Raw genomic sequence first — 55382 nt, 5'->3', positions numbered from 1 at the left:
ATCAGCCATGCGCGCGACAGCGAGGCTCTCGCCGAGGCCACCGGCGATGCCTGCGGCGTCTATCTGGTGCCGGCGTTCACCGGCCTGGGCGCGCCTTACTGGGACCCGAAGGCGCGTGGCGCCATCTTCGGCCTGACCCGCGATACCGGGATCAAGGAGATCGTCACCGCCGGCCTGCAGTCGGTGTGCTATCAGACCTGCGACCTGCTCGAAGCCATGCGCCAGGATGGTGCGGCGGCGCCCAGTGCGCTGCGCGTCGACGGGGGCATGGTGGAGAACAACTGGGTCATGCAGTTCCTCGCCGACATCCTCGGGGTCAGCGTCGAGCGTCCCGAAGTGACCGAGACCACGGCGCTGGGGGTGGCCTACCTGGCCGGCCTGAAACTGGGTATCTACAACGACCTGCAGGCCATCGCCAGTCACTGGCACCGTCAGCAGCGCTTCGAGCCGCGCATGAGCGAGGAGCAGCGCGCACGCCTCTATGCCGGCTGGCTGGATGCGGTGAAGCGGGTACGCAGCGAGGGCTGAGCGTCGAGCCAGATTCGCAGGGGCGGCTTCAGCCGCCACTCACTCAGGCTTCGCGGCTGAAGCCGCTCCTGCCGGCAGGCAATGAGCATCTGGAAAACGCCAACTGTACCTGTTGCGCGGCGTGGCATGCAGGCATGCTGGCCGCTCCCGTACGGTCAGGAAGATCCTAATGCCCCTCGCGTTTCATCAGGTCGACGCCTTTACCGACCAACCCTTCGCCGGCAATCCGGCCATGGTCTATCGCCTCGATGCCTGGCTCGACGACGGCCTGATGCAGCGCATCGCCGCCGAGCACAACCTGGCGGAAACCGCCTTCATGGTGAGGCAGGGGAGTGCCTGGCACATCCGCTGGTTCACGCCCGCCAGCGAGGTGCCGCTCTGTGGCCACGCCACGCTGGCCGCCGCCAAGGTGCTGTTCGATATCTACCAGGATCCCGCCGAGGTGTTGCACTTCACCTGTCTGTCCGGCGACCTGCAGGTGGCGAGGCGGGGCGAGCGCCTGGAGCTGGACTTCCCGGTGCGTCGTGCCGAGCCCGTCATGCCGGTGCTGCGCGACGAGGCGGAGCGGGCCCTGGGGCTCGAGGTGGAGCAGGTGCTGGCCTTGTTCAACGCTGACGGCAGCGTGCAGGAGCTGATGGTGGTGCTGGCCGCGGAGGCCGATGTGCGTGCGCTGCGGCCGGATCTGCGGGCCCTGGCCACACTGCCGGGGCTTGGCGTGCTGGTCACCGCCGGTGGGCAGCAGCATGATTTCGTCTCGCGCTACTTCGCGCCGAGCATCGGTATCGACGAGGACCCGGTGACCGGTTCGACGCACTGCATCCTCATGCCCTACTGGGTCGAACGCCTGGGGCGCACGACGCTGAACGCCTTCCAGTGTTCGGCGCGGGGCGGAGAATTGCTCTGTCGCCTGGACGGCGAGCGGGTGAAGATCGCCGGCCACGCCCGCCACATCGCCAGCGGTCAGCTGCTGCTCTGACTCAGTCGCTGCTGACCCGGCGCACGCCCGGCGAGTCGCTCAGCTGCAACTGCGCCGCGACACTGCCCAGGGCGGGGAAGGCTACCAGGTGGTCGGCGGCGATGCGGATACCCACCTCGTCGCCCTGCTGGTGATCGGCGTGGCTGGGGAATATCGACTCCAGCTGGCTGCCAGTCGGCAGTTGCAGGCGATACAGCGTGGCGGCGCCGAGGAAGGTCTTGCCGACGATGCGCGCCTTCAGCTCGCTGCCCTCGTCCGGCACGATGTCGTCGGGGCGCAGCAGCACATCCACCGCGCTGCCCTTGGCCCAGGTATAGGCGCGGTTGCCACGGATCAGGCCCAGTTCGGTCTGCACCGCCTCGGGGCTGAGCAACTGGCCACGGATGAAGTAACCCTGACCGATGAAGCTGGCCACGAAGGGGGTCAGCGGCTCGTGGTAGAGGTTGAAGGGCGTATCCCACTGTTCCAGGCGGCCATCCTTGAACACGCCGACGTGGTCGCTGACGGCGAAGGCTTCCTCCTGGTCGTGGGTCACCAGAATCGCGCTGGTACCACGGGCCTTGAGAATCTCGCGGACCTCATGGCTGAGGCGCCGGCGCAGTTCACCGTCGAGGTTGGAGAAGGGTTCGTCGAGCAGCAGCAGCTGCGGCTCCGGCGCCAGGGCGCGGGCCAGGGCGACGCGTTGCTGCTGGCCGCCGGACAGCTCGTGCGGGTAGCGCCTGGCTAGGTGGCCGAGCTTGACCAGCTCCAGCAGCTCGTGCGTCACGCGCTCGGCGTCGGGTTGCTTGCGGATGCCGAAGGCGATGTTCTCCGCGACGCTCAGGTGCGGGAACAAGGCGTAGTCCTGGAACACCATGCCGATGCGGCGTTTTTCCGGTGCCAGGGTAAAGCCGGCGCGCGAGATCACGGTGCCGGCCAGCTCGATCTCACCTTCGAGCACCGGTTCGAATCCGGCGATGGCGCGCAGGGTGGTGGTCTTGCCGCAGCCGGAGGGGCCGAGCAGGCAGCCGATGTCACCGGCATTGAGGTGCAGGTCGAGGTCCTGCACCACCTTGTGGGCGTGGTAGCCGCAGTTCAGCCCGCGCAGCTGCAGCAGTGGCTGGCTCATGCGTGGTGATAGGCCGGTTCGACCAGCATTTCCAGCAGCGCCTTCTGCGCATGCAGGCGGTTCTCGGCCTGGTCCCAGGCGACCGAACGCTTGTCGTCGAGCATGTCGATGCTGATTTCCTCGCCGCGGTGCGCCGGCAGGCAGTGCATGAACAGCACGTTGTCGGCCGCGCCGTCGAGCAGGGCAGGGGTGACCTGGAAGGGGCGGAACAGCGCCATGCGCTGCTCGGCCTCGTCTTCCTGGCCCATCGAGGCCCACACGTCGGTGCTGACCAGGTGAGCGCCGGCCACGGCTTCACGCGGGTCACGCACGACCTGCACGCGGTCGCCGGCCAGGGCGAGGAAGCGGGCGTCCGGTTCGTAGCCTTGCGGGCAGGCGACCCGCAACTGGAAGTCGAACTGGATCGCCGCCTCGATATAGGAGTTGCACATGTTGTTGCCGTCGCCGATCCAGGCCACCGTCTTGCCGGCGATGCTGCCGCGATGTTCGAGGTAGGTCTGCATGTCGGCGAGCAACTGGCAGGGGTGCAAGTCATCGGACAGGCCGTTGATCACCGGCACCTTCGACTTGGCGGCGAATTCGATCAGGTTGCTGTGGGCGAAGGTGCGGATCATCACCGCGTCGAGCATGCTCGACATGACGATGGCGGCATCGCCGATCGGCTCGCCACGGCCCAGCTGGGTGTCGCGCGGGGAAAGGAAGATGGCCTGGCCGCCGAGCTGGATCATGCCGGCTTCGAACGAGAGGCGGGTACGGGTCGAGGCCTTCTCGAAGATCATGCCCAGTACGCGATTCTTCAGCGGCTCGAAGAGTACGCCGCGATTGCGCAGGTCCTTCAGCTCGATGCCTCGGCGGACCAGCCCCACCAGTTCGTCCGGTGTGTAATCCATCATCGAGATAAAGTGTCTGACGCTCATCGTTAACTACCTTTTCACTACAGTTCGCAAGCCCGCTGCCGGTACTGATTCCGGCAAAAACAGCAGTGCTTGCGGCAGGAGGCCGCAGGGTGCGACGAAACAGGGGGAAGGCGCGATCTTATAAGGAAATGTCGCTGCTTGCCAACGAAGGGCATAAGCGGCGCAGTTTTCAGGGATTGCGCGGCGGCGTCTGTACCAGTTCTGTACCGTTCACCGGTTGATCCAGCTTCTGCAGTTCGGCCCAGTCGGATGTCGAATTGAGCCACCTTGCGTAAAGTGGAAAGGAACATTTGTACACTGTGCCCCAGCTGGTTGGCAATGAACGCGGGGTTCATGCCGGCCATCAGGCACATGTTCGCGTTGGTGTACTGGGCCGCTGGCGGATGCCAAGTGCGGCCATGGCCTGGCGAAAGTGGTCCTTGGTCGTGGAGTAGGATCGAATCCAGTCCACGTCCTTGCTCACCATCAACGCTGGTGCGAACACGTAGCGGCTCCTGCCCTCCGTGAGCCTCAGCGCCTGTTCCGGGGCATGCATGGCCGGGTCATTCTGCACGATGTACCGGTCGCGCTACGCCTCGACCCTCTCGTGTATCTCCCTCTCAACCATCACCCTGCTGATCTGTCCCGACGTGAAAAGCGTTATGACATGGGTTGGATGGGGCGCTGTCTTCGCTGGTGTTGCCTTGTGCTTGTGGGCAGTGGCAGACTGGAAACACTGCCGTTGGATACGGCCTGACAGGAAAGGACTCTGTGAAAATCGCTCTCGTGCTCTGCGCTGCTTCTTTGGCCATCGCTTACCTTGCAACAAGCCTGATTGGCGCCACTGCGCCGGGCTGGCATCCACTGCTGATGATGTAGCGTAAGCAGTCATCTCTTTCCTGACTTAAAGACTCCTCGTTCTGCTCACCACGTGCGAGCCTTTGCGCATGAAGAAAACTCATGCCTTGCCTTGCGAGGGGGCTCCCGTTCGATGCGACCCCGCCGCTCCTGCCTGGCATCCTGAAGAAATCAAGAGCGGCGCAAGTTGCCCCCTCTCCCCCTGCGGCGACTGACAAGTTCATGTTTTGTAAGCCTTTTCCCAAAGCCGCGTGCGAGATGTCACAAAACTGACATCGGCGCTTGCGCCGCTCTAGATCGGGGCCATAGGATGCCGCCGCCTTTCCAAGGCAATGCATTGCCCCCGTAATTGGGGTACCCATGGAAAATTGTGCAAAGGAGTTTTGCATGAAACACGTAGCCTACGCCGCAGCCTTCTCCGCTCTCGCCCTGCTGACTGGCTGTGCCAGCCAGAACGTTAGCCAACCGACTCTGCCACTGGGTGGTGGTGTCGAGACTAACCTGAAGGCAGACGTCAAGGTCGGCGAGTCCATCTCGGGTCAATCTTCGGTGAACATCCTGTTCGGTGTTCTGAAGCTGGGTGGTGACACTCAGTTCGCCGACGGCGTGACCTACGGTGGTGGCGAAGGTGGTTTCGCACTGGGTCTGGACCCGGTCGCTTCCGCCAAGTCCGCAGCTGCTTACAAAGCAGTCAAGGCCTCGGGTGCTGACGTGATCGTCGCCCCGCGTTACGAAGTGAACGTTCAGGATTACTTCGTATTCAAGACCGTTAACGTCAGCGTTACCGGCAAGAAAGGCACCGTTACCTCCATCCGTTAATCGGATCGGTACGCGCCTGAATCGGCAGGCTTGATGCCTGCCGATTCATGAGACGAACGCTGCTGGCGTCGTCCTCCCTCCCGGCCCATAGTTCCCTCCTGCGACCTGACCGGTCGTCTCGGATCAGAACAAGAGGCCAGGCCATGACCAAGTCCCTCCATTACCGTGCATGCCACCTGTGCGAAGCCATCTGTGGTCTCGCCATCGAAACCGAAACCCAGCCTGACGGCAGCACGCAGATTCGCTCGATCAAGGGCGACGCCCAGGACAGCTTCAGCCGTGGCCATATCTGCCCCAAGGCCGTGGCGCTGCAGGACATCCAGAACGACCCCGACCGCATTCGTCAGCCCATGCGCCGTATCGGCGAGCAGTGGCAGGCCATTGCCTGGGACGAAGCGTTCGAGCTGGTGGCCGAACGCCTGAGCGCGATCCAGGGCGCCCACGGGCAGAATGCCGTGGCCGTGTACCAGGGCAATCCCAGCGTGCACAACTACGGGTTGATGACGCACAGTAATTACTTCCTCGGTCTGCTGAAGACCCGCAACCGCTTCTCCGCCACCTCGGTCGATCAGTTGCCGCATCACCTGACCAGCCACCTGATGTACGGCCATGGTCTGCTGATCCCGATTCCCGATATCGATCACACCGACTTCATGCTGATCCTCGGCGGCAACCCGCTGGCGTCCAACGGCAGCATCATGACCGTGCCGGATGTGGAGAAGCGCCTCAAGGCCATCCAGGCCCGTGGCGGCAAGCTGGTGGTGGTCGACCCGCGGCGCAGTGAAACCGCGGCGATTGCCGACCAGCACCTGTTCGTGCGTCCGGGCAGTGACGCGGCGCTGCTGCTGGCACTGCTCAACACCCTGTTCGAGGAGGGCCTGACCCGCACCAGCCACCTGGCGGTCGAGGGGCTGGAGCAGGTGCGTGCTGCCATTGCCGGTTTCGATGCCGAGCGCGTGAGCGCCCGCTGCGGTGTGCCGGCGCCGACCATTCGCCAGCTGGCGCGGGACTTCGCCGCAGCCGACACGGCGGTGTGCTACGGCCGCATGGGCGTGTCCACCCAGGCATTCGGCACCCTGTGTCAGTGGCTGGTGCAACTGATCAATCTGCTCACCGGCAACCTCGATCGCAGCGGTGGCGTACTCTGCACCACGCCTGCGGTGGACCTGGTGGCGAGCACCTCGGGCGGCCATTTCGACCGCTGGCAGAGTCGGGTGTCCGGGCTGCCGGAGTACGGCGGCGAGTTGCCGGTCTCGGCCCTGGCGGAGGAGATGCTTACTCCGGGCGAAGGCCAGGTGCGTGCGCTGGTGACCGTGGCCGGCAACCCGGTGTTGTCCACGCCCAATGGCCGGCAGCTGGAGCAGGCGCTGGAAGGCCTGGACTTCATGCTCGCGGTGGATTTCTACATCAACGAGACCACCCGTTACGCCGACCTCATCCTGCCGCCCACGGCGCCGCTGGAGCACGACCACTACGACACCACCTTCAACGTCTTCGCCGTGCGCAACGTCACGCGCTTCAACGAGGCGATCCTGGCCAAGCCGGAAGGCGCGCTGCACGACTGGGAAATCTTCGTTGGCCTGGCCAAGGCGTTCGCGGCGCGCAACAGCCTGGAGCTGAAGCCGAGCATGGCGCCGGAGCAGATGATCGACATGGGCCTGCGCTTCGGCCCCTACGGTGATCGCAGCGAGCGCAAGCTCAGCCTGGCGGCGCTGCGCTACCAGCCGCACGGTATCGACCTGGGGCCGCTGCAGCCGAACCTGGCGGCGCGCCTGAAGACTCCGAACAAGACAGTGCAGGCCGCACCCGCGCAACTGCTGGCGGATCTGACGCGCTTCGCCGAGCAGGCGCAACCGGCTGACCAGCTGCTGTTGATCGGCCGGCGCCATGTGCGCAGCAACAATTCCTGGATGCACAACTACCACCGCCTGGTGAAGGGCAAGCCGCGTCACCAGCTGTTGATGAACCCGCAGGACCTGGCCAGTCGTGGCCTGGCCGACGGTCAGCGGGTGCAGGTGCGCTCGCGCGTCGGTAGCATCGAAGTGGAGGTGGCGGCCAGCGACGAGGTCATGGCCGGCGTGGTCAGCCTGCCGCATGGCTGGGGGCATGCCCGTCCCGGCGTGCAGATGGACATTGCCCGTGCCCAGCCCGGGGCCAGTGCCAACGACCTGACCGACGAGCGCCAGCTCGATGCGCTGTCAGGCAATGCCGTGCTCAATGGCGTGCCGGTAGAGGTGGTGGCCGCGTAGCGCGGATGCGACGCGGGGCCGTACCGAATGCGCCGCCGAATGGCCTGCTGGCCAGGCGGCGATGGCAAGGCCGAGCATTGTGCTCGGCTTTTCGCTACAATCGCGCCACCGTGGCGACCGTCGGGTCGCGAAGTCTATGCTGAGGTGCCCCATGGATATCATCGAAACCATCAAAGAGCAGATCGCCAACAACACCGTTCTGCTGTACATGAAAGGCTCGCCCAACGCCCCGCAGTGTGGCTTCTCCGCCCGTGCTGCCCAGGTCGTGATGGGCTGCGGCGAGAAGTTCGCCTACGTCGACATCCTGCAGAATCCGGAAATCCGCGCGAACCTGCCGAAGTACGCCAACTGGCCGACGTTCCCGCAGCTGTGGGTCGGTGGCGAGCTGGTCGGCGGCAGCGACATCCTCACCGAGATGTTCGAGAAGGGCGAGCTGCAGACCCTGATCAAGGATGCCGTGGGCAAAGCCGACGCCTGATCGCTGCTCCGGCAGACAAAAAAGAACCCGCCTCGGCGGGTTCTTTGCTTTTCGGCGTGCGGCAGGCGCCTCTACTTCTTCACCCACTGCCCGCCAAGCTGGATGAACTGGCCTGCGGGCGTGCGGTCGATGGCCTTCTTGCCGGCGATCGCTTCCACGTCGCTCAGGCTGATGCCGTTGTCATGTGCCACCTTCTGGTATTCGGCGCGGCGCGCCTGGTTGATCAGGCGGGCGATCTCGTCGGCCTGGCCGCCGGGTTGGACCACACCCAGGTAGCCGTTGGGTTGCTCGCCCAGCTGGCCGCTGGCCTTGGCGTCACCCAGGGCGCTCATCGCCTGGTTCAGGGTCAGGGCATAGGCCGGCAGGCTCAGGGTCAACGCCAGCAGCAGGGTCGAAAGGTATCGGATCATCATGTTTCTCCTTGAGGAAACGCTGCGCTATCGGGTTTCCGTCAGCGGCTATCCCGGTGTCTCGGGTACGCGTGGACTGCCTCAGAACAGGCCGCTGTCTTCGTTGAAGACGTTGTCCAGTGCCTTGTCCACCTTGATATAGATTTCGTGTTCGACCTTGACGTTCAGGTTGATGTTGATCGGCTCGTTGGGCATGGCCAGCTGCACCGTCGGCGTGCAGGCCTGGCACAACAGCCCCAGGCTCAGGACTGCGAGGAGGCGGTATAGGGGCATGGCGCTACTCCTTGGGCTCTTGAGGGACACGCTGGCGCATCCATCGCTGAATTCGTTGCTGGATGATGTCGTTGACCTTGTCGGTCAGCTGCAAGCTGGCCAGCAGGCTGGGAACGTCTTCCTGCAGGTTGATGTTGAAATTGATCGGCCGGCCCTGCTCGATGGCCGGGTTCTGCCCGTGCAGACGCAGACCCAGCTGCAGTGTGCCGGAGGTCGTGTAGTCGACGCTACCGTCGAGCAGATCGTAGTGGAAGTCTTCCAGCGCGTCGGTGACCAGCTTCATGCCCGGGTTGGCCTGGCCCATGGCGCGGATGCGCGGCGAGTGAAAGCGTAGCTGCCCGCCCGGCGCGCGCGCCTCGATCCTGCCTTGCTCCACGCTGATGCCCTGGCCAATACGCAGCGGCAGGCTGCCGTCGATCAGGCCGTTGCCCTCCAGACCCTCCGCCGGGTACACGCGAAACAGCGCCTGCAGGTCCAGGCCTTCGAGGCGCAGCGGCAGCAGCTGGCTTGGCTTGTCCAGCGCCCAGCTTGCCGGCGCCAGACTCAGGCTGCCGCCAAGAATGCCCAGTTCGGCGCGGCGATGTTCCAGGGTGCCGGCCAGCGGCTGGCGGAGGCTGGCCTGGTAGCTGGCTTGCAGGTGCAGCGGGCCGAGAGGGATGCCAGGGTCGATCTGCCCGGCGCTGAGGTTGGCCAGCTCCAGCGTCAGGCGGTCGCCGTTCACGCGCAGCTGCGCCTGAGCATCGACGCCGCCGAGCGTGCTGCGGTCATAGATGCCGGCCAGGTTGCGGCCGTTCAGATTGGCCAGCAGCGCCAGCGGCTTGCCCTTGGCCAGGCGCAGTGTGGCGTCGCCCTGGATACGACCGTTGTCGAGCGTCAGCAGGCCCGGCCAGTTGGCCAGGGTCTGGGCCAGCGGATTGCCGGCGCGCAGGAAGAGTTCATCGAGTCTGGCCGCGAGGCTCAGTTCATCGGCCTGGTTGCGCAGGTTCAGCGCCATGCTCAGGCCCGAGTCCGCCAGCAGCGCACCGTCGAGCGCCTGGCTCGCCTCGCTGGCGTCGAGGCGGCCTTGCCACTGCCAACCCTGCGCCTGCAGTGGCGGGTATTGCAGGCGTCGTGCGCGCAGTGCCAGCGGCCCGGACAGGCGTGTGGAGCCTGGCGTGCCACTCAGGTCGATGCCGTCGAGCGTGGCCTGGACGTGCTGCAGGTCGAGTTCGTCCACGCGCAGGCGCTGGATAGCAAGGCCTGCGTTCCTGCCGAGGCTGAACTGCCATTGCTGCGCCGTGGCATGGCCGCTCAGGTTGAGGTTCAGGTGCAGGTCATCGAGGCGGCTGCCGGCCAGCGTCAGGCGCTTGCTGCGTGCATCGAGTTGCAGCTGGCCGACGTCGAGCGCCCAGTCCTCTGCGGCCTGGCGCAGGCCGAGCGTGGCGTCGGCCTGCAGTTCGAGTGGCCCCTGGGCGGCGAGCGTCAGACGAAGGGCCAGCTCATCGTCCGTGGCGCTGTCCATGGGCGCTATCCCCAGCTGCAGCTGCTCGGGGCGCAGGCCGGCCGGGACGTTCTGCAGCCAGGCCGCGTCGCGGCTGTCCAGCTGCAGCTCGCCTTGCGCCTGATACGCCTGCCAGCGGCCGCCGGTATTGCGCAGGTCGAGCGCCAGCGCACCGCTGATCGGGCCTACGCCGGGGAGCGGCCAGGGCTGCGGCAGGCGCGCATCGATCCGCAGCCAGCCGGGGGCTGTCAGCAGTGCGTCGAGCTGCCGGGCCTCGCCAGGCAACTGCAGTTGCCATTGCGCGCTGACGCCGGCCTGCTGTGGCGTGCTCGGCAGCTGCGGGCTGGCGGCTGGCAGCCACTCGCTCAGCCAGGTGCTGACCCAGGCCAGGTCGGGCAGGGGGGCGACCTCCAGGTCGCCGCTCCAGCGCATGGCGGCATCGGCCTGGGGTCTGAGGTCGCTGCGCAGATCCAGTTGCGGCTGATCGTCCAGGCGCATGCTCATCTGCAGCTGGCGGCTGCTGTCCGGCTCGCTGCCCAGCCCCTGCAACTGTGCCTGCAGCGTGGCACTGTGGCCTGCCCGCAGCAGCTGCAGTTGCACCAGTAGCGCATCGTCCAGCCGTTGCAGGGTGAGATGCCCGTTCAGGGTGCAGCGACCGCTTGCGCAGGGCAGCTGCGCCGCCATCTCGCGCACGCTGATCTGGCGCGGTAGCCAGGGCAGGGCGTCGAGCAGATCGCGCAGGGGACGGGCGGGGTCGTCAGTGTCCGGGCTGTCCTGCTGCGCCTGTGGCGCCTGCCAGTCGGCCCGCAGCCCCTGCACCAGCAGGCGGTAGCGCGGCGCCTCGCTGGCCAGCCAGTCGAGCTGCACCTGGTCGGCCTGCAGCTGGAGTTCGCTGTCCAGGCGCCGGGTCAGGCTGACGTCGCTGAAGCGTACCCCGCGCCAGGACAGGCTCAGGCGCTGCCAGTCCAGCTCGATATGCTGCTCCGCGAGCAGTTGCTGCACGCGGTAGCCGGCGTAGCAGGCCAGTAGCGACAGCAGCGCCAGTATCGCTGCGCAGGTGCTCGCCCAGAAACGCCGGCGGCTCATGAGTTCTCCTTGCTCGATGCACTGGCGCCGACGTTAACCGATGCTCCCCTGGGTGCCAAGCCGCTTTCCGTGCTATGGTGTGTTCATGGCTTTTCATATGTGTTTTGTTGAAAACAAGCTGAAGGGATGATGTGATGAGTGCATTGATTCGCAGCCAGCCTGATGCCGATGCGGTGCTGGCCAAGGCGTTGCTCAATACCCGTGAGCAGCTGGGCCTGACCCAGCAGGAGCTGGCCGATATCGTCGGTGTGCACCGCAGCGCCATCAGTCGCTGGGGGGAGCACGGCGGCTTGCGTCCGCAGAGCAAGACCGGTGAGCTGGCGTTGTTGCTGATCCGCGCCTACCGGGCGTTGTTCGCCCTGTTTGGCGGCAACCTGCAGGACATGCGGCACTTCCTGCGTACCGAGAACCGTCATCTGGCTGGCGTGCCACTGCAGCAGATGGGGCAGGTACAGGGCCTGGTGCGTGTCGTCGAGTACCTGGACGCCATTCGCGGCAAGGTCTGAGCCGCCACTCGCAGCCTGCTGCGCGCCGACCGTGCCGCGTCGAGCACAGGCTCTACTCTCGGGAGTGATCGCCATGGACATCTGGCAACAATGCGCGGGCGAACGGCAGGTTCGCCCGCTACGCGGCAAGCTGCTGCGCATGGTGGAAAGCCAGGCGCAGGTGGCCACCTCGCAACTGGTGGACAACCTGGCGGAGCAGGCGCTGCTCGAAGACCTGCTGGAGAACAGCAAGCCGCCGCTGCCCGAGGCTGCCGAGCCGCTGCACTATCTGCTCAAGACGCCGTTCCGTTATCCACCGCTGCGCTGGGGCTCGCGCTTCGGCACGGTGCACGAGCCGAGTCTGTTCTACGCCGCGCAGCATCTGCAGACGGCGATGGCCGAGGCGGCGTACTACCGTTTCGTGCTGTGGAACGGCATGCTCAGCCCGCCGCCCAGTGGGCGCATCCTCTCCGAGCACTCGACCTTCGAGGCGCGTTATCGCGTCGAGCGCGGTATCCAGTTGCAGTTGCCGCCCTTCGATGCGCATGCCGCGCTGCTCGCGCATCCCAGCGATTACAGCGTCGCCCAGCGGCTGGGCGCGGCGATGCGCGCGGCGGATATCCAGGCGTTCGAGTACCGCTCGGCGCGTTGCCCCGCAGGTGGCAGCAATGTCGCGCTCTATGTGCCGCAGGCGTTCGCCGAGAAACGGCCACGCAACCTCACGGCCTGGTTGTGCGAAACCACGGGTGATTACGTGGCGTTCAAGCCCGCTCAGGTTCCCGGACAGCCGCGACTGTTTCGCTGGGAGCAGTTTCTGGTGCAAGGGCAGTTGCCACACCCCGCATGAATGCTGCCGCAGCGCTGGCGATGCCCCGAAACAGAGCGCTGCGCGGATATGTCGCACGGAGTTGTGCACAATGCTGAGGCAGCCTGTCATCTCACTGTCAGAACCGCCGCTAAACGTTTGATTTTTCGTGGTTGATTTTTAAGTCAATGAAAAATATGCATTTTTTTCATTGGTGAAAAAATCGTCAGTTTGACCGGAGCGCCCATGGCATCGGGCCTGACGGCGCTTTCGCCCAAGTTGTGCACGGAGTTATCCACAGGTTCTGTGGATTGTGTGGCGGGGCTGGCGGAGTCGCCCGAAACAATCGCCTGGCGGGACTTTACCTTGGCAAAAAAAGGAGTAGAGTGGCGCGCCCCGGCAGTTACCCCTGTTTTTCTTATGCCTCGCGCTTTACCGTCGTCATCCTCCGCAGCCCGTCCAAGCTCTTCTCGTCTGCCCATGCGCGTCGCGCTGTGGCTGCTCGACAATCCGCGTCTGGGCAAGACGCCCAGCGTCAAGCGCATCGCCGGCAACCTGCTCAAGCAGCCTGCACGCAAAGGCTGCGTGCAGGCGCAGAGTCGCCTGGGTCAGCTGCTCTGCCGCGACTGCGGCAACACCCGTGACCGCCGCATCGGCTACGAGCTGCTGCGCCAGGCCGCCCGCGCGGGTGATCGCGGTGCCCAGCAGGAACTGCAGCGTCTGTCGCGCTGACCGCGTACTGGCCCCGTGTGAATCGTCCGCTGGGTATACTGCTCGGCGGTCAAACATGGAGCGTCTATGCCAATCGATCCCCTCTCTCTTGCCATCGGTGCCGTCGCGGCGCTGGTGCCGCTCCTGGCCGGCATCTGGTCACTGCAACGCCGGCTGGCCCGCGAACAGAGCGAACAGGCGCTGTTGCAGGAGCGCCTGGAACACGCACAACTCGGCCAGGCCGGTGTGCTCGCGCAGCTCGATGCCTGCCGCGCCGAGCTGGCCGAGGTCAGTGAGATCAAGGTCGATCAGCAGACCGAACTGGCTGGCCTGCGTCGCGAGAACGAGTTGCTGCAGCAGGAGCGGCAGATCTCGCGCGAGGCGGCACAATCCTGGAACCAGCAACGTGAGCGCAACGAAGCCGAACTGCGCCGGCTGACCGCCGAGTGCGCGGCGCTGGCCGCCGAGCTGCAGGAGAATCGCGACAACCAGCAACAGCGTCTCGATGACCTGCAGGGTGCACGCAACGAGCTGCGCGCGCAGTTCGCCGAGCTGGCCACGGCGATCTTCGACGAGCGCGAGCAGCGCTTTGCCGAGACCAGCCAGCAACGCCTCGGGCAGTTGCTCGATCCGCTCAAGGAGCGCATCCAGGCGTTCGAGAAGCGTGTCGACGAGAGCTATCAGCAGGAGGCGCGCGAGCGCTTCTCCCTGGGCAAGGAACTGGAGCGCCTGCAGCAGCTCAACCAGCGCCTGGGCGACGAGGCGACCAACCTGACGCGAGCGCTGAAAGGGCAGAAGACCCAGGGCAACTGGGGCGAGCTGGTGCTCGAACGTGTGCTGGAGCATGCCGGCCTGGAGAAGGGCCGCGAGTACCAGACCCAGGTCAGCCTCAAGGGCGCCGGTGGCGAGCGTTTCCAGCCCGATGTGCTGATTCGTCTGCCGGGCGACAGGCAGGTGGTGGTCGATGCCAAGGTCAGCCTCAGCGCCTACCAGCACTATGTCGCAGCCGCTGACGAGGCGGTACGCCAGCAGGCGCTCAAGCAGCATCTCGTCTCCTTGCGCAGTCACCTGAAGGGCCTTTCCGGCAAGGACTACCAGCGTCTCGAAGGCCTGCACAGCCTGGACTTCGTCCTGCTCTTCGTACCGATCGAGGCGGCCTTCGCGGCTGCCTTGCAGGCCGAGCCGGACCTGTTCCAGGAGGCGTTCGAGCAACAGGTGGTGATCGTCAGTCCGACCACCCTGCTGGCCACCCTGCGGGTCATCGACAGCCTCTGGCGCCAGGAGCGCCAGGGCCAGAACGCCCGCGAGATCGCCGAGCGCGCCGGCCAGCTGTACGACAAGTTCGTGGCCTTCGTCGCCGACCTGGACGAGATGGGCAGTCGCCTCCAGCAGTTGGACAAGGCCTACGCCAGCGCCCGCAACAAGCTGGTCGAAGGGCGTGGCAACCTGGTTGGCCGGGTGGAGAACCTCAAGCTGCTGGGCGCACGCGCCAGCAAGAGCCTGCCGGGCGAACTGCTCGAGCGTTCCGCCGATCTGCCGGCGCTGGATGAGCTGGGCGAGTGAGCGGCGTTCGGCGCTGATCCAGGCCGCCGCGCCGTTGCACCCGCGTTGCCCAGGCGTTCACGCGGCGCCTTTCTCCGCGGCTGCGCGCAGGGCCGCCGGCGAGCTGGCCAGATAGTCCAGCGCGGCCTGCAGGTCGCCCTCGATGCGCGGGTGAAAGCGCGGATCGAAGTAGCGCAGCACGGAACGTCCGACGCTGGCGGTGCTCGGCAGCAGGCCGCGCTTGCCCAGGTCATGCCACATGCGCAGGAACCCCGGGCGATAACGCGTGGCCGGGTCCTGGCGCATCATCACCTTCATCGCATCGCTGAACAGGTAGAGCAGCGCCGGAGAGGCGATCAGCATGAACAGCCAGCGCATCGCCAGGCTGCCGCCCAGGTGGACGTGCAGGTCGTGGGCGACGCAGCGGTGCTCCACTTCCTCGGCGCCGTGCCAGCGCAGCAGGTCGAGCATCACCGGGTCGGCGTGATCGAGCCCACGGCTGTTGACCACCCAATCTCCCAGCACGCAGGTGAAGTGTTCCACCGCCGCGATCAGGCCGACGCGCTGGCGTAACCACCAGGTTTGCAGACGCCGGCTCAGGCGATTTTCTCCCAGGGGGTAGTCGCACAGCAGCTTGTCGAACAGCCAGTCGACCTTGCGTGTGAAGGGGCGCGGATCGATGCCGTGGCGGCGCAGGTAAGGGGTCAGCGCGCTGCCGTGGGCTCGGGCGTGCTGCGCCTCCTGCAGCACGAACCCGCGCACGTCCTCGCGCAGCCTGGGGTCGCTGACCTGCGGCAGGGCCTTGTTGTACACCTTGCAGAACCAGAACTCGCCGGCCGGCAGCAACAGGTGCAGGCCGTTCATGATGTGCGAGGCCTCCGGCTCGTTCGGCACCCAGTGCAGAGGCGTGTCGCTGAAATCGAAGCGCACCTTGCGCTGTTGCAGGGCGGGTTGCTTGCCTGGATTCATGGTTGCGCTCGTTCCAGTTCGTTGACGTAATCGCGCAGCCAGCCGGCCAGCCTGGCCGGTTTGGCCAGCAGCTGCCAGTGGCCGGCGCGCACTTCGCGGCGGGTCAGCAACGGCGCCCAGTGCTGCAGGTCGTCGAACAGCTGCGGGCGCACGAAGCGGTCGTTCAGCGCCACGATCAGCTGCAGGGGCACACGGCTACTGCGCGTACGCGGATGCAGCAGGCTGCGGATGAAGTTGGCGCGATACAGCTGCACGCCGCGCATGCCGTCGGCGCGTTGCGTGCTGCTGGGGGGCAGCTCGCTGACGCCCTCCAGGCAGCTCAGCAACCAGGGCCAGGCGCGATCCAGACCCAGGCGCCAGCACAGCTCCGGCAGCAGCGGGGTGTGGAAGAAGGCGATGTACCAGGAGCTGAGCAGCTGACCCAGCGCCTGCAGCAGTGCCCTGGGGCGGCGCAGGCTCAGGCGTTCGCGCAGCCAGTGGCCGACATGGTCGAGGCACGGTCCGGAGAGGCTGGTGTAGGACGCCAGCAGCGGCTGGATGCGTGGTTCGGTCACCGCTTCCCAGCTCTGGATCGAGCCCCAGTCGTGGGCGACCAGGTGTACCCGGCGACCTGCGCTGGTGGTGTGGATGACCGCTTCGAGGTCGCGCGCCAGCTGTGGCAGGCGGTAGTCCTGCACGCGTCGCGGCACCTGCGACGCGCCGCAGCCACGCACGTCGTAGGCGACGATGCGGTAGTCGTTGGCCAGCTCGCGGATCAGCGGCAGCCAGACCTCGTGATTGTCCGGATAGCCATGCACCAGCAGCAGGGTCGGGGCATCGGCCTTGTCCCAGATGTAACTGCGCAGGCGCAGGCCGTCGCTGTGAACGTCCAGTTGCTGCGGCGGCAGGTCGTGGCGTTGCAGGGGCGCGTTCATCGGCTAGGACCGACGAGCAGGATGAGCGGGAACATGGCAGGCTCCGGGCAATGACGATTACATTGTTTGATGTAATTGTCATTGTTGAGCGCCAGGTGGCCTTTGCCTAGTCGTTGCGCCAGCGTTCGAGCGCAAGCGTTACGGCGTTACCGGCGTGTGTCGAAGCGCTCTGCAACGGGGGACAGCGCCAGCAACGGCGGTTTTCGGCCGGGGCAATGGTGAGCAAGTCCAGCCCTTGGTTGGGGCGCCGGCAACGGTTGGCGACGGCCTCGGCGCCAGACTATGATCGGCGCATGACTGAGGTTTCCCTGTTCTTTCAGCGCCTGCTCGGCAGCGCCGCGCCTGCGTCGGCGGCGGTCGTCGCCGAATACACGGTCGACGAGCTGGCCCAGGCCGCGCAGACCACCGTGCGCAACGTGCGCGCCTATCAGGATCGCGGGCTGCTGTCGCCGCCGGAGCGGCGTGGGCGTGTCGGCATCTACAGTGGCGAGCACCTGGCGCGGCTGCGCCTGATCGGCCAGTTGCTGGAGCGCGGCTACAGCATCGCCAGCATTCGCGAGCTGTTCGACGCCTGGTCCCAGGGGCGCGACCTGGCTCACGTGCTGGGGCTCGAGCAGGCCATCCGTGGCCCGGGGGAACCGGAGCAGCCGGGGCGCCTGGAGTTCGCCGAGTTGCAGGCGATCTTCGCTGACGATCTGGATGACGCGCTGATCGAGCGGGCACAGGCCATGGGCCTGCTGCAGTTCGCCGGCGATCACCTCAGCGTGCCCAGCCCGCGATTGTTCTCGGCCGGGGTGCAGCTGTATCGCGCCGGCATTCCCCTGCCGGCGCTGCTGGATGAGCTGGAGTCGATCCGGCGGCATGTCGAGCAGGTCTCCACCGGCATCGTGCAGATGATCGCCGGTCATCTGGTCAACCCGCTGTTGCAGACCTCGCTGCCGCATGCCGATCAGCTCGAGGGCCTCAGCGCCCAGCTGCTGCAGCTGCGTCCGCTCGTCGAGCAGGTGGTCGAGGCCGAGCTGGCACGTGGTCTGCCGGTGGCCGCCAACCGCGAGCTCAGCGAGCGCGTGCATCAGCTGCTGCAGGGCTTCCTGCAGCGCAGCTAGTTGTGTAAACCCAGTACGTTGTTCAGTGGAAGCGGTGCTCTGCTGATCGGGGGCAGGTATCCGAGGCTGGCGTGCAGTCGGTGCCAGTTGTAGTGATGCAGCCAGGGCAGCAGGTGCGCTGCTCGCTGCTGTGAAGTGTCGTAGCTACGGGCATAGGCCCATTCACGCAGGCTCGTTTGGATGAAGCGCTCGGCCTTACCGTTGGTGCGTGGCGTATAGGGCTTGGTACGGATGTGTTTCAGCCTGAGTCGAGCACACAACCGTTGAAACGCCCGGGACCGATAACAGGCGCCGTTGTCTGTCATGACGCGCCGAAAGCAGATGTTCAGCCCGCGGTAGTAGCGCAGTGCTTGCAGCAAGGCCCGGCAGGCGCTGCTGCCGCGCTCATCTGGATGCAGGCTGGTGAACGCCAGTCGGGGCGCATCGTCGATAGCCACGTGCATGAACTCCCAGCCGGCGCCGTCGGAGCACTGCTGACGGTCGCCAGTGACTCGATGCCCGGGTTTCCAGAAGCGGCCAAGCTTCTTGATGTCCAGGTGCAGGAGATCGCCGGGATTGGCGTATTCATAACGCACCACCACAGGAGCAGGTTCCAGCTCAGCCAGCCGATGAAAGCCGGCCTGCTTGAGGCGGCGGGCCACGGTACTGACGGCCAGGCCGAGTATCTGGGCGATCTGCCGGTAAGTCTTGCGAGAGCGACGTAGCTCGATCAGTTGCTCGACCAGAGCGATTGCCGTGGCATGGGGGCATGAGTGCGGACGTGATGAACGATCCATCAGGCCAATCTCACCTTCCTCACGAAAGCGTTTGAGCCACTTGTAGGCTGTACGCACACTGACGCCAGCGGCTTGTGCCGCATCTTCGACTCGCAGACCGTTGAGCATGCGCTGCACGAGAAGGGCTCGACCTCGCGGGGTAAGACGGGCATGTTTATGCAGGTTCATCCGGGGCTCCTGGAAGGCTGTGTTGGTCGCGCTTCCAGAATTCCGGGAATGCCCCGGATGAACAACCTACTGAGAGATCACAGCTAGTCGTCCGCCACCCGTCCGATCAGCCGCGCAGGACCAGATGGCGGCTGAGCAGGGCGCGCAGGGCGGCGGGCTTGACCGGTTTGGGCAGGTAGTCGAGGCCCGCGGCATGCACGGCGGCGACCAGCTCGGGGCGGCCGTCGGCACTGATCACCACGCCGGGCACCGGCTCGCCCAGGCGGGTGCGCAGCCAGGCCATCAGTTCGGTACCGGTCTCTCCCTCGTCCAGGTGGTAGTCGACCAGGGCCAGCTGCGGATGCACTTCCTCGCTGAGTAGGTGCTCGCACTCCAGGCGGTTGCGCGCCGTCCACACCTGGCAGCCCCAGCGCGACAGCAGGCTGTACATGCCGGTGAGGATGCTGTCTTCGTTGTCGATGCAGATCACCTGGATGCCCTGCAGCGGCTGGCCGTCTGTCGCGGACAGGGCAGGGGCCTGGGGCTTCGCAGCGGGTTTTCTGGCCAGTGGCACGCTGACGCTGAACACGCTGCCCTTACCCGGCCAGGAGCGCACCTCGAGGCGGTGGGACAGTACCCGGCAGAGCCCGTCGGCAATCGCCAGGCCCAGGCCCAGGCCTTTCTCGGCGCGCGTCTGGTGGCTGTCCAGGCGCTTGAATTCCTCGAAGATCACCTTGCGCTTGTCCTCGGGAATTCCCGCGCCCCGGTCCCAGACCTCCAGGCGCAGCTGCCCGCCCTCGCGGCGCACGCCGAGCACGACACGGCCCTTGGCGTAGCGGAAGGCGTTGGTGAGGAAGTTCTGCAGCACCCGGCGCAGCAGCTTGATGTCGCTGTCGACCCATTCGCGACTGCCGTGCACGCGCAGGTCGATGCCCTGTTCCACGGCCAGCACGCCGAACTCGGCGGCGAGGGTATCGAACAGGTTGGAGAGGGCGAACGGATGGCGATCCGGGGCGATGCGGCCGTTCTCCAGGCGCGAGATGTCCAGCAGGTCGGTGATCAGGTCCTCGGCCGAGCGCAGCGAGCTGTCCAGGTGCCTGACCAGCTCCTGCGCTTCGCCGGGCAGTGCATCGTCCTGGTGGGCCAGCGCCGCGGAGAACAGGCGCGCGGCATTCAGCGGTTGCATCAGGTCATGGCTGACCGCCGCGAGGAAGCGCGTCTTCGACTGGTTGGCGGCCTCGGCGTGCGCCTTGGCCTCGGTCAGCGCCTGGTTCAGTTTCGACAGCTCGTGGGTACGTTCGGCGACACGCCGCTCCAGGCTCTCGTTGGCATCCTTGAGGGCGCGCTCGGCTTCGCGGAATTCGGTGATGTCGGTGAAGCTCATGACGAAGCCGCCGCCGGGCATGGGGTTGCCGATCAGCTCGATCACCCGGCCGTTGGGGAACACCCGTTCGTAGCTGTGCGCGGTGCCCTGGCGCATCCAGTACAGGCGCTTGGCCACGTTCTCCTCGACATCGCCGCCGCCGAGCATGCCGCGCTGGGCGTTGAAGCGGATGATCTCGGCAATCGGTCGGCCGACGTAGATCAGCCCTTCGGGGTACTCGAACAGCTCCAGGTAGCGATGGTTCCAGGCCACCAGGCGCAGGTTCTGGTCGACCACGCTGATGCCCTGGGTGATGTTCTCGATCGCCCCCTGCAGCAGGGCGCGGTTGAACTGCAGCACCTCGCTGGCCTCGTCGACGATGCGCACCACATCCTCGACCTGCATTTCCCGGCCTTCGATCGCGGCCCTGACCACGGCGCGGGTCGAGGAGGCCCCCAGGACCCCGGCGAGCAGGCGCTCGGTATGCGCGATCCATTCGCTGTTGGCCGGCTGGTTGGGGTCGAAGTCCTTGCCTTTGCCCTGGCGCAGGGCGAAGCGGGTGAAGCTCTGCCGCGCCCGTTCCTCGCCGACGAAGCGGCTGGACAGCATCAGCAGGTCCGCTACCTGCACGGCCAGCAGGCTGCGCCCGCTCGGCTTGGTGCCCAGGTCATGGCCGATGAAACGACCGGCTTGCCAGTGCTCGGAAACGCGCGTGCGGGAGAACCAGGAGACCCAGGCGAACAGCAGCATGTTGCCGGCCAGCGACAGCACCACGCCACGGGTCAGCGGGTCGACGTGCAGGCCGATGGGGGCGTACAGCAGGGTGGTCAGACCGGGGAAACCGTGCAGCGACCAGCCCATGCCACGGGCGGCCAGCGGCAGCACCAGGGTGTAGAACCACAGCAGCGCGCCGACGATCAGGCCGGCGAAGACGCCGCGACGGTTGGCCTGTTTCCACACCAGGGCGCCGAACATGGCCGGCGCGAGCTGGCCGATGGCGGCGAAGGACACCTGGCCGATGGTGGCCAGGCTGGTGCCTTCACCGAGCAGGCGATAGCAGACGTAGGCCAGCAGCAGGATCAGCACGATGCTGACCCTGCGGGCAGTGAGCATCCAGTGGCGGAAGGCCTCGAACGGGCGCTCGGTGCTCTGCCGGCGCAGCAGCCAGGGCAGCAGCATGTCGTTGGAGATCATGGTCGACAGCGCCACCGAGGCGACGATCACCATGCCGGTGGCGGCCGAAGCGCCGCCGATGAAGGCCAGGACCGCCAGGCCCGGATGCGCTTCGGCCAGGGGCAGGCTGATGACGAAGGAGTCGGGGGTGACGCCGGCCGGCAGCAGCATCTGCCCGGCCAGGGCGATGGGCACGACGAACAGCACGGCCAGCACCAGGTAGGCCGGAAACACCCAGCGTGCCAGGCGCAGGTCCTTGGGCTCGATGTTCTCGACCACGGTGACATGGAACTGCCGTGGCAGGCAGACGATGGCGATCATCGCCATGCCGGTCTGCACCAGCATGGCCGGCCAGTTCACCGCCTCGTTCCAGAAGCTGTCCAGCTCGGGGGTGCTGTGGGCCTGGGCGAGCAGGTCGTTGAAGCCGTTGTACAGGCCGAAGGTGACGAAGGCGCCCACGGCGAGGAAGGCCAGCAGCTTGACCAGCGACTCGAAGGCAATCGCCAGCACCATGCCCCGGTGGTGTTCGGTGACGTCGAGGTTGCGCGTGCCGAACAGGATGGTGAACAGGGCCAGTACCAGGGACACGATCAGCGCGGTGTCCTGCGCGCTGGTGCCGGTGTCCAGCGCATGCTCGCCGATCAGCAGGTTGACCCCGAGCACGATGCCCTTGAGCTGCAGGGCGATGTAGGGCAGCACGCCGACCAGGCAGATCAGCGCCACGACGATGGCCAGCGACTGCGACTTGCCGTAGCGCGCGGCGATGAAGTCGGCGATGGAGGTGATGTTCTCCTGCTTGCTGATCATCACCATCTTCTGCAGCACCCAGGGCATGCTCAGCATGAGGATGATCGGCCCGAGGTAGATGGGCAGGAACGACCACAGCTGCTCGGCGGCCTGGCCCACGGCGCCGAAGAAGGTCCAGCTGGTGCAGTACACGGCCAGCGACAGCGAGTAGACCCAGGCGCGAATCTTCGGCGGCATGGGCGTGCTGCGACGGTCTCCATAGAAGGCGATGGAGAACAGGATGGCCATGTAGAGGAGGGCGACCGCGGCGATCAGCCCGGGGGACAGCGACATGCAGGCTCCGGAACGCAGGGTGGAATGAGGTGAGCCTGGCACCCGAGGCGAGGCTGATGATGATCAGTGTTGCACAAAGCGGCAGTTCGTCGGCTGCGACCAAGGTCGCAGGCTGCCCGGCGCACTTTGCGACAGGACTTGATTGTGCCGCAGGCATTGGCCTGATAGCGTGCCGGGTTTGCGACTCTGTCCGAGGAAGGACCCTATGTTCAAGCCGCAACTGGTGACGTTGCAACGGGGCGCCCTGCGCCTGGAACCGCTGTCCGATGCCGACATCCCGGCGCTGGTGGCGCTGGCCGAAAGCAATCGCGACGAACTGCTGTACATGAGCGGCACTCAGCGCCTGGACTGGTACCGCAGTGCGCTGGCCGATCTGCGTGAGCAGCGCGCGTTGCCGTTCGTCGTGCGTCTCGGTGACGAACTGGTCGGCACCACGCGCTTCGCCGAATTCATGAACACCCTGCCGGCCTGCGAGATCGGCTGGACCTGGCTCGACCGCAGCCAGCACGGCACCGGCCTGAACGGCACGATCAAGTACCTGATGCTCAGGCATGCCTTCGACAACTGGGGCATGGTGCGCGTGCAGTTGAAGACCGCCGGCAGCAACCTGCGCTCGCAACGCGCCATCGAGAAGCTCGGCGCCGTGCGTGAAGGGCTGCTGCGCAACCACCGCCGGCTGGCCGATGGCCGCCTCGACGATACCGTTCTCTACAGCATGACCGACCTGGAGTGGCCGGCCGTGCGGGAAGCCCTGGAGGCACGCTTCGGCGCCTGAGCCCTGATGGAGAGTCGCGAGCAGACCCGTTTCTGGCAGGCCTCGGCGCTGTGTGGCGTCGAGCTGCTGCAGGCGCGCTATCTCCAGCAACGCTTCGCCCCGCACGTGCACGAGGGGTTCGTCTTCACCGTGATCGAGCACGGCGCCCAGCGTTTCCGCCACCGTGGCAGCGACCACCTGGCGCCGCAGGGCAGTATGGTGCTGATCAACCCGGACGAGGTGCACACCGGCTCCAAGGCGCACGACGACGGTTGGCGCTACCGTGGCTTCTATCCCGACAACGCCCAGGTGCTGGGGGCATTGCAGGAACTCGGGCTGGCCAGGTCCGGCATGCCCTCGTTCGCCGTCAGCGTGCTGGATGACCCGTGTCTGCACACGGCCTTCCTGCAGCTGCATCGCCTGCTGGAGGACGGCGCCGAGGCGCTGCAGCAGCAACTGGCCTGGCGCGAGGCGATTCTGCTGCTGTTCCAGCACCACGGGCGGGTCGGCGAGGCGGCCGCGCCGGGGCGCGAACCCTGGGCGGTATCCTGCGCCAAGCAGATGCTCGCCGAGCAGTTGCTCGAGCCGCCATCGCTGGAAGAGCTCGCCGCCGCGGTCAATCTGTCCCCCTTCCATTTCGCCCGGGTGTTCCGCCGCGCGACGGGCTTGCCCCCCCATGCCTGGCTCAAGCAGCGGCGTCTCGAACAGGCGCGGGCGCTGCTCAGGAGCGGTTGCTCCGCGATCGGCGTGGCCACGCAGCTGGGCTTCGCCGACCAGAGCCATCTGTCGCGGCAGTTCAAGCAGGTCTATGGCGTCAGCCCCGGCGAGTACCGCAAGGCCTGTCTGAGCTGATCCCTGGTCAGCCTGCAGAGCCGTTGTGTTCCCGGCATCCAGGCATAAAAAAACCGGCGCCCCTCACGGGTACGCCGGTTCTTCACGGGCAGGGTCGATCAGAATTCGTGATCGGCGGTGTCCGGGTTCAGGTCGCTGATGCCCAGCTTGCCGGCTGCCTGCTCGATGGCACCGGTCTGCTTGACCAGGGCGGCGATGGCGTCGCGTACCAGTTGCTGGCCTTCGGCGTTGTCGGCGGCGATCAGCTGATCGAAGTGCACGTTGTTCTTCTCGGCGCTGTCGACCAGGGCCTGCAGCTTGGCTTCGGTGTCCTGCAGGTCGGCCTTGAGCGTGGTGTCGGCCTGGGCGTCGGCCTTGGCCACCAGGTCGGCCAGGCTCGGGCCGGTCAGGGTGCTGCCGTCGACCTTCTTGTACTCGCCCAGGTAAACGTTGCGAATGCCCTTGCCGTTGTAGAAGTGCGAGTTGTGCGTGTTGTCGCTGAAGCAGTCGTGCTCGTCTTCGGTGGAGTTGGCTTCCAGCGCGACCTTCATGCGCTCGCCGGCCAGTTCGCCCAGCGACAGGCTGCCCATGCCGAACAGCATCTTGCGCAGGCCGTTCTCGCCCGAGTCGGCGACCAGCTCGCTGCGGTAGTTGCCTTCGACGCCGTCCTTCCACTGCTCGACCATGTCATTCAGGTCGCTGACCAGCAGATCGGTGGCGGCCTTGAGGAAGGCACGGCGACGCTCGTTGTGGCCACCGGTGGCACCGTCGCCAACCAGGTAGTCGGTGTACGGACGCTCGCCGGCACCCGGGTTGGTGCCGTTCAGGTCCTGGCCCCAGAGCAGGAATTCGATGGCGTGGTAACCGGTGGCGACGTTGGCCTCGGAACCGCCCAGCTCGTTCAGGCTGGCCAGCAGCTCACCGTTGATCTCGGTGACGTCGAGCTTGTCTTCGCCGACCTGGATCTCGGTGTTGGCGATGATGTTGGCTTGCGCGCCCGGGTTGCCCAGTGCGTGCTGGTAGTCGTCGGCGACGTAGTCGATCAGGCCTTCGTCCAGCGGCCAGGCGTTGAGCTGACCTTCCCACTCGTCCACCACCGGGTTGCCGAAGCGGAACACTTCGCTCTGCATGTAAGGCACACGGGCCGCCAGCCAGGCTTCACGCGCGGCTTTCAGGTTGGCTTCGCTGGGCTCGGCGAGCAGGGCGTCGACCGCGCTCTGCAGCGCCTTGCCGGTGCTGGCGGCGTCGCTGAAGACCGCGAAGGCCAGGTCGGCGTAATGATTGACCACCGCCTTCGCAGCAGCCTCGTCGACCTTCGCGGCAGGCGCAGGGGCCGCGCTCTCGGTGGCGGCGGCAGGTGCGGCGGCCTGGGGAGCGGGGGCTTTGTCTTCGCCGCAGCCAGCGAGGGAAATGGCGATGGCCAGCAGGCTGGCGGAGGCCAGGGGCATACGAATCATGGCGGGGTCCTTTGCGTTAACGAAATGGGCCTGATACTCGGTGGTACCTGAAAAACTGCGACATAATGCAAATGTTTCGCATTATGTGTAAAGGCCATTATGCGTCGCTGTGCAGGATATCGCTGTCGAGAGGCGCGGCTGCCGCTAGAATGCCAGCACCTGATTCGCAGTTCTGCATGGAGAAAACTGCATGAGCCTGACCACCGTGATCGTGATCGTTGTCCTCGTCCTGCTGGGTGCCTACGCGGTGTCGTTGTACAACGGCCTGGTGCGCCTCAAGCATGGCGTCAGCAAGGCCTGGTCGAACATCGACGTGCTGCTCAAGCAGCGCCATGACGAGCTGCCCAAGCTGGTCGAGACCTGCAAGCAGTACATGCAGTACGAAAGCGCCACGCTGGAGCGCGTCATCGCAGCGCGCAGTGCCGTGGCCAGCGCGCGCGAGCAGCACGATGTCAGCGCCCTGGGCAAGGCCGAGAGCGGCTTGCGCGCCGGCCTCGGCCAGTTGTTCGCCCTGGCCGAGAACTACCCCGAGCTCAAGGCCAACGACAGCTTCCAGCACCTGCAGCAGCGCATCAGCGGCCTGGAGAACGGTATCGCCGACCGCCGCGAGCTGTACAACGAAGCGGTCAACCTCAACAACGTGCGCATCGAGCAGTTCCCGGACGTGATCGTCGCGCGCATGTTCAACTTCCGCGAAGCCGAGCTGCTGGTGTTCAGCGATGCCGAGAAGGCCGACGTCGACATGAAATCGCTGTTCGGTTGAGCATCCGCCGGTGATGCAGGGTGATCCTTTCGGTTTCTTCCTAACGCTGGCTTTCGCCCTCGGTGCTTTTCTGGGTGGGGCCTGGTGGTGCCTGCGGCGCTGGTCGCAGGCGCGTCATCTGCTCGATACGCCGACCTCGAAGATTCGTTCGGCGGCGCAGGGCTACGTCGAACTCTACGGTGTGCTCGAGGCGCTGCCGGACATGCAGCTGAGCGGGCCGCTGACCGGCAAACCGTGTCTGTGGTGGCGCTTTCGTATCGAGGAATACCGCTCCAGTGGCAGCAAGCGCAGCTGGCGGGTCGTCGAGAGCGGAGCCAGCGATGCCTGGCTGCGCCTGGTCGATGGCACCGGAGAGTGCCTGATCGACCCGCGGGGTGCGGAGATCCGCGCGGCGGTGCGCGAGGTCTGGGAGGGTAACCTGCGCCATCCGCTGGGGCCGGCCAAGACCGGCCTGCTCGGCTTCCTCAGCAGCGGCCAGCGCTACCGCTACAGCGAGGAGCGCTTCCACGTCGGCCAGCCGCTGTACGCCATCGGCGACTTCAGCACGCATGGCGCCGCGCAGCAGGGCTTCGACATGCAGTCGGCGCAGGGCGAGGTGATCCGCGAGTGGAAGGGCGACTACGTCGGCCTGCTGCGGCGTTTCGACAGCGACGGCAATGGCCAGCTCGATGAGCAGGAGTGGAACCGCGTGCGCCTGGCCGCGCAGCTGGAGGCCGAGGACCGCCATCGACTCAAGGCGGCGGAGCCGGCGCAGAACCAGATGGCCAAGCCCGGAGAGCGCCAGCCCTTCATCCTTTCCAACAGCGGCGAGGACGAGCTGGCCCGTGGCTTCTACTGGCAGGCAGCGGCTGGCGCCGTGCTGTGCCTGGTCGGCGCGCTGGCGACGGCCTGGCTGTTCGGCGTGCAGAGCTGGTAGCGCCTGGCATACCGACTGGCGCACATGCAAACGCCGCGTCCCTGCAGAGGGGCGCGGCGTTTTCGTTTGCGGGTCTGTATGCGCTCAGAGCGTGGCAGCGGAGCTCAGGCGTCTGGCCTGCTTGAGGAAGAGGGTCAGGTCGCGTGCCGGCAGTGGCTTGCTGTACAGGTAGCCCTGACCTTCGTGGCAACCCTGGGCGATGATGTAGGCCTCCTGCTCGGCGGTTTCCACGCCCTCGGCGATGACCTGCATGCCCAGGCTCTTGCCGAGCTGGATGATGGCGCGAACGATGGTGGCGTCATCCTCGTCTTCCAGCAGGTCCTGCACGAAGCTCTTGTCGATCTTGATCTTGTCCAGCGGCAGGCTCTTCAGGTAGCTCAGCGAGGAGTAGCCGGTACCGAAGTCGTCGATGGCGATCAGCGCGCCGGAGCGGCGCAGGCTGAGCAGGTGCTGGGCAGCGGTGCTGATGTCTTCCATCAGGCCGGTCTCGGTCACCTCCAGCTCCAGGCTCTTCGGCGGCAGGCGATAGACCTGCATCAGGTTGTTCACCACCCGGGGCAGCTCGGCGTGGTGCAGTTGCACCGTGGACAGGTTGACCGCCATGCGCAGGTCGCTGAAACCCTGGTCGTGCCATTCACGCAGCTGGCGGCAGGTCTGATCGAGGATCCACTCGCCGATGGGGATGATGGTGCCGTTCTGTTCCGCCAGCGGGATGAACAGGTCGGGCGGGACGAACCCGTGCTGCGGATGCTGCCAGCGCAGCAGGGCTTCGACGCCGACGACGCGATGGTCGCGGTAGTCCACCTGCGGCTGGTAGACCAGGTGCAGCTGGTTCTGCGCCAGTGCGTCGCGCAGGTCCTTCTCCAGCTCGCGACGGCGACGCATCTCGCTGTCCACGCTGGCGATGTAGAACTGGTAACGGTTGCGCGAGCGGCTCTTGGCCAGGGTCATGGTCTGTTCGGCTTTCTGCAGCAGCTTCTCGGTGCTGTCGCCGTCTTCGGGGAACAGGGTGATGCCGATGGTGGCGCGCAGGCGCACTTCGTGCTGGTCGAGCAGGAAGGGCAGCTCCAGGTCGTCGAGCACGCTCTGCGCCAGCTCGGCGGCCTCGTAGGGTTGTTCGATGTCGGCCTGAACCAGGGCGAACTGGTCACCGCCCAGGCGCGCCAGGGCGCCGAGGCGCCCGCTGTGGCTGCGCAGGCGGTCGGAGAGGGCGAGCAGCAGCTGGTCACCGCTCTGGTAGCTGAATTGCTCGTTGATGCCCTTGAAGTCGTCCAGGCCGACGCAGAGCACGGCGACGCGGCGTTGCAGACGGCCGGCGTCTTCGAGGATCTGGTCGAGTTGCTGCTGCAGTTGCTGGCGATTGGGCAGGCCGGTGAGGAAGTCGTACTGGGCCATGCGCAACAGGCTGTTCTCGGCCTCGCGGCGCAGGTGGGTATTGCGCTCGATGGAGGCCAGCAACTGGTTGGCGGTATTGATCCACAGCCCCAGTTCGTTCTGCTCGTTGCCCTTGAGCATGGGCAGCTTGTGTTCGCTGGGGCGGTCGGGGTTGATGTTGGTCAGGTGCTCGATGATCTTCGACAGCGGCTTGGTCAGCAGCCAGTGATAGACCAGATAGAGCACCAGGCCCATGGCCATGGCCCGCAACACGCCGGAGACGAAGATGATCACCGAGTTGGTGACGAAGCTCTCGCCATAGGCGGCGGTGTCGAGGGTGATGTTGAGGTCGCCGTAGTACTCGCTGTAGGGACCGCGCCCCACCAGCTTGGTGGAGAACTGCTGTTCCTGGCCGAGGATCGGGTCGGTCAGCCAGCGTGTCGGTATCTGCGCCAGATCCCGGCTGCGCTCGGCGAGCATGGGTTCGTTGGGATGGCCGATGGCGGCGTAGCGCACCGACTCGTGCTGGAACAGCCCCTCGATGACCTGCATGCCCATTTCCCGGTCCAGGCTGTACACCGCCTGGGTCGAGGGGTCCCGAAACATGCCGAGGATGCGCTGGGCGTCGTTGGATACTGCCTGGCGCGTCTTGTAGGCATCGAACACGATCTGCGCGCAGCTCAATACCACCCCGACCACCAGTGCCGAAAGCAGCACTACGCGGAGCAACTTGAGCGACAAGCTGTTTTTCAATTCCAGCTTCAAAGGCAATTCCTTATGTCGATGCTTACAGCGTCAGTCAGACGAGAGTATTGGCAATCTCGTTCTAGCCGTCAAAGGGCCATCATGCCTGGTGGCACTTTTTATTCCATAAGGAACGGTCCTGGTGCGAATCGATGCCATCGGCATGATTCCCTGCTTTATGTCGGTGCGATTCTGCCGGACTTGAGGCCCTTGGTCGCCTTGGCCGTTCGTCGGCCCTGTGCCGGCTGAGGCGCGACATCCCTTGGCACTGGATGCTGGCACAAGAGTTGCGAAGTCCGGGCATCGATCGGAAGGGGGGTCGTGATGAAAACACTCGTGCTGTTGCTCGTCGCCGTCGGCTTCGCCCCTCAGGCCCATGCCGCCTCGGAGGAGGCTGCCAATACGGCCTGGCTGGTGCTGGCCAGCGTGCTGGTGTTCTTCATGCAGGCGGGCTTCGCGTTGCTGGAGAGCGGCATGTCGCGGGCCAAGAACGCGGTCAACGTGATGATGAAGAACTACATGGACTGCTGCGTCGGCGGCATCGTGTTCTGGCTGCTGGGCTTCGGCCTGATGTTCGGCGCCAACCTCAGCGGCTGGTTCGGCATGAGTCACTTCGCGCTGAACCAGGCCGAACCCTGGGATTACACCTTCCTGCTGTTCCAGATGATGTTCGCCGCGACCGCCGCCACCATCGCCAGCGGTGCGATGGCCGAGCGTACGCGCTATGGCGCCTACCTGGTTGGTGCGTTGCTGATCAGTGGCGTCATCTACCCGATATTCGGCAGCTGGGTATGGGGCGGGATGTACGGTGGTCAGGGCTGGCTGGCCAAGCTGGGTTTCGTCGACTTCGCCGGGTCCACCGTGGTGCACAGCATTGGCGCCTGGTGCGCGCTGGCCGGAATCCTGGTGCTCGGGCCGCGCCTGGGGCGTTTCGCCGCCGATGGCACGCCGCGCATGATTCCCGGGCATAACCTCGGCCTGGTGGCGCTGGGCGGTTTCATTCTCTGGGTGGGCTGGTTCGGCTTCAATGCCGGCAGCAACCTGGCGGTCAGCAGCAGCCTGGGGCTGATCGCCCTGAACACCCATCTCGCCGCCGCCGCCGGGGCGCTCGGTGCGTTGCTGGCACAACGCAGCACCGCCAGCCCGATACTGCTGACCACGACGGTCAACGGCTCTATCGGGGGGCTGGTCGGCATCACGGCGGGGTGTGCCAGCATGGCGCCGGGGTTCGCGCTGCTCAGTGGCCTGGTCGCCGGCTTCGTGGTGGTCTACGGCATGCGCCTGCTCGACCGCCTGCAACTCGACGATGTGGTCGGCGCGGTGCCGGTGCACGGCTTTGCCGGTATCTGGGGCACGCTGGCCGCCGGTTTGTTCTACCAGGGCGACCTGTTCAACTGGGCGCGGGTCGGCGTGCAGGCCCTGGGGGTCGTGGCGGCCTTTCTCTGGGCGTTTCCGCTGTCCCTGCTGGTCTACCTGCTGTTGGCCAAGACCATCGGCCTGCGTGTCTCCACGCAGCACGAACAACGTGGGCTGGATTTCGCCGAGCATGCCGAGGTCGGCTACCCGGAATTCAACCAGACGCAGACCTTCGATAGCGAGCAGTGGTCGAGGAGGGGCTGAGGATGAGACTGAGTCTGCGGCGTCGGGCGATCTACACCGGGCTGGTCGGGCACTTCTCGGAGGAGGAGGTGTGGCCGTTGCTGGCGCTCTGGGAAAACAAGTACGCGGAGCAGCCACCTTTCGCCCTGAACGAATTCCTCGCCGAGGTGGTGCTGCGCACCGAGCGCAAGCTGGAGCGCGCCCGCCTGTACCGGGAGCTGGTGGGGGCGTTGACCGGCCCGCCTTCGCAGTTGCTGCCGGACCCGGAGGAGCAGCTGGCCGCATGGCGCCAGGGGCGCAACGAGGCGGTGAGGCGGGTGGCGACACCCGATGCGGCGGCGCAGGCGACCTTCCTGGCCCTGGGCCAGGCCTTGCTGGAGCAGCTCGATGCGGCGCAGCAGGCGGCCTTGCGCGGGTTCGCCGCCGGCAACCTGGCTGGCATGGAAGTGGGGCCGGAACTGACCACGCAGCTGCGCACCTGGTTCGAGCAGGGCAGTGCCGATGGCATCGCCGCACTGGGCCTGGAGCAACTGCGCAAGCTGCTCAATCTGCTCTATATCGGCTTGTGCGAGTTTCTCGGGCCGGTGCGCGCCGACCGTGTGCTGAGCCAGGCGGTCAGTCGCGTGGAGGAGCGCGGGGCGGCGTTCTCGCCGAGGCGCCTGCTGTGAATGCGGGCGGCAGATACGAAAAACCCGGCCATCGAGGCCGGGTTCTTCGGATTACGGGGCTTGAACTCAGGCCGCGTAGTTCTGGGCGACGAAGTCCCAGTTGACCAGGTTCCAGAACGCCTCGACGTACTTCGGACGCAGGTTGCGGTAGTCGATGTAGTAGGCGTGTTCCCAGACGTCGCAGGTCAGCAGCGGGGTGTCGCCGCTGGTCAGCGGGCAGCCGGCGCCGATGGTGCTGGCCAGGGCCAGGGAGCCGTCGGCCTTCTTCACCAGCCAGCCCCAGCCGGAGCCGAAGGTGCCGATGGAGACCTTGCTGAACTCTTCCTTGAACTTGTCGAAGGAACCGAAGGCGGCGTTGATGGCATCAGCCAGGGCGCCGGTCGGCTGACCACCGCCGTTCGGCGACAGGCAGTTCCAGTAGAAGGTGTGGTTCCAGATCTGCGCGGCGTTGTTGAAGATGCCGCCCGAGGAGGTCTTGACGATTTCTTCCAGGCTCTTGCCTTCGAACTCGGTGCCCGGCACCAGGTTGTTCAGGTTTACCACGTAGGTGTTGTGGTGCTTGCCGTGGTGGAATTCCAGGGTCTCGGCGGAAATGTGCGGCTCGAGAGCATTCTTTTCGTAAGGCAGCGGCGGCAATTCAAAAGCCATGGTCTATCTCCTACTCAGGTCGTGTGCGGTATGCGCAAGGCCGATCACGGGCGGCCCGTAAGCGGCGTGGAGTCTGTACTCCTTGCGCCGCAGACTCGCGATGATAGCACCCGGTCTCGGCCATAACCACGCAACATCTGTGTGGGAAAGCCGATGCCAGGGCCTTTGCGTCAGCGCGTTGGACCGTCCCGGGCGACTAAAGTGCGCCGGCTTTCTTCCAGGCCAGGTAGCTGCTGACCAGCTCCGGTCCCAGTTCTCCCGGACGGGCGTCGAGCACCGGCACGTCGTGCGCGGCGAGGCGCTCGTGCAGGTCGGCGCGGGCGTTGAGGTAGTCCAGCGTGCCGCAGTAGGCGATGGCCTGGTCGAACTGTTCCACCGGCGTCTGGCGCAGGCGGTCCAGTGCTTCCTCGCGCAGGCTGGCGATCAGCACCCGGTGCTGGCGCGACAGGCGACGCACGGCGGCGAGCAGTTCGTGGTCGTCTTCGTCGCGCAGGTTGGTCACCACCACCACCAGCGAGCGACGACGCTGGCGGGCCAGCAGCAGGTCGGCCGCCGCGCTGAAGTCGGCCGGCAACTGGCTGGTTTCCAGGTCGTAGACGGCGTTGAGCAGCACGTTCAGCTGCGCCGGTCCCTTGACCGGGGCCAGGTAGCGCGGCTGCTGGCTGGCGAAGGTCGCCAGGCCGACGGCGTCACCCTGGCGCAGGGCCACGTAGCTCAGCAGCAGGCAGGCATTGAGGGCATGGTCGAAGTGCGACAGCTCGTCGTCCTGGCTGCGCATGCGACGGCCGCAATCGAGCAGGAAGACGATCTGCTGATCACGTTCGTCCTGATACTCGCGGGCGATGGGTGTGCGCTTGCGTGCGGTGGCCTTCCAGTCGATCTGGCGCAGGGTGTCGCCGTCGCGAAACTCGCGCAGCTGATGGAACTCCAGGCCCAGGCCGCGACGGGGACGCTGGCGCACGCCGAGCTGGCTGAGCCAGTCGTCCACTGCCTTGAGTTGCGCGCCGTAGAGGCGGGCGAAGTCGGGGTAGACGCGGCTTTCACCCTCGAGCTGCAGCACGCGCCTGGCCTGCCACAGGCGCAGCGGGCTGGGCAGCAGCAGCTCGCAGCGGGCGAAGTGGAAGTGACCGCGTACCAGCGGCTTGAGACGATAGCTGACGCGCGTCTGCTGGCCGGGATGCAGGCTGATGCGCTGCGGCAGGTGCTCGAATGCCATGCCCTCGGGGACGTGATCGAACACCTCGATCTCCAGCGCCTGGGTGAAGTCGTGGTGAGCGGTCAGCTGCACCTCGCTCCAGCGGCCGAGCGGCAGGTTGCCTGGCAGTTCGCGCTGCAGTCGCGGCGAGGGGCGCTGACGCAGCCAGAAGCCGTCGATGATCGCGATCGCCGACAGCGCCAGCGCCAGGCCCCAGGCCATGGGGAGCAGGCTCTGCGCGAGGTCGACGCCGAGCAGGGGCAAGGCGCCGAGGAGCACCGCGGCGGCGAACAGGCCGGCGAGTAGCCCGAGGAGCAGGCGCGAGGGTTTCATAGGCGAGGAGCCGGCACCTGATCGAGCAGTTGTTGCAGCACCTGGTCCACCGACAGCCCCTCGATGTCCAGCTCCGGGGCCAGGCGCACGCGATGGCGCAGCACGGCCAGCGCACAGCCCTTGATGTCATCGGGCAGGACGAAGTCGCCGCCACGCAGCAGGGCACGGGCGCGGGCGCCGCGTACCAGGGCGATGGAGGCGCGTGGCCCGGCGCCCATGGCCAGGCCAGGCCAGCTGCGGGTGGCCCGCGCCAGGCGCACGGCGTAGTCGAGGACCTGATCGTCGAGTGGCAGGTCGCTGGCGATCTTCTGCAGGGCCTGCACGTCCTTGGCCTGCAGCAGCGTACGCAGCGGGCTGACCTCGAGCATGTCGGCCTTGGCCGAGCGGGTCACCTGGCGCACCATGTTCAGCTCTTCGTCCTGCTCCGGATAGTCCATGCGCAGCTTGAGCATGAAGCGGTCGAGCTCGGCTTCCGGCAGCGGGTAGGTGCCTTCCTGCTCGATCGGGTTCATGGTCGCCAGCACCATGAACGGCAGTTGCACGGGCAGGGCGCGCCCTTCGAGGGTCACCTGGCGCTCCTGCATCACTTCGAGCAGGGCGGCCTGGGTCTTGGCCGGTGCCCGGTTGATCTCGTCGGCGAGCAGCAGGTTGGTGAACACCGGGCCCTTGCGCAGCTTGAACTGCTCGCTCTGCATGTCATACACGGCGTGGCCGGTGACGTCACTGGGCATCAGGTCCGGGGTGAACTGGATGCGCGCGAACTCGCCGCCGAAGCAGCGGGCCAGGGCCCGCACCAGCAGGGTCTTGCCCAGGCCGGGGACGCCTTCGACCAGCACGTGACCGCCCGCGATCAGCGCCGTGAGCACGTCGTCGATCACCGCGCTCTGGCCGATCACCGCCTTGCGCAATTCGGCGCGCAGGGCCTGGGCCAGCTGGCTGGCACGCTGGCGCTGCTGCACCTGCGGGTTGCCTGGGGCGGCGGCCGGCGCGGCGGGAGCGGCGGCCTGCGGCGGAAGGTTGTCGGTATCGGGCGTCTGTTCACTCATAGGGCATTCCTGAGGGTTTGCAGGTGGGCGACCTGGCGGGTGAAGTCGCTGGCGGAAAGGCGTTGTGGTGGCAGCGGGCGCATGGCCTGGCTGATTTCCCTGGCGGGCAGCCGGGTCAGGCGACCGAGCACCTGCCACTGTTCGGCGACGGCGAGTTTCTCGAAGCCGGGGTAGCGGCGTCGGGCTCGGCGATTGATGTCCTGTTGCAGGTGCTTGAGCAGGCTCTGCTGGCCGCCGTGGCGCAGGAGGAAGTCGGCGCTGCCGCGCAGGTGCTCTTCGAGCTGGCGCCGCGCGCGGCTGGCAGGTGCCTGCAGCGGCCCGTGGCGCATGCCCACGTGCCAGAGCCCGGCTGCGATCAGCAGGGCGAGCAGGACCAGGGCCAGGGGGAAGTGGCGCAGCAGGAGCCTGGCCAGGCCATCGCTGTCGGCGTGGTAGACCAGGGTTACCGCGCTGTCCTGGCTGAGGTACCAGAGCAGCCAGGCGTGATCGTATTCGTCGATGTTGCGGTTCTGCCAGATCCACGGATCACTGAGCACGGTGATCAGGCCGTCGCCGTGATACAGCTGCAGCAGGTGCGTGGCCGCGTCGCTGTTGGCCCAGGCGTGGGCGCGGTTCTGTGCGTCGTACAGGTGGTAGTCGGTGTCGAAGGCGATGTAGGCCGGCGCCTCTTCGTTCTCCAGGTAGAGCTTGGTCAGCTCGGGATAGGCATCGCTGTCGTCGTGCTCCTCGTCCGCATCGCCGGCTTCTTCCTCTTCCTCGTCCAGCTCGTCGCTCATGTATTGCTGGATGCCGAGCAGGTCGAGCAGCAGGTCGCCGCTCTTGCCTTCCTCTTCGTCCCACAGGCGTTCGGCGATGAACAGCAGGTGACCGCCGTTGGCCGTCCACTGCAGCAGATGCTCGACCTGGCGTGGCGTCATGTCGTTGCGGTCGGTCAGCAGCATCAGGGTCTGGCCTTCGCTGGGCAGTCCGTTGAGCACGTCCAGGCCGTCGGCGCGCACGACCGCGATGCCCCGTCGGCGCAGGAAGTGCTCGGCCGCGAGGTAGGGGCTGCTGGCCACTTCCGGCGCTGGCCCGTGCTCGACCACTTCCTCGTAGGATTCCAGCTTGCCCAGCAGGTAGATGGCCAGCAGGCCGACCACCAGCAGCAGGCTCGCGCCAAGGGCGAAACCGACGCGCCGGCTCATGCGGGTTGCTCCGTGCCGAACAGGTCGCGCCAGCCCTGGCAGAGGTTCGGCCGCAGCGCCTCGGCAGGCGTGCGATGTCCGTAGGCCAGCGCCTGCCAGTGCAGGGTCAGCAGGCGGCTGTAGGCTTCCAGTTCCTGCTGCTGGAGCGCGACGACCAGTTGCAGCACTTCACCCTCGGTATGCGACTGCTTCAAGGGCAGGCGGTGTTGATGCAGCAGGCGGCTGAGCAGGGCGCGGTAGAGCAGGCCGAGGGCAGCACGTGGCTGCTCGGCCCAGAGGCGTTCGGCCTCGCTGGCGACGTCGTCGGGCAGGCTCTCCGGGGCCAGTTCCAGGCCAAACAGCTGCCTTGGCACCTCCACCTTGCGACGGCTGGGCAGGCCCAGGCGTTCACCGAAGGCCTGCAGCCATTCGCGGTAACGCCACAGGATGTAGGCCAGCAGGCACGCCAGGGCCGCCCACAGCAGCACTTCGAATACCTGCGCGACGATATCCAGGCTCTTCCACCATTCGCTCAGCTTGAACAGGTTCTCGATCATCTGCAGCAGGGCTTTCGCGTCTTCCGGGTCGGCCTCCTCGGCGGACTTCTCCTCACCCAGGCGCCAGCGGGTGACGGTCTCGCGATGCTGGAACGGCGGTTCGTCGAGCAGCGCTTCGATGTCGTCGCGAGCCGCCTGGCTGGTCAGCGGCTGGTGCAGCAGGCGTGGCGCGTCGGGGCCCTGGGCATCGACCGCTTCGCTGGCGGCGGGCGGCGTGTCGGCCCAGGCGTTGCCCGGCAGTTGCGTCAGCAGCAGCGCGCAACCCAGCAGCACGGCATAGGCGCTGCCGGTCAGGCGCTGGCGCAGGCGGCGGAAGGTCAGTTCGATGTCCCAGGCTTCCAGTGCCGTGCGGCGATTGAGGTAGAGGGTGAAACCACAGGCCACGTACACCGGCTCCCAGACGATCAGCAGCAGGACATAGAGCAGGTTGGAAAGGTGTTCGAGCCACAGCCACTCACCGCTGCTGGCGGCGATGACGCTTTCCCAGCTCCAGTTCAGCTCCACCTGCTGCGGCAGCATCATGTAGAACAGCACGATCAGCCCCATCCACAGGGCAAGCTCCAGGTGCATGCCGACCAGGGTCAGCCAGGTGGCCGCGGCGCTGTCGCGCTGGCCAAGAACCACCAGGCGCTGGCCGCGCGCCTTGCCGGACAGCCCTTCGAGTTGCAGCACCGGCAGGTCGAAGCTGCGCGTCGGGCTCAGCCGGCGCCAGGTCAGGCTGGCCAGCAGTTGCGGGCGCAGCAGTCCGGGCAGGGCGCGCAGGGCCTGTTTCAGCGAGGGGGTATTGCCGAACAGGGCGTGCGAGAGGATGTACAGCGGCAGGCGCTCGTAGGCAGGCTTGAGCCACCAGAACAGGAATACCGCCCAGCCCGGGTACTGCCACAGCACGGCGCAGAGCAGGGCGAACAGGGGCAGGGTGACCAGCGCCCAGCTGGCCATCAGCAGGCCGGCGTGGCGGCGCGCGAGCAGCACGCCAAGGTCCATGGCCTCCCAGGCGCTGCGCGGGCGAATGGCGACGCTGGCTTCAGTCAGGCGCATGCTGTCTCCGTCCGCCCAGCAGCAGGTAACTCAGCACCAGCAGCCACAGGCCGCTGCCGACGGCGTACTTGATGTCGGGGCTGGCGAAGGTGGTGGACGACCAGAAGGCCTCGATGAAGGCGGCCACCAGGAGAAACAGGATCACCCCGCAGACCAGCTGTATCGCCTTGCCGGCCGCCAGGCGAAGTGCCTCGCCACGGGGCAGGCGCCCGGGGGCCAGCAGGGCCCAGCCGAGCTTGAGGCCGGCGGCTCCGGCCAGGGCGATGGCGGTCAGCTCGAACGCGCCATGGCCGATGACGAACGACCAGAAGGGCTCGCCGTAGCCGATACGGGTCAGGTGGCCGGCCACGCCGCCGATCATCAGGCCGTTGAAGAGCAGGAAGAACAGGCTGCCCAGGCCAAGCAGCAGGCCGCTGGCGAAGGTCTGAAAGGCGATGCCGATGTTGTTCATGATGTAGAAGCCGAACATCATCCAGTCGTCGCCGGAGCCACGCTCGCTGAAGCGGCCGAGGCGACGTGCATCGGGGTCGTACATGTGTTCCATGTTGCTGACCTGATCGGGGCTGACCAGGCTGTAGATCAGCTCCGGGTAGAGGTAGGTCAGCAGCCCCATCAGCCCCAGGCTGCCGAAGAACAGCAGGCTGGCCACGCACACGCTGCGCCATTCGCTGCGTACCAGGCGCGGAAAGCCGCCGAACAGGAAGCGGATGATCTGCGCGCCCAGGTGGCTGCGGTGGCGATAGAACTGCTGGTGGCCGCGCATGGCCAGTTGCTGCAACTGATCGATCAGGTGGCTGCTGTAGCCACGCGCCTGGGCCAGGGCCAGGTGCTGGCAGAGCTGCCGGTAGTCGGCGGCGAAGCGGGTGCAGGCCTGAGCCTCGGCCTTGCCACGCTCGAGCGCGTCGAGCTGGCCGGCGAAGGCCTCCCAGTCGCTCTGGTGGCGGTTCTCGAACAGACTCTGTTTCATGGCGTGCTCCCCAGCAAGCCACGGGCGATGCCATTCAATTGCGGCTCCGCCTGCTCGGCGGGCACCTGCAACGGTTCGGCCAGCAGCGTCGCGAGTTCGGCCCGGCGCGCCGCGGACAACTGCTCGCCACGCTCGGCAAAGCCGAGCAGTGCACGTTGCTCATTGAGCGTCAGCGGGAACGGTGCCGGCAGCGGCTCCACCTCGGGCAGCTGCGGCTTGCTCAGCGGCGCGTCACGGTAGACCACCAGGGTGCCGGCGGCGATGTCGCCGAGACGCTTGAAGGCCGGGTGATTCAGGCAGCTGAGAATGCCCAGGGTGTAGCCGAACGGCAGCAGGTCGACGAAGCGCAGCAGGTTGCGGGTCAGCGAGGCGGCCCAGCCGATCGGCGTGCCGTCATCGTGTACCACGCGCAGACCGAACATCTGCTTGCCGGGCGAGCGGCCCTGGTTGAGCACCTCGAACAGCACCATGTACCACCAGGTGACCAGGAACAGCAGGATGGTGCCCAGGCCCATGCCGAACTGGCCGAGCAGCCCCAGCACGATGAAGGTCACGCCCAGGATCAGGCCGCGGATGGCCAGGTCGATGGCGAATGCCAGGGCGCGAGGCACCAGCCCGGCCGGACGCAGATGCAGATCGATGCCTTCCGGCGTTTCGACCTGATAGCGGGTGTCCAGGGGAGGCTGGTCAGTCGGAAGGCTTGCGCTTGAGCGTAAGGGCATCGGCGGAGGGTATCAGGGAAAGCCCGATGCTAGCGAGCAGCGGGCCACGAACGCAACCGGACCCGCATGGCGGGTCCGGGGCATCGATTTACTGGGCGGCAGGCAGCACGCCGAAAATGGTGCGGTACAGCACGCCCATGGCGACCACCATCAGCGGGATGCTCCAGATCAGGCCGATGCCCAGCGGGATGGCGCTGACCATGACGATCAGGCCGAGCACGATGAACAGGCCGAAGACCTTGAACCAGTGCTGCGTGATGGCCTTGCGCGAGGTTTCCAGCGCTTGCCACGGGGACAGGCCACGCTCGACCACCAGCGGGATCGCCAGCAGGTAGGCTACCGCCAGGTAGATGCCCGGGATCAGCAGCAGGAACATGCCGAGGTAGATCATCAGCATCATCACCACGGCGGTGATGATCAGCGGCACGGTACGGCCGAAGTGGCTGAATATTTCGTTGAAGCTCAGCGGCTGGTCGGCGGCGCGGCGGATGCCGACCATGTTGATGCCGGCCATGAACGGATAGGCCAGCGCCGAGGCCAGCAGCGAGATGAGGATTTCGCCGACGATCATCACCAGCATGTTCTCGCTCAGGGCGGTGAAGATGCCGACCACGCCACCGAGGATGAAGGTCGCTGCCAGCAGGACCACGTAGAACACCACGAAGCCGCCGATGATGATGCCCTTGGTGCCTTTGACCCGGTTCCAGGATTCGCTCAGCAGGTCGCCGATGCTGAAGTCGTAACCGCGCGCCAGCGCCTCTTCGATGCTTGGCGTACCACCCTGGGTGGATGGTTGCAGGTCACTGGCCGGAGCGGCATAGGGATTGGGGGTGGTTGCTTCACTCATGTCAGCATCCTTGTCGTTGAGTGGGAAGGGGGCGGTAATCCTAGTGGCAAGGGCGCGCGCCTTACAAGAGGTAGGCGCACGCGGATGCGATGGCTGTGCGCTGGTTCATGCTTCGCCCGGCTCGGTGCGCCCGGACGCGAATGGTAGACTCCCGGCACATTTGCCTCGGAGGGAAGCCGCCCATGACTGCCAGCATCTTCTGGTACGACTACGAAACCACCGGGATCAATCCGCGTTGCGACCGCCCGTTGCAGGTGGCGGGCATTCGTACCGATGAAGCACTCAACGAGATCGGCGAGCCGCTGAACATCTACTGTCGGCCCAGCGATGACATCCTGCCGCATCCGGCGGCCTGCCTGGTCACCGGCATCGATCCGCAACGCCTGCAGCAGCTGGGGCTCGACGAAGGCGAGTTCATGACGCGGGTGCATGCCGCGCTCGCGGCGCCGGGCACCTGCGGCGCCGGCTACAACAGCCTGCGTTTCGACGACGAGGTGACGCGCTACAGCCTCTACCGCAACTTCTTCGACCCCTATGCGCGGGAGTGGCAGGGTGGCAACAGCCGCTGGGACCTGATCGATCTGGTGCGCACCGCCTATGCTCTGCGCCCCGAGGGGATCGAGTGGCCGGAGGAGGCCGGGCGCGTATCGCTCAAGCTGGAGAGGCTGACCCAGGCCAACGGTATCGACCATGGCCAGGCCCACGACGCGCTCTCCGACGTGCGCGCGACCATCGGCCTGGCGCGCCTGCTGCGCGAGCGCCAGCCACGGCTGTATGACTTCCTGTACCAGTTGCGCAGCAAGCAGCGGGTGCTGGATCAGGTGCGCCTGTTGCAGCCGCTGGTGCATGTCTCCGGGCGTTTTTCCGCCGCGCGTCACTACCTGGCGCCGGTGCTGCCGCTGGCCTGGCACCCGCGCAACCGCAACGCGCTGATCGTCTGCGACCTGCAGGCCGACCCTGCACCCTTGCTCGAGCTGGACGCCGATACGCTGCGCGAGCGCCTGTATACGCGCCGTGAGGACCTGGCAGAGGGTGAGGCGCCGGTGCCCTTGAAGTTGTTGCACATCAACCGCTGTCCGGTGGTGGCGCCGCTGTCGGTACTGCGTGAGTCGGACCGGCAGCGGCTGCAGCTGGACTGGCCCGCCTGCGAGCGTAACGTGCAGACATTGAAGGACGCACAGGCTTCCTGGCAGGCGAAACTTGCCGATGTCTATCGCGAAGAAGCCTTTGCCGGCAGTTCCGATCCTGAACAACAGCTGTACGATGGCTTCATTGGCGACCGTGATCGTCGTTTGTGCGAACAGGTGCGTAATGCATCGCCCGAGGCACTGGCCAGCGATAAATGGCCATTCGACGATATACGCCTGCCGGAACTGCTGTTCCGTTATCGCGCGCGCAACTTCCCCGGCAGCCTGAGTTCCGCCGAACAGCAGCGTTGGCTGGGGTTCTGCAGGCAGCGTCTGAACGATCCACAATTCGGTGCCCCCAATACCCTGGCGCAGTTTCACGCCGCGCTCGAACAGCTGAGTCAAGATTGCAATGCGCAGCAACTGCAACTTCTGCAGCAGTGGCAGGCTCATGCGCAGGCGGTGCAGGCGCGCCTGGCGTGAGGCCATGCAAGTGCCAGGGAGCTGTTGAACCGGGGCGCCAGTTGTCGGCTGGCAGCGGGGCGGTTTATTGCGCGGAGGTATACGCGGTGGCTGTGCCGGCGCTCATGTTGCGGGAACTTTTCGCCGGCCAGCGATAATTGCCTAAAGCTGTTTGCCCGGTCAGTTTCTACAAACGGACGGCAATAAAAAACGCCAGCATGGCTGGCGTTTTGCGCTGCGGGAAAGCATCAACCCAGCAGGGTGGCCCAACCTTCCACGACGTCAGCGCCCCACTTGGCTTTCCACTCTTTCAGGGTCTTGTGGTTGCCGCCTTTGGTTTCGATCACTTCGCCGCTGTGCGGGTTCTTGTATTGCTTGACCTTGCGCGCACGCTTGGTGGCTACAGGTTTGGCCGCACGCGTGCTCTTGCCAACTTTGGCTTCCGGGTCGAGCAGGGCAATGATGTCGCGCAGCGACTTCTGGTATTCGCCCATCAGGGTGCGCAGCTTGCCTTCGAACTCCAGCTCTTTCTTCAGCTTGTCGTCTTGCGACATGTTCTTCAGGCGTTCTTGCAGCTCTTTGATGTTTTCTTCGATGTTGCGGTATTCGTTGATCAGCGACATGGGCATTACCTTGGCGTGAATTATCTGTAAGGGTCAACAGTGAGTGAATAATAGGCGTGCACTTATAGCAAGTAAACAGCGGGGGGTGAAATAACCGAGTTGTGCTGAAACTTCCCGTGTCGTCGCGCTTAGTTCAGTTTGCCTATTTCCGGAGTTTTCCAAGTTTCCCGCTTGGCAGTGCGCCGATTCTTGCGCGTTTGCAGCGCCTGTATTCAATGCGCCGTCAGCCGCGCCGCTACTGCAGTTTTTCAGGCTTGCCGTTAGAATGGCCGCCTTTTGCGCCGTCCTTGGGGTTTTAGTTATGCGTACCTTCAGATTGATCATTTCCTGCCCTGACCGCGTCGGCATCGTTGCCAAAGTCAGTAATTTCCTCGCGACCTACAACGGCTGGATTACCGAAGCGAGCCATCACTCCGATACGCAGAGTGGCTGGTTCTTCATGCGCCACGAGATTCGTGCCGACTCCCTGCCGTTCGACCTGGAGGGTTTCAAGCAGGCCTTCGCGCCCATCGCACGCGAGTTCTCCATGGAGTGGCGTGTCACCGATTCGGCGCAGAAGAAGCGCGTGGTGCTGATGGCCAGCCGCGAATCGCATTGCCTGGCCGACCTGCTGCACCGTTGGCACAGCAACGAGCTGGATTGCGACATCCCCTGCGTGATCGCCAACCATGACGACCTGCGCAGCATGGTCGAGTGGCACGGCATTCCCTATTTCCATGTGCCGGTCGATGCCAGGGACAAGGCGCCGGCCTTCGCCGAGGTGGAGCGTCTGGTCAAGGAGCATCAGGCCGACGTCATCGTTCTGGCGCGCTACATGCAGATCCTGCCGCCGGCACTGTGCACCGAATACGCGCAGCGCGTGATCAATATCCACCACAGCTTCCTGCCGTCCTTCGTCGGCGCCAAGCCCTACCACCAGGCCTCGCTGCGTGGCGTGAAGCTGATCGGCGCGACGTCCCACTACGTGACCGAAGAACTGGATGCCGGGCCGATCATCGAGCAGGACGTCGTGCGCGTCAGCCACCGCGACGATATCGAGGAAATGGTGCGTCTGGGCAAGGACGTGGAGAAGATGGTGCTGTCGCGTGGGCTACGCTATCACTTGGAAGACCGAGTGCTGGTTCACGACAACAAGACGGTGGTTTTCGACTGATCTTGGCGCATGGGCCGGCTCGGTGCATGTCAGAGGAGAACGGCCATGCTCAAGTCCATCAAGGTTCGTGACTATATGACTCGGCGGCTGGTGACCTTCAGGTCGGATACCGATCTGTTCACCGCCATCAACCGGCTGCTGGAGCACCGTATTTCCGGGGCGCCGGTGGTCGATTCGCAAGGGCACCTGATCGGGCTGTTGTCGGAGAGCGACTGCCTGCGTGGCATCCTCTCCGGCGCCTACTACGAAGCCATCGGCGGCACCGTCAGCTCGTACATGACCACCCAGGTCGAGACGGTGACCCCCGAGGCGGACATCATCGAGTTGTCGGAGCGTTTCCTGCGCGGGCGGCGTCGGCGCATGCCGGTGATCGAGGACGGTCGCCTGGTCGGACAGATCAGCCGGCACGACGTGCTCAGGGCGGTCAAGGAATTCGCCCAGCATGAACGCGGTGCCGGCGAGGGGAGTGGCAATGAGCGATCCGTTGGATAAGGCCACGTCCAAGGCGCCGCCGACACTCGGTGAAGGCTGCGTGCGGCGCTACGACCCGGATGCACTCGGCGACGAGGATGGCACCGATTTCCCCGACGCTGCGGAGCTCTGGCGGCAGCTGCAGGAGCAGCAGGAACGAACCTCCGGGCAGGAATGAAGAAAGGGCGCCACGGCGCCCTTTCTCATGAGCCAGATGTGCCTCAGATGCGGAAGCTGTCGACCAGGTGCTTGAGGCGCACAGCCTGCTGCTCCAGGTCGCCGCAGGCACGCAGGGTGGCCTGGAGGTTCTCCACGCCCTCCTGGTTGAGGGTGTTGATTTCGATGATGTCCATGTTCAGCGACTCGATCACCGAGGTCTGTTCTTCCGTGGCGGTGGCCACCGACTGGTTCATGCCATCGATCTCGCCGATGCGCGCGGTGACCGTGCCCAGCCGTTCGCCGGCCTGGTTGGCGATCTCCACGCTGTCTTCGCTGTAGCGCTGGCTCTCGGTCATGGTGGTGACCGATTCGCGTGAGCCGACCTGCAGCTCTTCGATCATCTTCTCGATCTCCTGCGCCGACTCCTGGGTGCGGTGCGCCAGGTTGCGCACCTCGTCCGCCACCACCGCGAAGCCGCGACCGGCCTCGCCTGCGCGAGCGGCCTCGATCGCTGCGTTGAGGGCGAGCAGGTTGGTCTGCTGGGAAATGCTCTTGATCACCTCGAGAATCTGGCCGATGTCCACGGTCTTGCTGTTGAGCATCTCGATCTTGGCGCAGGCGTCGCTGATCTTGTCCGACAGCTCGCTCATCGAGCGGATCGCCTGTTGCACCACCTTGCCGCCGTCCTCGGCCTGGTGACGGGCATCGGACGCCTGGTTGGAGGCGTCCGCGGCGTTGCGCGCGATCTCCTGGGCGGCGGCGCCGAGCTGGTTGATCGCCGCCGCGACGCTGTTGGTGCGGCTGGCCTGTTCATCGGAGTTGGCCATCGACGAGTTGGAGGCATTGACCACCAGCTTGGCCACTTCGTTGACCTGCACGGTGGCCGACGACACCTCGCGGATCGACGAGTGGATACGTTCGACGAAGCGGTTAAAGGAGCTGGCCAGGGCACCGAATTCATCACCGGATTCGATGTCGAGGCGCTTGGTCAGGTCACCCTCGCCCTGGGCGATGTCCTCCATGGCCTTGCCCATGGTGATCAGCGGTCGCATCAGCACGCGAATGAGCAGGCCCAGCAGGCCGATGATCAGCACCACGGCGATGATCGTGACGATGATCGCCGAGGCACGGAACTCGGTGAGCATCGAGTAGGCCTTGGCCTTGTCCACGGACAGGCCGATGTGCCAGCTGACCGAGGGCAGCCCCTTGACCGGCGTGAAGGTCAGGATGCGCTCGCTGCCGTCCAGTGTGGCTTCGCTGAAGGCGTTGCTGATCACGGGGGTGTTCTGTGGATAGACGTCCTTGAGGTTCTTCATCACCAGGCTCTTGTCCGGGTGCACGAGAATCTCGCCGTCGGAGCTGACCAGGAAGGCATAGCCGATGCCGTCGAAGTCCAGCGCGTTGATGATGTCGACCAGGGTCTGCAGGCTCAGGTCGCCGCCCACCACGCCTGCCGACTGCGCTGGCGTGGCGATGGTGATGATCAGCTCGCCGGTCGCGGCGTCGACGTAGGGCTCGGTCAGGGTGGTGCCACCAGCGGCCTTGGCGTCCTTGTACCAGGGGCGCACGCGAGGGTCGTAGTCGGCGGGCATTTCCTCGTCGGGGCGCATGGTGAACTCGCCGTTCTCGGTGCCGAGGTAGGTGAAGGCGAAGGACGAGGTCAGGGCCTTCTGCTCCAGCAGCTTGGTCACGCGCTCCGGCGAGCTGTCGTTGCTGATCGATTGCGCGGCACTTTCCACCAGCAGGATGCGCCCGGACAGCCAGTTCTGGATGTTGCTGGCCATGACGTCGCCCATTTCATGCAGGTAGTTTTCCAGGTCGTCGCGAATGGCGTTGCGCTGCAGGTAGTCGTTGTAGAGGGTGAACAGGGAAAAGGCGACGATCACCACCAACGACGCGGCGAGCAGGATCTTGTGGCTGAACTGCAGGTTTTTAGTCATATCGTCTTGCTTCCGGAGGCCTCTGGAACCAGTCTTGTATTCCACCGCGGCACAATGCGCTGCGCCGCGTAGCTGCCGTGGCACGAGCGCACCGCTGTTGCTTTCAAGCCTGTATCGTCATAGTTGCAGTAAAGCTTTAACCCAGGGGATGGCAAGATGCCTGTGAATTCGCAGTTCGTATTGGGGGCGGGTAGCGACGGTCAGGCCGTCGGCCAGCCGTTGCGTCTGGCCAACCGTCACGGCCTGATCGCCGGGGCGACCGGTACCGGCAAGACCGTGACCTTGCAACGCTTGATCGAGACCTTCAGTGATGCCGGCGTGGCGGTGTTCGCCGCGGACGTCAAGGGTGACCTCTGCGGTCTCGGCGCCGCTGGCACGCCGCAGGGCAAGGTCGCCGAACGCATCGCCAGCATGCCCTGGCTGAATCACCAGCCGCAGGCGTACCCCGTGACCCTGTGGGATGTGCATGGTCGCAGCGGTCACCCGTTGCGCACCACCCTCAGCGAGATGGGCCCGCTGTTGCTGGGCGCCCTGCTGGAGCTGACCGACAGTCAGCAGGCGGCCCTGTATGCGGCGTTCAAGGTGGCGGATCGCGAAGGCCTGCTGCTGCTCGACATGAAGGACCTGAAGGCGCTGCTCGGCCATCTCAAGGACAACCCGGCGGTGCTCGGCGAGGATGCCGCGCTGTTCACCAGCACCTCGGCGCAGGCGCTGTTGCGCCGCCTGGCGGGCCTGGAACAGCAGGGCGCCGAAGCCCTGTTCGGCGAGCCGGCGCTGCAACTGGAGGATCTCCTGCATCCGGATCGTGACGGCCGTGGCCGCATTCATCTGCTCGATGCCAGCCGCCTGGTGCACGAGGCGCCGAAGGTCTACGCGACCTTCCTGCTCTGGCTGCTGGCCGAGCTGTTCGAGCAGTTGCCGGAACGGGGCGACGCCGACAAGCCGGTACTGGCGCTGTTCTTCGACGAAGCGCATCTGCTCTTCGAGGGCACGCCGAAGGCGCTGCAGGAGCGTCTGGAGCAGGTGGTGCGACTGATCCGTTCGAAAGGCGTCGGGGTGTATTTCGTCACCCAGTCGCCCAGCGACCTGCCCGATGACGTGCTGGCCCAGCTCGGCCTGCGTATCCAGCATGGCCTGCGGGCGTTCACCACCAAGGAACAGAAGGCGTTGCGCGCGGTTGCCGACGGCTTTCGCCCCAATCCGGCGTTCGACAGCCTGAGCGTGCTCACCGAACTGGGGATCGGCGAGGCGCTGGTCGGCACGCTGGAGGACAAGGGCACGCCGGCCATGGTGCAGCGCGTGGCCATCGCGCCGCCGCAGTCACGCATCGGGCCGCTGAGCGAGGCCGAGCGCGCGGCGCTGGTGCGCCAGTCGCCGTTGGCAGGGCGCTACGACAAGCCCATCGACCGCGAGTCGGCCTACGAGCTGCTGACCGCCCGTGCCGAAGCGCGCCAGGAGGCGCCGGCCAAGACCGCGCAGAAGCCGCAGAAGGCCGAGCCCGGGCTGGGCGACATGGCCGGCGAGCTGATAGGCAGTGCGATGAAGAGCGCGCTGCGCCAGGCCGCCAACCAGATTGGCCGGCAGTTGGTGCGTGGGCTCATGGGGTCGCTGCTCGGCAGCAAGAAGCGCTGAGCGGAAGGGCGCTAGCTGTGTAAACCCAGTACGTTGTTCAGTGGAAGCGGTGCTCTGCTGATCGGGGGCAGGTATCCGAGGCTGGCGTGCAGTCGGTGCCAGTTGTAGTGATGCAGCCAGGGCAGCAGGTGCGCTGCTCGCTGCTGTGAAGTGTAGTAGCTACGGGCATAGGCCCATTCACGCAGGCTCGTTTGGATGAAGCGCTCGGCCTTACCGTTGGTGCGTGGCGTATAGGGCTTGGTACGGATGTGTTTCAGCCTGAGTCGAGCACACAACCGTTGAAACGCCCGGGACCGATAACAGGCGCCGTTGTCTGTCATGACGCGCCGAAAGCAGATGTTCAGCCCGCGGTAGTAGCGCAGTGCTTGCAGCAAGGCCCGGCAGGCGCTGCTGCCGCGCTCATCTGGATGCAGGCTGGTGAACGCCAGTCGGGGCGCATCGTCGATAGCCACGTGCATGAACTCCCAGCCGGCGCCGTCGGAGCACTGCTGACGGTCGCCAGTGACTCGATGCCCGGGTTTCCAGAAGCGGCCAAGCTTCTTGATGTCCAAGTGCAGGAGATCGCCAGGATTGGCGTATTCATAACGCACCACCACAGGAGCGGGTTCCAGCTCAGCCAGCCGATGAAAGCCGGCCTGCTTGAGGCGGCGGGCCACGGTACTGACGGCCAGGCCGAGTATCTGAGCGATCTGCCGGTAAGTCTTGCGAGAGCGACGTAGCTCGATCAGTTGCTCGACCAGAGCGATTGCCGTGGCATGGGGGCATGAGTGCGGACGTGATGAACGATCCATCAGGCCAATCTCACCTTCCTCACGAAAGCGTTTGAGCCACTTGTAGGCTGTACGCACACTGACGCCAGCGGCTTGTGCCGCATCTTCGACTCGCAGACCGTTGAGCATGCGCTGCACGAGAAGGGCTCGACCTCGCGGGGTAAGACGGGCATGTTTATGCAGGTTCATCCGGGGCTCCTGGAAGGCTGTGTTGGTCGCGCTTCCAGAATTCCGGGAATGCCCCGGATGAACAACCTACTGAGAGATCACAGCTAGCCGGCGGCTTCGTCGGCGGCGTCCTGCTTGTCCTGGCGTTCCTTCTCGATCTTCTCGATTTCTTTGTCGAAGGCCTGGTCGAGCAGGCTGGGTTTCTTGCGCCAGGGTTTGCGGTCGGGGTCCGGTTGAGCGGCGTAGGTGATGACCTCACCGCCGTATACATCCTTGTAACGCTGCGCCTGGCGCTCTAGTTCTGCGCGCAGTTCGTCTTTCGTCACGGGGTTTACCTGTAGGTTCCTGATCGATCCAGATGACACGCGCAATACCAGGTCGATCAGTTTCGGCCTGGCGTGCATGGAAAGTTCGCGTCGACTGGCGGGGGAGCGTGCAATGCGGCATGACATGCCGGCATCGTTCTCCTGTCTCGGTTGTTACGAGTATCTGTAACTATTCGTCGAGAAAAGTTGCGTGGTGCAACGGAGGCGTATTATCGCCGACGTCCGATGAATGTCCAGTGATCAGTTGGTCAGCGCCTGGTAGTGCAGGGTGACAGTCAACTGGCAAGTTTGCCCGGGTTGCAGCAAGTGCAGCCCCGGACGCCCCGGCAGATGGTGGGCGTTGACCGGGTGGCTGACCGGCTCGAAACAGAAGAAGGGCTGGTCCTGCGGGCAGAACAATAGAAATACTTCCGTGCCCTGTGCTTCGCAGAGAAGTTGGTAGTCGCCATCGTGCTGAATGATTCGCGCATGACCGGGCCACCCGCTGAAGGCATGGTCGACAACTTGCGCCGGTAATGCAGCGGGGGCGTCGAAGTTCCAGACTTCGGGCAACTCGATCCAGCGACTGGACAACTTGTTTTCATCACTTAACCAGACACCGCTGGCATGCACCTGCAACTGTGTGTGGGCGTTGCGTGGCAGGTAGGGATGCAGGCCGAGACCATACCAGGTGGGCTGGCTCCCCGCATGGGTGGCTTGCAGGCTCAGCTGCAGGCGCCCCGCATCGAGCCGCACCTGCAGGTCCGCGTGGTAGGGGAAGGGGTGCTGGCTGTGCAGCTGCAGCCGGGCGCTGTCCGATGTCACGTTGACCACCTGCCAGGGCTGCTGCCAGGCACTGCCGTGTATGGGCAGTGCCTCATGCTCGGTATTGGCCTCGAGCGCCTGCCAGCCAGCCGGGTTGTCGAAGCCGCCGCCGCCGATGCGGTTGGACCATGGCAGCAACGGGTAGCAGGCCAGGCGTCTGGGATTGCCGGCGGCCAGCGCGAGGTCGTCGCTGTGGCGCAGCAGCGGGCGGCCATCGCTGCGCCGACTCCAGTTGACCAGGCTGGCGCCCAGCTCCGGGGCCAGGGTCAACTGGGTGAGATCGTCGCCTAACGTCAGCAAGGTCGTCGCCATGTGCCGCCCCTGAGCCTGGATTTGTCGGGAATTCATAGTGTCATCGTACAACCGCTGGGCTATCATTGCCGCACAGTATCAAGTCGAGAGCTCATCCATCATGGAAATGCAGAACGCTCAACCTCGTGCTCGTCGCAAGCACCGCAGCCTGGCCCAGGAGCTGGTGGCGGAGCTGTCGCAGCGCATTCGTGACGGCCAGATCAAGCGTGGTGAGAAGTTGCCCACCGAGTCGGCCATCATGGAAGAACAGGGTGTCAGCCGTACCGTGGTACGCGAGGCCCTGTCGCGTCTGCAGGCCGCCGGGCTGGTGGAGACGCGCCACGGGATCGGCACCTTCGTGCTCGATACCCCCAGCGCCAGTGGTTTTCGTATCGACCCGGCGACCATCGTCACGCTGCGTGACGTGCTGGCCATTCTCGAGCTGCGCATCAGCCTCGAAGTGGAGTCCGCCGGGATGGCGGCGCAGCGGCGCAGCGATGCCCAGCTGAAAGCCATTCGCGAGGCGCTGGATGCCATCAACGAGAGCGTGGCGCATGCCAGTGACGCGGTCTCCTCGGATTTCCAGTTCCACCTGAGCATCGCCGAGGCCACGGGCAACCGTTACTTCACCGATATCCTCAGCCACCTGGGGACCAGCATCATCCCGCGTACCCGGGTCAATTCCGCCAGCCTGGCGCGTGATGATCAGACCCACTACATGGCGCGCCTGGAGCGTGAGCACGAGCAGATCTTCGAGGCCATCGCCCGCCAGGATGCCGAGGCCGCGCGGGCGGCGATGCGCCTGCACCTGACCAACAGCCGTGAGCGCCTGCGGCAGGCGCACGAGGCGGCCGAGGCCGAAGCGCTGCACGGCTGATTCGGTGGCGGTGCGCGTGCTGTCCATGCGCATCGCCTAGCGGCGGTAGGCCAGGGCGATGATGCCGCCGACCACGATCAGACCGCCGAGCACCTGCAGGGCGCCGAGCAGCTGGCCGAGGATCAGCCAGCCGAACAGCATGCCGGCGACCGGCTCCATGTTCATCACCGGTGCATTACGCGCGATATCCAGGCGCGGCATGAGGATGAACAGCAGCGAGAACGCCGTTCCGTAGAGCGTCACCAGCACGCCCAGGGCGATCCAGCCGGCGAGCGCGTTGGGCAGGCCCAGGCCACCGGGCAGCGCGCCGCTGGCGCCGACCATGGCCGAGAGGCTGAACACCACCGCCATGGTCAGCATGCTGCGGACCCTACCGGGCATGGCCGAGAGGCGGTGCTCGGTGACCCACAGCGCCACGGCGAAGACGCCGGCGGCGGTCAGGCTGAACAGCACACCCTCGACCCAGCGCTCGTCGATGGCCCCCTGGCTGGCCAGGCGCGCCGGTACATCCAGCACCAGCATCAGGCCGATCAGGATCACGCCCATGATCACCGCGGCCCGGCGGGTTGGTGCCGGGCCGCCGAGTATCCAGGTCAGCAGGGCGAGCAGGATCGGCGACAGGTTGACCACCAGCAGGGCCAGGCCGACCGGAATGCGTGCCACCGCCGAATAGATGCAGAAGCTCTGCACCGCGATCAGCGTGCCCAGCAGCAGTTGCCAGCCCCAGGTCTCGCGCTTCAGGCGCAGCGAGTCGCGCTGCCAGAGCACCAGCGCACTGAGCACCAGCAGGGTCACCCCGGAGCGGCAGAGGATCGCCAGCAGCAGGCCGGCTTCATGGTCGAAGGCGATGCGTGCGGCGATGTGGTTGCCGGCGAACGAGCAGGCCAGCGTCGCGAGAATCAGGGCGGCGATGTGCCGGGGGAAGAGGGCGGCAGACATGGCGGAGCGAAATGTCCTCATACAGCAAGGAGCCGCCCGGAAGGCGGCTCGGGATGGATCGACGACCTGCGGCCGATGACTTACAGCACCACGCTGGGCAGCCAGAGGGAGATGGCAGGGATGTAGGTCACGGCCATCAGTACCGCGAACAGCGCGATGTAGAACGGCAGCAGGGCCTTCACGGTGTTCTCGATGCTGACCTTGCCGATGGCGGCACCGACGAAGAGTACCGCACCTACCGGTGGTGTGATCAGGCCGATCCCCAGATTGACCAGCATGATCATGCCGAAGTGCACCGGGTCGACGCCGAACGAGGTGACCACGGGCAGCAGGATCGGGGTGAGGATCAGGATCAGCGGGGCCATGTCCATCAGGGTGCCGAGCACCAGCAGCATGAAGTTCACGCACATCAGGATCACATAGCGGTTGTCCGACAGGGTCAGGAACGCGGTGGTGATCTTCGACGGAATCTGCATCAGCGTCATGATGTAGCCGAAGCTGGCGGCGAAGGCGATGAGGATCATCACGATCGACAGGGTGCGCACCGTGCGGTGCAGCATCTTCGGCAGCTCGCTCCACTTGTAGTCGCGGTAGATGAACATGGTCACGAAGAAGGCCCAGACCACCGCCACGGCTGCCGACTCGGTGGCGGTGAACACGCCGCTGAGAATGCCGCCGAGGATGATCACCATGGTCATCAGGCCCCACAGCGCTTCCACGCAGATCTGCAGCGCCTGGCGCAGCGGGATCACTTCGCCCTTGGGGTAGTTGCGCTTTCTGGCGAACAGCAGGCAGAGCGTGGCCATGGTGGCGCTGAGCAGCAGGCCGGGGCCGATGCCGGCGACGAACAGCGCGGCGATCGACACCGTGCCACCGGCGGCCAGCGAGTAGATCACCGAGTTGTGGCTGGGCGGGGTCAGCAGCGCCTGCACCGAACCGGAGACGGTGACGGCGGTGGAGAACTCGCGCGGGTAGCCTTTCTTCTCCATTTCCGGGATCAGCACCGAGCCGACCGAGGCGGTATCGGCCAGCGACGAGCCGGAGATGGCGCCGAAGAAGGTCGAGGCGGTGATGTTGACCAGCGACAGGCCGCCACGGACGAAGCCCACCAGCACCCCGGCGAACGCCACCAGGCGCCGCGCCATGCCGCCTTCGGCCATGATCGCGCCGGCCAGGACGAAGAAGGGGATGGCCAGCAGGGAGAATTTGTTCACGCCGCCGGCGATCTGGATCATCACGGCGTGCAGCGGAATCTCGATCCACCAGGCGCCGATCAGGGTCGCCAGGCCAAGGGCGTAGGCGACCGGGACGCGCAGCAGGATCAGGGCGATGAAGCTGCCCAGCAGGATGGCGGCATCCATTACACGGACTCCTTGGAATCTTCGCAGTTCTCGTAATCGACGACGCGGCGCTTGTGCTGATCGCCGTAGAGCAGTTGTTCGATGACGAACAGCAGGGTGACGAAGCCGCCCAGCGGAATCGGCGCGTAGCTGATGCCGACGCGCATCCAGGTCAGCGTGCTGAGGTACTGATTCCAGGTGGCGACGCACAGCTTGTAGCCCCAGATCAGCATGAACAGGCTGATCGCACCCATGGCCAGGCGCACGAACAGGGTGAGAAAGGGTTGCGCCATGTCCGGCAGGCGATCGCTCAGCACCTGCACCGCCATGTGTGCGCCGGCACGGTAGCTGGCGGCGGCGCCGATGAAGGTGAACAGCACCATCAGCAGGATGGCCACAGGCTCGGGCCAGCCGAGGCCCTGGCCGAGTGCGTAGCGGCTGAACACGCCCCAGGGGATGATCAGGGCCATGATCACGATCGCCAGTCCGGCGGTCGCGATACAGGCGCGGTAGATGGCGTCGTTGACGCCCAGAACCAGGTTTTTCATGAGACTTCACCGGTGACGCGACGTGGCCGGGGCGCACGCCGCGTGCTGCGCGTGGATTACTGAACGGCTTCGATGCGCTTGATCAGGTCGGCGAACTGCGCGCCGTACTTCTCACGAACCGGGGCGGTGGCGTCGTAGAACGGCTTGGTGTCGACCTCGATGAACTCGACGCCCTCGGCCTTGAGCTTCTCGTCGCTGGCCTTTTCCTTGGCGACCCATAGCTCGCGCTCTTCCAGCTGCGCTTCCTTGGCCAGCTTCTTGACCAGCGCCTGCTGCTCCGGCGTCAGTTTGTTCCAGGTGGTCTTGGACATCAGCAGCGGCTCGGGGAGGATCAGGTGGTGGGTCTGGGTGTAGTACTTGGCCGCGCGGAAGTGGTTGTGTTCGAGCAGGGTCGGTGAGTTGTTCTCGGCACCGTCGATCACGCCGCTCTGCAGGGCGCTGAAGATTTCTCCGGTGTCCATGGCGATGCCGTTGGCGCCCATGGCGTTGAGGGTGTCGATGAACAGCGGGTTGCCGATCACGCGGATCTTCATGCCCTTGAGGTCTTCCAGCTTGCGCACCGGCTTCTTGGTGTAGAGGCTGCGGCTGCCGGCTTCCATCCACGCCAGGCCGACCATGTTGAAGTCGGAGTTGGTGATGGCATCGAGGATTTCCTGGCCGATCTCGCCGTCGATCACCTTGCGCATGTGCTCGATGTCGCGGAACACGAAGGGCATGTTGAAGACGTTGGTGGCGGGGACGACCGGGCCGACCGAGCCGAGGCTGACGCGGGTCAGCTGCACGGCGCCGATCTGGGTCTGCTCGATCACTTCCTTCTCCGAGCCGAGTACGCCGCCAGCGAACATGCGCGACTTGATCTCGCCAGCGGTCGCTGCATCCAGCTTCTTGCCGAGGTTGTCCATGGCCACCACGGTCGGGTAGCCGGCCGGGTGGATTTCAGCGATCTTCAGGGTCATCTCGGCCTGGGCGAAGGTGGACAGGCCGAGAGCCAGAGGAAGTGTGGCGAGTAGCAACTTGCGTTTGAGGTTCATGCGGAAAGCTCCGTCTTGTTGTTGTTGGTGAACAGCAGCGCGAGACCGGTACCACGAGGTGGCCCGGGGTGAATCGGATCAGGGGCGCAAGGCCGGTTCGGCCATGCCACGCACGCCAGGGCTCAGGGCGAACACACCGCCGGCCAGCGGCTGCTCGGAAACGTCGCCGGCGGGGCGGATCGAGGTGACGAACAGGGTGTCCAGGTGCGGCCCGCCGAAGGCGCACATGGCGGGTTTCTGCACCGGAACCGCGAGCGAGCGGTCCAGGCGGCCGTCGGGGGTGAAGCGATGGATCAGCCCGGCGTCGTTGCCGCAGATCCAGTAGCAACCGTCGACGTCCACCGCCGCGCCGTCCGGGCGGCCGGGGTGGCGCGTCATGTCGATGAACAGGCGGCGGTTGTGTGGTGTGCCGCTGTCCGTGTCGTAGTCGAAGGTCCAGACCGCCTGCACCGTCGGGTGCGAGTCGGACAGGTACATGATCCGGCCATCGGGGCTGAAGGCCAGGCCATTGGGCACGATGAGGTCGTCGAGCCGCTGCTGCAGCTGGCCGTCGTAGCGATACAGCGCGCCGACGCGGGCACCGGCGGCCATGTCCAGCAGCATCGTGCCGGCCCAGAAACGACCCTGGCGGTCGCAGCGACCGTCGTTGAAGCGCATCTGCGGGCGAGGGTGTTCGACGCGTGCCAGGCACTCGCTGCGGATGCCGCCATCGTCCTGCGGGCGCAGGTGGAAGAGGCCGCTCTGCATGCCGGCGAGCCAGCCACCGGACGGGTGCATGGCCAGGCAGGCGAGCATTTCATCGGCCTGCCAGCTCTGCGTCTGGCCATCGGCCACGGACCAGCGATGCAGCCGGCCTGCGGGAATGTC

Annotated in this window: 52 protein-coding genes (2 of these 52 running past the window's edge); 22 read left to right on the top strand and 30 right to left on the bottom strand. The window is 65.8% G+C overall.

Annotated features, from left to right (window positions below; translation table 11 throughout):
* Both glpK and JLK41_RS18595 read left to right on the top strand, forming a co-directional pair.
* Nucleotides 1-528 carry the final stretch of a glycerol kinase GlpK gene (gene glpK, locus JLK41_RS18600; RefSeq protein WP_210389565.1) on the top strand. The gene continues 960 nt to the left of window position 1, outside the view, so 528 of the gene's 1488 nt are visible here — the last part of the coding sequence; its start codon lies off the left edge, out of view; it ends in the stop codon at nucleotides 526-528.
* 169 nt (nucleotides 529-697) lie between these two features.
* A complete protein-coding gene (locus tag JLK41_RS18595) occupies nucleotides 698-1504 on the top strand; it encodes a PhzF family phenazine biosynthesis protein (protein ID WP_210389564.1) in 807 nt (268 codons plus the stop codon).
* Between the two features lies 1 nt (nucleotide 1505).
* On the opposite strand, the gene JLK41_RS18590 is transcribed toward JLK41_RS18595, so the two are convergent.
* Nucleotides 1506-2612 carry an ABC transporter ATP-binding protein gene (locus JLK41_RS18590; RefSeq protein WP_037049312.1) on the bottom strand — a complete coding sequence of 369 codons (1107 nt, stop codon included), beginning with the start codon at nucleotides 2610-2612 and terminating at the stop codon, nucleotides 1506-1508.
* On the bottom strand, nucleotides 2609-3529 hold the full coding sequence (argF, locus tag JLK41_RS18585) for an ornithine carbamoyltransferase (protein ID WP_037049310.1): 921 nt from the start codon (nucleotides 3527-3529) through the stop codon (nucleotides 2609-2611). Before argF ends, JLK41_RS18590 begins: the two co-directional genes overlap by 4 nt.
* 1224 nt (nucleotides 3530-4753) lie before the next feature.
* On the opposite strand from argF, the gene JLK41_RS18580 reads away from it, so the two are divergent.
* The 3 genes from JLK41_RS18580 to grxD all read left to right on the top strand — a co-directional run bounded on the left by JLK41_RS18580 (nucleotide 4754) and on the right by grxD (nucleotide 7912).
* A complete protein-coding gene (locus JLK41_RS18580) occupies nucleotides 4754-5185 on the top strand; it encodes a hypothetical protein (RefSeq protein ID WP_047588458.1) in 432 nt (143 codons plus the stop codon).
* Between the two features lie 143 nt (nucleotides 5186-5328).
* Complete coding sequence (locus JLK41_RS18575) at nucleotides 5329-7434, top strand: molybdopterin oxidoreductase family protein (RefSeq protein ID WP_210389563.1); 2106 nt, start codon at nucleotides 5329-5331, stop codon at nucleotides 7432-7434.
* Nucleotides 7435-7585: 151 nt separating this feature from the next.
* Entirely contained in the window at nucleotides 7586-7912 is a 327-nt protein-coding gene (gene grxD, locus JLK41_RS18570; protein ID WP_037049304.1) for a Grx4 family monothiol glutaredoxin, read from the top strand.
* 71 nt (nucleotides 7913-7983) lie between these two features.
* Here grxD and JLK41_RS18565 read toward each other — a convergent pair whose 3' ends face one another.
* From JLK41_RS18565 to JLK41_RS18555, 3 genes are all read right to left on the bottom strand, one after another.
* The gene (locus tag JLK41_RS18565) at nucleotides 7984-8322 is read right to left on the bottom strand and encodes a YdbL family probable chaperone protein (RefSeq protein ID WP_210389562.1); all 339 of its coding nucleotides are present in this window, start codon (nucleotides 8320-8322) and stop codon (nucleotides 7984-7986) included.
* Nucleotides 8323-8403: 81 nt separating this feature from the next.
* Nucleotides 8404-8595, bottom strand: a complete 192-nt coding sequence (locus JLK41_RS18560) for a YnbE family lipoprotein (RefSeq protein ID WP_037049298.1) — start codon at nucleotides 8593-8595, stop codon at nucleotides 8404-8406.
* Between the two features lie 4 nt (nucleotides 8596-8599).
* A complete protein-coding gene (locus tag JLK41_RS18555; RefSeq protein WP_210389561.1) occupies nucleotides 8600-11161 on the bottom strand; it encodes an intermembrane phospholipid transport YdbH family protein in 2562 nt (853 codons plus the stop codon).
* Nucleotides 11162-11295: 134 nt separating this feature from the next.
* Here JLK41_RS18555 and JLK41_RS18550 point away from each other — a divergent pair, with 134 nt between their 5' ends.
* A complete protein-coding gene (locus JLK41_RS18550) occupies nucleotides 11296-11667 on the top strand; it encodes an XRE family transcriptional regulator (RefSeq protein WP_210389560.1) in 372 nt (123 codons plus the stop codon).
* A gap of 73 nt (nucleotides 11668-11740) precedes the next feature.
* Nucleotides 11741-12493 carry an RES family NAD+ phosphorylase gene (locus JLK41_RS18545; protein ID WP_037049289.1) on the top strand — a complete coding sequence of 251 codons (753 nt, stop codon included), beginning with the start codon at nucleotides 11741-11743 and terminating at the stop codon, nucleotides 12491-12493.
* A 143-nt stretch (nucleotides 12494-12636) separates the two neighbouring features.
* Here the strand turns inward: JLK41_RS18545 and JLK41_RS18540 are convergent, their stop codons facing one another.
* Complete coding sequence (locus JLK41_RS18540; protein WP_152489372.1) at nucleotides 12637-12933, bottom strand: hypothetical protein; 297 nt, start codon at nucleotides 12931-12933, stop codon at nucleotides 12637-12639.
* Here JLK41_RS18540 and JLK41_RS18535 point away from each other — a divergent pair.
* Nucleotides 12932-13183, top strand: a complete 252-nt coding sequence (locus JLK41_RS18535) for an SEL1-like repeat protein (protein ID WP_037049286.1) — start codon at nucleotides 12932-12934, stop codon at nucleotides 13181-13183. The genes JLK41_RS18540 and JLK41_RS18535 overlap by 2 nt on opposite strands.
* Nucleotides 13184-13249: 66 nt before the next feature.
* Entirely contained in the window at nucleotides 13250-14725 is a 1476-nt protein-coding gene (locus JLK41_RS18530) for a DNA recombination protein RmuC (protein ID WP_047586382.1), read from the top strand.
* Between the two features lie 57 nt (nucleotides 14726-14782).
* Here JLK41_RS18530 and JLK41_RS18525 read toward each other — a convergent pair whose 3' ends face one another.
* Both JLK41_RS18525 and JLK41_RS18520 read right to left on the bottom strand, forming a co-directional pair.
* On the bottom strand, nucleotides 14783-15673 hold the full coding sequence (locus JLK41_RS18525; RefSeq protein ID WP_210389559.1) for a metal-dependent hydrolase: 891 nt from the start codon (nucleotides 15671-15673) through the stop codon (nucleotides 14783-14785).
* The gene (locus tag JLK41_RS18520; protein WP_210389558.1) at nucleotides 15670-16587 is read right to left on the bottom strand and encodes an alpha/beta fold hydrolase; all 918 of its coding nucleotides are present in this window, start codon (nucleotides 16585-16587) and stop codon (nucleotides 15670-15672) included. Before JLK41_RS18520 ends, JLK41_RS18525 begins: the two co-directional genes overlap by 4 nt.
* A gap of 293 nt (nucleotides 16588-16880) precedes the next feature.
* On the opposite strand from JLK41_RS18520, the gene JLK41_RS18515 reads away from it, so the two are divergent.
* Nucleotides 16881-17693 carry a MerR family transcriptional regulator gene (locus JLK41_RS18515; RefSeq protein WP_037049265.1) on the top strand — a complete coding sequence of 271 codons (813 nt, stop codon included), beginning with the start codon at nucleotides 16881-16883 and terminating at the stop codon, nucleotides 17691-17693.
* Here JLK41_RS18515 and JLK41_RS18510 read toward each other — a convergent pair.
* Nucleotides 17690-18637 carry an IS481 family transposase gene (locus JLK41_RS18510; protein WP_210389557.1) on the bottom strand — a complete coding sequence of 316 codons (948 nt, stop codon included), beginning with the start codon at nucleotides 18635-18637 and terminating at the stop codon, nucleotides 17690-17692. The two genes, JLK41_RS18515 and JLK41_RS18510, sit on opposite strands and share 4 nt — an antisense overlap.
* Nucleotides 18638-18743: 106 nt before the next feature.
* Nucleotides 18744-22232, bottom strand: coding sequence for a hybrid sensor histidine kinase/response regulator (locus JLK41_RS18505; RefSeq protein ID WP_210389556.1), 3489 nt, complete (start codon nucleotides 22230-22232; stop codon nucleotides 18744-18746).
* 205 nt (nucleotides 22233-22437) lie between these two features.
* On the opposite strand from JLK41_RS18505, the gene JLK41_RS18500 reads away from it, so the two are divergent.
* Nucleotides 22438-23007, top strand: a complete 570-nt coding sequence (locus tag JLK41_RS18500) for a GNAT family N-acetyltransferase (RefSeq protein ID WP_152489368.1) — start codon at nucleotides 22438-22440, stop codon at nucleotides 23005-23007.
* A gap of 6 nt (nucleotides 23008-23013) precedes the next feature.
* The gene (locus JLK41_RS18495) at nucleotides 23014-23838 is read left to right on the top strand and encodes a helix-turn-helix transcriptional regulator (protein ID WP_037049257.1); all 825 of its coding nucleotides are present in this window, start codon (nucleotides 23014-23016) and stop codon (nucleotides 23836-23838) included.
* A 98-nt stretch (nucleotides 23839-23936) separates the two neighbouring features.
* Here JLK41_RS18495 and JLK41_RS18490 read toward each other — a convergent pair whose 3' ends face one another.
* A complete protein-coding gene (locus JLK41_RS18490; protein ID WP_037049254.1) occupies nucleotides 23937-25274 on the bottom strand; it encodes an imelysin family protein in 1338 nt (445 codons plus the stop codon).
* 190 nt (nucleotides 25275-25464) lie between these two features.
* On the opposite strand from JLK41_RS18490, the gene JLK41_RS18485 reads away from it, so the two are divergent.
* Both JLK41_RS18485 and JLK41_RS18480 read left to right on the top strand, forming a co-directional pair.
* Nucleotides 25465-26037 carry a LemA family protein gene (locus JLK41_RS18485; RefSeq protein ID WP_037049251.1) on the top strand — a complete coding sequence of 191 codons (573 nt, stop codon included), beginning with the start codon at nucleotides 25465-25467 and terminating at the stop codon, nucleotides 26035-26037.
* A 10-nt stretch (nucleotides 26038-26047) separates the two neighbouring features.
* Nucleotides 26048-26953 carry a GIDE domain-containing protein gene (locus tag JLK41_RS18480; RefSeq protein ID WP_037049248.1) on the top strand — a complete coding sequence of 302 codons (906 nt, stop codon included), beginning with the start codon at nucleotides 26048-26050 and terminating at the stop codon, nucleotides 26951-26953.
* Nucleotides 26954-27037: 84 nt separating this feature from the next.
* Here JLK41_RS18480 and JLK41_RS18475 read toward each other — a convergent pair whose 3' ends face one another.
* Nucleotides 27038-29092, bottom strand: a complete 2055-nt coding sequence (locus JLK41_RS18475; protein WP_037049246.1) for a putative bifunctional diguanylate cyclase/phosphodiesterase — start codon at nucleotides 29090-29092, stop codon at nucleotides 27038-27040.
* A 303-nt stretch (nucleotides 29093-29395) separates the two neighbouring features.
* Here JLK41_RS18475 and JLK41_RS18470 point away from each other — a divergent pair, with 303 nt between their 5' ends.
* A complete protein-coding gene (locus tag JLK41_RS18470; RefSeq protein ID WP_210389555.1) occupies nucleotides 29396-30691 on the top strand; it encodes an ammonium transporter in 1296 nt (431 codons plus the stop codon).
* Nucleotides 30692-30693: 2 nt separating this feature from the next.
* Complete coding sequence (locus tag JLK41_RS18465; protein WP_037049242.1) at nucleotides 30694-31338, top strand: hypothetical protein; 645 nt, start codon at nucleotides 30694-30696, stop codon at nucleotides 31336-31338.
* Between the two features lie 66 nt (nucleotides 31339-31404).
* Here the strand turns inward: JLK41_RS18465 and sodB are convergent, their stop codons facing one another.
* The 8 genes from sodB to JLK41_RS18425 all read right to left on the bottom strand — a co-directional run bounded on the left by sodB (nucleotide 31405) and on the right by JLK41_RS18425 (nucleotide 39854).
* A complete protein-coding gene (gene sodB, locus JLK41_RS18460; RefSeq protein WP_037049239.1) occupies nucleotides 31405-31986 on the bottom strand; it encodes a superoxide dismutase [Fe] in 582 nt (193 codons plus the stop codon).
* Nucleotides 31987-32182: 196 nt separating this feature from the next.
* A complete protein-coding gene (locus JLK41_RS18455) occupies nucleotides 32183-33514 on the bottom strand; it encodes a DUF58 domain-containing protein (protein ID WP_037049237.1) in 1332 nt (443 codons plus the stop codon).
* On the bottom strand, nucleotides 33511-34560 hold the full coding sequence (locus JLK41_RS18450; protein ID WP_037049236.1) for an AAA family ATPase: 1050 nt from the start codon (nucleotides 34558-34560) through the stop codon (nucleotides 33511-33513). The genes JLK41_RS18455 and JLK41_RS18450 overlap by 4 nt, the downstream gene beginning before the upstream one ends.
* Nucleotides 34557-35744: a DUF4350 domain-containing protein gene (locus tag JLK41_RS18445; protein ID WP_150606043.1), complete on the bottom strand. Its 1188-nt coding sequence runs from the start codon at nucleotides 35742-35744 to the stop codon at nucleotides 34557-34559. The genes JLK41_RS18450 and JLK41_RS18445 overlap by 4 nt, the downstream gene beginning before the upstream one ends.
* Nucleotides 35741-37318: a DUF4129 domain-containing protein gene (locus tag JLK41_RS18440; protein ID WP_210389554.1), complete on the bottom strand. Its 1578-nt coding sequence runs from the start codon at nucleotides 37316-37318 to the stop codon at nucleotides 35741-35743. The genes JLK41_RS18445 and JLK41_RS18440 overlap by 4 nt, the downstream gene beginning before the upstream one ends.
* Nucleotides 37305-38285, bottom strand: a complete 981-nt coding sequence (locus JLK41_RS18435) for a stage II sporulation protein M (protein ID WP_037049695.1) — start codon at nucleotides 38283-38285, stop codon at nucleotides 37305-37307. The genes JLK41_RS18440 and JLK41_RS18435 overlap by 14 nt, the downstream gene beginning before the upstream one ends.
* Nucleotides 38282-39007: an RDD family protein gene (locus tag JLK41_RS18430; RefSeq protein ID WP_210389553.1), complete on the bottom strand. Its 726-nt coding sequence runs from the start codon at nucleotides 39005-39007 to the stop codon at nucleotides 38282-38284. The genes JLK41_RS18435 and JLK41_RS18430 overlap by 4 nt, the downstream gene beginning before the upstream one ends.
* Before the next feature lie 88 nt (nucleotides 39008-39095).
* Nucleotides 39096-39854: a hypothetical protein gene (locus JLK41_RS18425; protein ID WP_134677100.1), complete on the bottom strand. Its 759-nt coding sequence runs from the start codon at nucleotides 39852-39854 to the stop codon at nucleotides 39096-39098.
* Between the two features lie 182 nt (nucleotides 39855-40036).
* Between JLK41_RS18425 and sbcB the strand changes: the two genes are divergently transcribed.
* A complete protein-coding gene (gene sbcB / locus JLK41_RS18420) occupies nucleotides 40037-41464 on the top strand; it encodes an exodeoxyribonuclease I (protein WP_210389552.1) in 1428 nt (475 codons plus the stop codon).
* Between the two features lie 227 nt (nucleotides 41465-41691).
* Here the strand turns inward: sbcB and mvaT are convergent, their stop codons facing one another.
* Nucleotides 41692-42066, bottom strand: coding sequence for a histone-like nucleoid-structuring protein MvaT (gene mvaT / locus JLK41_RS18415; RefSeq protein WP_037049221.1), 375 nt, complete (start codon nucleotides 42064-42066; stop codon nucleotides 41692-41694).
* Nucleotides 42067-42367: 301 nt separating this feature from the next.
* Between mvaT and purU the strand changes: the two genes are divergently transcribed.
* The 3 genes from purU to JLK41_RS18400 are packed head-to-tail and all read left to right on the top strand — an operon-like array spanning nucleotide 42368 to nucleotide 43868.
* Nucleotides 42368-43219 carry a formyltetrahydrofolate deformylase gene (purU, locus tag JLK41_RS18410; RefSeq protein WP_134677102.1) on the top strand — a complete coding sequence of 284 codons (852 nt, stop codon included), beginning with the start codon at nucleotides 42368-42370 and terminating at the stop codon, nucleotides 43217-43219.
* Between the two features lie 45 nt (nucleotides 43220-43264).
* Nucleotides 43265-43711: a CBS domain-containing protein gene (locus tag JLK41_RS18405; RefSeq protein WP_037049210.1), complete on the top strand. Its 447-nt coding sequence runs from the start codon at nucleotides 43265-43267 to the stop codon at nucleotides 43709-43711.
* Nucleotides 43692-43868 (top strand): hypothetical protein, encoded by a 177-nt coding sequence (locus JLK41_RS18400; protein WP_167519182.1) that lies wholly within the window; start codon nucleotides 43692-43694, stop codon nucleotides 43866-43868. Before JLK41_RS18405 ends, JLK41_RS18400 begins: the two co-directional genes overlap by 20 nt.
* A 43-nt stretch (nucleotides 43869-43911) precedes the next feature.
* Here the strand turns inward: JLK41_RS18400 and JLK41_RS18395 are convergent, their stop codons facing one another.
* A complete protein-coding gene (locus tag JLK41_RS18395; protein WP_210389551.1) occupies nucleotides 43912-45789 on the bottom strand; it encodes a methyl-accepting chemotaxis protein in 1878 nt (625 codons plus the stop codon).
* A gap of 156 nt (nucleotides 45790-45945) precedes the next feature.
* On the opposite strand from JLK41_RS18395, the gene JLK41_RS18390 reads away from it, so the two are divergent.
* The gene (locus tag JLK41_RS18390; RefSeq protein ID WP_210389550.1) at nucleotides 45946-47421 is read left to right on the top strand and encodes a helicase HerA-like domain-containing protein; all 1476 of its coding nucleotides are present in this window, start codon (nucleotides 45946-45948) and stop codon (nucleotides 47419-47421) included.
* Nucleotides 47422-47432: 11 nt separating this feature from the next.
* Here the strand turns inward: JLK41_RS18390 and JLK41_RS18385 are convergent, their stop codons facing one another.
* The 3 genes from JLK41_RS18385 to JLK41_RS18375 form a co-directional block, all read right to left on the bottom strand.
* The gene (locus JLK41_RS18385; RefSeq protein ID WP_210389549.1) at nucleotides 47433-48380 is read right to left on the bottom strand and encodes an IS481 family transposase; all 948 of its coding nucleotides are present in this window, start codon (nucleotides 48378-48380) and stop codon (nucleotides 47433-47435) included.
* 83 nt (nucleotides 48381-48463) lie between these two features.
* Nucleotides 48464-48685, bottom strand: a complete 222-nt coding sequence (locus JLK41_RS18380) for a hypothetical protein (protein WP_037049204.1) — start codon at nucleotides 48683-48685, stop codon at nucleotides 48464-48466.
* Between the two features lie 240 nt (nucleotides 48686-48925).
* Complete coding sequence (locus JLK41_RS18375; RefSeq protein WP_210389548.1) at nucleotides 48926-49801, bottom strand: aldose 1-epimerase; 876 nt, start codon at nucleotides 49799-49801, stop codon at nucleotides 48926-48928.
* Between the two features lie 100 nt (nucleotides 49802-49901).
* On the opposite strand from JLK41_RS18375, the gene JLK41_RS18370 reads away from it, so the two are divergent.
* Nucleotides 49902-50657, top strand: coding sequence for a FadR/GntR family transcriptional regulator (locus JLK41_RS18370; RefSeq protein WP_037049198.1), 756 nt, complete (start codon nucleotides 49902-49904; stop codon nucleotides 50655-50657).
* Nucleotides 50658-50693: 36 nt separating this feature from the next.
* Here the strand turns inward: JLK41_RS18370 and JLK41_RS18365 are convergent, their stop codons facing one another.
* From JLK41_RS18365 to JLK41_RS18345, 5 genes are all read right to left on the bottom strand, one after another.
* Nucleotides 50694-51596 carry an EamA family transporter gene (locus JLK41_RS18365; protein ID WP_210389547.1) on the bottom strand — a complete coding sequence of 301 codons (903 nt, stop codon included), beginning with the start codon at nucleotides 51594-51596 and terminating at the stop codon, nucleotides 50694-50696.
* A gap of 80 nt (nucleotides 51597-51676) precedes the next feature.
* Complete coding sequence (locus tag JLK41_RS18360) at nucleotides 51677-52957, bottom strand: TRAP transporter large permease (RefSeq protein WP_037049195.1); 1281 nt, start codon at nucleotides 52955-52957, stop codon at nucleotides 51677-51679.
* Entirely contained in the window at nucleotides 52957-53484 is a 528-nt protein-coding gene (locus tag JLK41_RS18355) for a TRAP transporter small permease (protein ID WP_037049193.1), read from the bottom strand. The genes JLK41_RS18360 and JLK41_RS18355 overlap by 1 nt, the downstream gene beginning before the upstream one ends.
* Before the next feature lie 56 nt (nucleotides 53485-53540).
* Nucleotides 53541-54515, bottom strand: a complete 975-nt coding sequence (locus tag JLK41_RS18350) for a TRAP transporter substrate-binding protein (protein WP_210389546.1) — start codon at nucleotides 54513-54515, stop codon at nucleotides 53541-53543.
* A 78-nt stretch (nucleotides 54516-54593) separates the two neighbouring features.
* A protein-coding gene (locus JLK41_RS18345; RefSeq protein WP_210389545.1) for an SMP-30/gluconolactonase/LRE family protein crosses the window boundary here: on the bottom strand, nucleotides 54594-55382 show its 3' portion. The gene runs 87 nt beyond the window's last position; the window shows 789 of its 876 coding nt (coding positions 88-876); the start codon falls outside the window, past its right edge; its stop codon occupies nucleotides 54594-54596.

This window comes from Ectopseudomonas khazarica, from assembly GCF_017915135.1.
GTDB lineage: Bacteria > Pseudomonadota > Gammaproteobacteria > Pseudomonadales > Pseudomonadaceae > Aquipseudomonas > Aquipseudomonas khazarica.
Note: the sequence above shows the minus strand (reverse complement) of the source record. Positions and strands in the feature narration are given on the sequence as shown.

Bases quoted from the DNA above. Each gene is read 5' to 3' on its own strand.
- JLK41_RS18595 (WP_210389564.1), top strand. From the start codon at position 698: ATGCCCCTCGCGTTTCATCAGGTCGACGCCTTTACCGACCAACCCTTC.
- JLK41_RS18590 (WP_037049312.1), bottom strand. From the start codon at position 2,612: ATGAGCCAGCCACTGCTGCAGCTGCGCGGGCTGAACTGCGGCTACCAC.
- argF (WP_037049310.1), bottom strand. From the start codon at position 3,529: ATGAGCGTCAGACACTTTATCTCGATGATGGATTACACACCGGACGAA.
- JLK41_RS18580 (WP_047588458.1), top strand. From the start codon at position 4,754: ATGAAACACGTAGCCTACGCCGCAGCCTTCTCCGCTCTCGCCCTGCTG.
- JLK41_RS18575 (WP_210389563.1), top strand. From the start codon at position 5,329: ATGACCAAGTCCCTCCATTACCGTGCATGCCACCTGTGCGAAGCCATC.
- grxD (WP_037049304.1), top strand. From the start codon at position 7,586: ATGGATATCATCGAAACCATCAAAGAGCAGATCGCCAACAACACCGTT.
- JLK41_RS18565 (WP_210389562.1), bottom strand. From the start codon at position 8,322: ATGATCCGATACCTTTCGACCCTGCTGCTGGCGTTGACCCTGAGCCTG.
- JLK41_RS18560 (WP_037049298.1), bottom strand. From the start codon at position 8,595: ATGCCCCTATACCGCCTCCTCGCAGTCCTGAGCCTGGGGCTGTTGTGC.
- JLK41_RS18555 (WP_210389561.1), bottom strand. From the start codon at position 11,161: ATGAGCCGCCGGCGTTTCTGGGCGAGCACCTGCGCAGCGATACTGGCG.
- JLK41_RS18550 (WP_210389560.1), top strand. From the start codon at position 11,296: ATGAGTGCATTGATTCGCAGCCAGCCTGATGCCGATGCGGTGCTGGCC.
- JLK41_RS18545 (WP_037049289.1), top strand. From the start codon at position 11,741: ATGGACATCTGGCAACAATGCGCGGGCGAACGGCAGGTTCGCCCGCTA.
- JLK41_RS18535 (WP_037049286.1), top strand. From the start codon at position 12,932: ATGCGCGTCGCGCTGTGGCTGCTCGACAATCCGCGTCTGGGCAAGACG.
- JLK41_RS18540 (WP_152489372.1), bottom strand. From the start codon at position 12,933: ATGGGCAGACGAGAAGAGCTTGGACGGGCTGCGGAGGATGACGACGGT.
- JLK41_RS18530 (WP_047586382.1), top strand. From the start codon at position 13,250: ATGCCAATCGATCCCCTCTCTCTTGCCATCGGTGCCGTCGCGGCGCTG.
- JLK41_RS18525 (WP_210389559.1), bottom strand. From the start codon at position 15,673: ATGAATCCAGGCAAGCAACCCGCCCTGCAACAGCGCAAGGTGCGCTTC.
- JLK41_RS18520 (WP_210389558.1), bottom strand. From the start codon at position 16,587: ATGAACGCGCCCCTGCAACGCCACGACCTGCCGCCGCAGCAACTGGAC.
- JLK41_RS18515 (WP_037049265.1), top strand. From the start codon at position 16,881: ATGACTGAGGTTTCCCTGTTCTTTCAGCGCCTGCTCGGCAGCGCCGCG.
- JLK41_RS18510 (WP_210389557.1), bottom strand. From the start codon at position 18,637: ATGAACCTGCATAAACATGCCCGTCTTACCCCGCGAGGTCGAGCCCTT.
- JLK41_RS18505 (WP_210389556.1), bottom strand. From the start codon at position 22,232: ATGTCGCTGTCCCCCGGGCTGATCGCCGCGGTCGCCCTCCTCTACATG.
- JLK41_RS18500 (WP_152489368.1), top strand. From the start codon at position 22,438: ATGTTCAAGCCGCAACTGGTGACGTTGCAACGGGGCGCCCTGCGCCTG.
- JLK41_RS18495 (WP_037049257.1), top strand. From the start codon at position 23,014: ATGGAGAGTCGCGAGCAGACCCGTTTCTGGCAGGCCTCGGCGCTGTGT.
- JLK41_RS18490 (WP_037049254.1), bottom strand. From the start codon at position 25,274: ATGATTCGTATGCCCCTGGCCTCCGCCAGCCTGCTGGCCATCGCCATT.
- JLK41_RS18485 (WP_037049251.1), top strand. From the start codon at position 25,465: ATGAGCCTGACCACCGTGATCGTGATCGTTGTCCTCGTCCTGCTGGGT.
- JLK41_RS18470 (WP_210389555.1), top strand. From the start codon at position 29,396: ATGAAAACACTCGTGCTGTTGCTCGTCGCCGTCGGCTTCGCCCCTCAG.
- JLK41_RS18465 (WP_037049242.1), top strand. From the start codon at position 30,694: ATGAGACTGAGTCTGCGGCGTCGGGCGATCTACACCGGGCTGGTCGGG.
- sodB (WP_037049239.1), bottom strand. From the start codon at position 31,986: ATGGCTTTTGAATTGCCGCCGCTGCCTTACGAAAAGAATGCTCTCGAG.
- JLK41_RS18455 (WP_037049237.1), bottom strand. From the start codon at position 33,514: ATGAAACCCTCGCGCCTGCTCCTCGGGCTACTCGCCGGCCTGTTCGCC.
- JLK41_RS18450 (WP_037049236.1), bottom strand. From the start codon at position 34,560: ATGAGTGAACAGACGCCCGATACCGACAACCTTCCGCCGCAGGCCGCC.
- JLK41_RS18445 (WP_150606043.1), bottom strand. From the start codon at position 35,744: ATGAGCCGGCGCGTCGGTTTCGCCCTTGGCGCGAGCCTGCTGCTGGTG.
- JLK41_RS18440 (WP_210389554.1), bottom strand. From the start codon at position 37,318: ATGCGCCTGACTGAAGCCAGCGTCGCCATTCGCCCGCGCAGCGCCTGG.
- JLK41_RS18435 (WP_037049695.1), bottom strand. From the start codon at position 38,285: ATGAAACAGAGTCTGTTCGAGAACCGCCACCAGAGCGACTGGGAGGCC.
- JLK41_RS18430 (WP_210389553.1), bottom strand. From the start codon at position 39,007: ATGCCCTTACGCTCAAGCGCAAGCCTTCCGACTGACCAGCCTCCCCTG.
- JLK41_RS18425 (WP_134677100.1), bottom strand. From the start codon at position 39,854: ATGAGTGAAGCAACCACCCCCAATCCCTATGCCGCTCCGGCCAGTGAC.
- sbcB (WP_210389552.1), top strand. From the start codon at position 40,037: ATGACTGCCAGCATCTTCTGGTACGACTACGAAACCACCGGGATCAAT.
- mvaT (WP_037049221.1), bottom strand. From the start codon at position 42,066: ATGTCGCTGATCAACGAATACCGCAACATCGAAGAAAACATCAAAGAG.
- purU (WP_134677102.1), top strand. From the start codon at position 42,368: ATGCGTACCTTCAGATTGATCATTTCCTGCCCTGACCGCGTCGGCATC.
- JLK41_RS18405 (WP_037049210.1), top strand. From the start codon at position 43,265: ATGCTCAAGTCCATCAAGGTTCGTGACTATATGACTCGGCGGCTGGTG.
- JLK41_RS18400 (WP_167519182.1), top strand. From the start codon at position 43,692: ATGAGCGATCCGTTGGATAAGGCCACGTCCAAGGCGCCGCCGACACTC.
- JLK41_RS18395 (WP_210389551.1), bottom strand. From the start codon at position 45,789: ATGACTAAAAACCTGCAGTTCAGCCACAAGATCCTGCTCGCCGCGTCG.
- JLK41_RS18390 (WP_210389550.1), top strand. From the start codon at position 45,946: ATGCCTGTGAATTCGCAGTTCGTATTGGGGGCGGGTAGCGACGGTCAG.
- JLK41_RS18385 (WP_210389549.1), bottom strand. From the start codon at position 48,380: ATGAACCTGCATAAACATGCCCGTCTTACCCCGCGAGGTCGAGCCCTT.
- JLK41_RS18375 (WP_210389548.1), bottom strand. From the start codon at position 49,801: ATGGCGACGACCTTGCTGACGTTAGGCGACGATCTCACCCAGTTGACC.
- JLK41_RS18370 (WP_037049198.1), top strand. From the start codon at position 49,902: ATGGAAATGCAGAACGCTCAACCTCGTGCTCGTCGCAAGCACCGCAGC.
- JLK41_RS18365 (WP_210389547.1), bottom strand. From the start codon at position 51,596: ATGTCTGCCGCCCTCTTCCCCCGGCACATCGCCGCCCTGATTCTCGCG.
- JLK41_RS18360 (WP_037049195.1), bottom strand. From the start codon at position 52,957: ATGGATGCCGCCATCCTGCTGGGCAGCTTCATCGCCCTGATCCTGCTG.
- JLK41_RS18355 (WP_037049193.1), bottom strand. From the start codon at position 53,484: ATGAAAAACCTGGTTCTGGGCGTCAACGACGCCATCTACCGCGCCTGT.
- JLK41_RS18350 (WP_210389546.1), bottom strand. From the start codon at position 54,515: ATGAACCTCAAACGCAAGTTGCTACTCGCCACACTTCCTCTGGCTCTC.